The organism is Anaerolinea thermolimosa, from assembly GCF_001050195.2.
Taxonomy (GTDB): domain Bacteria; phylum Chloroflexota; class Anaerolineae; order Anaerolineales; family Anaerolineaceae; genus Anaerolinea; species Anaerolinea thermolimosa.
The window spans coordinates 1731507-1789177 of sequence record NZ_DF967965.1; the positions used below are offsets into that span (position 1 = coordinate 1731507).

The following is a 57671-nucleotide window of genomic DNA, read 5'->3' on the forward strand; positions in this document are numbered from 1 at the left end:
TGGGTTTCCGGGCTTTTGTTCTGGACCGCGCTCAACGCCGGCAACTTACCGGCTGGGTACGGAATACATATCAAGGGCAGGTGGAGGTTTTAGCGGAAGGAAGCCGGGAGCAGCTGGATGGTTTTCTGGATGAACTTCGCCGAGGGCCTCGATCAGCATTCGTCACCGAATGTAAGGTGGAATGGGAAGCTGCTTCAGGGGAGTTTTCCCGATTTGAAGTTCGCCCCACAGTCTGAATTATTCAAATAAAAAGGGCGGCTTTTTCAACCGCCCTTGAATACTTTCATCAGGAGAGAGTTACCAGGTGGGTCTGTTCATCATTCCCTGACCACGGCCACCATTCCGTCCCAGGCCGCCCATGGGGCAACCATTCTTTCCGAGCATGTAATTCCCACGGTCTTTCATCCAGTCTGCCTGTGCCTGAGTAATCACTCCATCAGCGACCATTTTATCCAGTGCCTGGCTTCGGGCCTCGCGCATCATTGAAAGAAACTCATCCTGAGTGAAACCCCGTTCCTCGGCCACCTGCCACATGGTCTTCCCGCTGGCAAGTTCTTTTTCCAGGTCTTCTTCAGTGATCCCTAACTTTCCGGCTACGGCTTCTTCCATGTATTCATGCATTGGGTGAACACCACCACCCATCATCCATCCTCGCGACCCCCAGGCGGGTGTCTGCTGAGTCTCGGGGGTTGGCGCCTGTGCAAAGACCTGGGGGACCACTGCAAAAGCTAAGACAGCCGCAAGTGCAATTCCAACCACTCCAAAAAGAACTTTCTTATTCATATTTACCTCCATTAAGAAAAATGTTTATCAGGTTATCCTTACGTTTCTAAGGATACCCACCATCTGTAAAGAATTAGTGAAGGTAATATGAAGAGATTGTGATGTTTTTCACGGTACGCATTACTCTCCAGCGAGTAATTTCATCCGTTGTAATGGGGTCAGATCGGCTTCATCAGCAAGAATTGCTTTAAGTTCGTACATTTGATCCCGAAGAGCAGCCGCTTTTTCGAACTCCAGTTCTTTTGCGGCCTGTCTCATCTGGCGTTCCAGCTCACTGATCAACCGTTGTAATTCACCACGCGGCAAGCCCGTTTCTTTCCGGGATGTGCCATATTCCCCGCGCCGTTCCGCCATCGCCCGGGCGTCGACACTCAATTGTTCTGTAATGTCATGAATCGCCTTTTGGATGCTTACCGGTACGATACCATGCTCCTCATTGTAAGCCATTTGTTTGGCACGCCGGCGATTCGTCTCATCAATGGCGGCTTTCATGGCATCCGTTATTTCATCAGCATACATGATCACTTTCCCATTTAAATGGCGGGCCGCCCGCCCGATGGTCTGGATCAACGCCGTCGCTGAACGCAGGAATCCCTGTTTATCGGCATCCAGGATTGCCACTAACGATACTTCCGGTAAATCCAAACCTTCTCTTAATAAGTTAATCCCAACAATAACATCAAACACACCCAGTCGTAGATCTCGAAGGATCCCCACCCGTTCCAGAGTCTCTACTTCTGAATGTAAGTAATGTACCTTGATGCCAAGCTCCAGCAGGTAATCTGCCAGGTCTTCCGCCATACGCTTGGTCAAAGTGGTCACCAGCACACGTTCTCCAACTTCCACCCGTTTCCGTATTTCGTGAATCAAATCATCCACCTGGCCCCGGGTAGGTCGAACTTCAATCTCAGGATCTACCAGTCCTGTTGGGCGGATAATCTGCTCAACGATCTGTTCAGCCCGTTCCATCTCATACGGCCCGGGGGTTGCCGACGTATAAATCGTGTACCCCATATGTTGTTCAAACTCATCAAATTTAAGCGGGCGGTTATCCAGAGCCGAAGGTAGGCGAAAACCATACTCGGCTAGCACTTGCTTGCGTGAGCGGTCACCATTATACATCCCCCGAATTTGCGGAATAGTCATGTGGGACTCGTCGATGATCAACAGGTACTCGCTGGGTAAGTAGTCAATTAAAGTCCACGGTGGAGAACCGGGAGGGCGTTGATCCAGATGACGGGAATAGTTCTCAATCCCGGAGCAATAACCCACTTCACGCAGCATCTCTAAATCGTATTTCGTGCGCTGTTCAATACGCTGAGCTTCCAGATACCGCCCCTCACGTTTAAAGTAAGCCACCCTTTCTTGTAGTTCGTTTTCTATATCGCGTATCGCCACCTTTAGGCGGTCTTCAGCAGCCACGTAATGTTTGGCAGGGTAGATTAAGACTTCCTCGGGTTCATCATAAACCTCACCGGTGAGAGGATTCAACACCATGATTCGTTCAATCTCATCTCCAAAAAAGCTCACCCGATAAATTTTTCGATCCTCGTATGCCGGGTGAATCTCAAGGGTATCCCCCCGTACTCTGAAGACTCCTGGCCGAAGCTCAAGATCATTCCTTTGATATTGCCCCTCAACCAGCATCCGCAACAGGGCATTGCGTCGATAAATGGTTCCTCTCGAGAGACGGATCGTTTTATTCCCATACTCCTCAGGGTTGCCAAGCCCGTAGATGCATGAAACAGAGGCAACAATTATCACATCACGCCGTGACATGAGAGCCGTCGTGGCAGAAAGGCGCAGTCGCTCAATTTCATCGTTGATTTCCGTCTCTTTTTCGATATAGAGGTCATGTTGAGGAACATACGCCTCGGGCTGATAATAATCATAATAGGAGACGAAATACTCCACCGCATTTTCTGGAAAGAACTCCTTAAATTCGGCATACAGTTGCGCGGCCAGGGTTTTATTATGCGCCATGATCAAAGCTGGCATATTTAAACGGGAGATCACGTTTGCCATGGTGAAAGTCTTCCCCGTACCTGTTGCCCCCAGCAACACCTGGTGCCGGTACCCTTTCCGAACACCTTCAACCAGTTTCTCAATCGCATCCGGTTGATCTCCGGTTGGGTGGAAAGGAGAATGCAATCGAAAATCCATGTCAGAAGCTCCTTATTCGTCCCGGGCAAAACTTGAAATTATGTTCTATTTTAAATCGTTTCTTAATCAAAGTCAACAAAGTCCATTAATATTTCATACTCATTCTATCTACACCAACTGTATTTGGAGAGGAAACTCTCTTGTTTTCTTTATTTGCTAACAGATCATAGTCACAATAAATACAGAAAGATCGTCTGATCAGGATGATCTGTACAAACATAAACTGACCATACTTCGTAAAACCAAAAATTACAACCAGCCAGGGCGGATCTTTTATTCTTTCAGTTCTATCTCACCTGACAGGATTCACGTGGTTTGGTTGTGATAGTTCAATCATACCAGAAAGAACGTCCAGTAATCGACTTTTCCAGGAACCATTACCATTACCTCCCCCCGCGATCCAATAGGCATTTTTCCCTGCACGCACATCTTTACCCAAAGCAGGGAGATTCCGGTCAGTCACCCCTTCAGGCAAAGCTGGAAAACGCAGTACCAGTTGATCTCCCTCAAATGAGATAGAAGCCAGCCCGGCTTTTTGAGCGAGTAATTTCACCCGCATTTGGAACAATAAATTCTTAACTTCTTCTGGAAGAGGGCCAAATCGATCGATGAATTCTTCCTCCAGGGTATCCAGTTCGCTTTCACGTTCCAGGTCGGCCAGCCTCCGATATAACTTCAATCGTAAATGAGGGTCAGGCACATACTCTACCGGAATCCCAATAGCAAGGGGTAAATCTACACTAACCGGCAACCTGACAGCGGTCTGACCTTGCTCCTCTTCTGATCCTTTCAATCCCATAGCTTCACGGAGTTGTCGCACAGCCTGGGCTAACATTCGGGTATAAAGATGAAATCCAACTGCTGCAATCATTCCATGCTGGCGTGTCCCAAGCAGTTCCCCGGCGCCGCGCATTTCCAAATCCCGCATGGCGATGGAGTATCCCGACCCAAGCTGTGTATTTTCGGCGATGATTTCCAGGCGTTCCTGCCCTTCCGGGGTGGGGTTCTTTCTTCGATGACGGAAAAAATACGCATACGCACGTTGCGCCCCACGTCCAACCCGCCCACGAAGTTGGTATAACTGCGCCAGCCCGAAGGTATCCCCTCGATCTACAATCAGGGTGTTTGCATTCGGAATGTCAAGTCCCGATTCGATTATGGAGGTACATAAAAGTACATCAATTTCACCCGCGGTGAACTGCATCATGACCTTCGATAATTCATCTTCTGGCATCTGACCGTGAGCCACTCCAATACGTGCCTCTGGCACCAATTTCTGTAAATGTTGTTTCATGCCATGGATGGTTTGCACCCGATTATGGACAAAAAAGACCTGTCCCCCACGCTCGATTTCCCGTAATATCGCCTGGCGCACCAACCGAGGTGAATAAGGGCCAATGTGAGTAACGATAGGCAAGCGTTCCGCAGGAGGCGTATTGATTTGAGATATATCCCTCACACCCGTGAGTGCCATGTACAATGTGCGTGGAATGGGGGTGGCGGTCAGGGTTAAGACATCTACCGAGGTGCGCAGTTTCTTGAAATGCTCTTTGTGAGTAACGCCAAATCTCTGCTCTTCATCGATAATCACCAGCCCCAGATCACGAAATTGAACATCAGGCTGTAACAAACGATGCGTCCCAATAATAATATCCACCGAGCCCTCAGCCAGCTGTCGGACGATTCGATTCTGTTCTCTGGAATTACGGAATCGCGAGAGCATCTCCACCGTGACTGGAAAAGGCGAAAGCCTCTGTTTAAAGGTTTCATAATGCTGTTGCGCCAGCACGGTGGTAGGTACCAGAACTGCCACCTGTTTTCCATCCATCACTGCCTTGAATGCCGCCCGTAACGCCACCTCGGTTTTTCCATACCCCACATCACCACAAAGAAGACGATCCATAGGCCGTGGTCGTTCCATATCTCGCTTTACGGCCTCGATAGCTCGGAGCTGATCTTCGGTTTCTATATACGGGAAACCCGCCTCTAAGTCCTGTTGCCAGGGAGTATCCTTACTGAACGCAAACCCCTTGGCTACCTGCCGTTGTGCATATAAATCAAGCAGTTCTTTGGCAACCTCAAGCACCGATTCGCGGACTCGCTGCTTGACCCCCTGCCATTCATTACCGCCTAAACGGGTGAGGACTGGAGGCTCTCCACTTGGTCCCACATAGCGGCTTAACCGATCCGCCTGATACACCGGCACAAAAAGCGTATCTCCTCCATCGTATTCGAGGGTGAGGTATTCTCTTTCCACCCCCTCCATAACACGGCGCATTAACCCGGCATATCGGCCAACGCCGTAATCAACATGAACTACATAATCTCCAACCTTGAAATCCGTATATTCAGCCTCAGGAGGTGATACAACCTGCCGCGAACGAAGGCGAGGTTGAGGGCGCTCCCAGCCAAAAATTTCGCTATCGGTCAGGAGATGAAGGTTTTTACCATCCGGCTGCCGTAAAACCCACCCCTCACTAAGGGTGCCTTCAATAAAACTCGGGTGAACCTGGATCGCGGGTTGTGCTTGTTCCTGCCATAATTCCTGGATCCGGGCTACCTGTCTGGAAACCACCACCACCTGATCTCCCGCCTGGCAACGTTCATAGACATATTCCAGAAATGGTTTTAGCCTGTCACCATACCTTGGGCCGGGAGTAAAACATTCAGCCAGCTTCGGGTTTTCATCAGCGGTAGTCCGACCCAGCTCCGCCCAAACCTTACCACTTAAATGATCCAGCAATTCTGACCAGCTCACATAAGGAACCGGGAAATCCTCAGGCAGGGTGCCTTCCGCAATCGATTCGGTGCGAAGTTTAACTGCCTGTTCCTCAATTTCCAGGGCAGCCATTTGCACCCGATCCAGATCATCGATTAAAACCAGAGAGACATGTGGCAGATAATCTACAATCGTAGCAGGGGTTGTGTGTACCAGTGGAATGAAAAATTCATCCAATTCCGTTTCTACAGAACGTTTTCCCTGTAGAATCTCTCTTGCTGGAGTAATCGATAACCGATCAATAGAATGAAGCTTTCTTTGAGTTGCAGGGTCAAAGGAACGAAGAGTATCTACTTCATCCCCAAAAAATTCCAATCTGGCCGGATTCAATTCGGCAGGCGGCCAGACGTCCAAAATCCCCCCCCTGCGAGAAAATTGCCCGGGTTCAACGACCATATCCGCGGGTTCATATCCCATCTCCACCAGTGAACGCTGGAGGATATCGAGTGAAATTACCTGTTTCACTCGAATGGATTTGCTGGCCTTGATAAATTCACGCCGCGGTAACGTACGTGTCATCACAGCCCGCACAGGAGCAACGATTATAGGAGGCTCAACCGGACGTGAAGTTCCGGGGAGAGAAAGGCTTGCAAGAGCAGCCAGTACCTGTAAACGATCTCTCCGGGTCACGTTTCCCCAGGCGGCCTGTTCATAAAATAAAGGATTGGGTTCTGGGAAATAAAAGCGAGGCGAATTGGGTGACCAGAAGCCCAGTTCATCAGCAAGCATGAGAGCCCGGTCAGCACGATCGGTGATTAACAACACCGGACGAACCAGTTCACGCCTCAACGCTTCGCTCACCGGAAGGCGGGCAGAACGAGGCAATGCCAAACCCGGAACCGACATCCCGCTCTTCAGATCAACGACTAAATCCTGGAACGGAGGAAGAGTGCGAATCCTGTCAAGCAAGGGAATTTCCATTCTTTTTATTCCCATTAAACTGGTTCATGGCTGTCTCAAGCCCATTTTCAATAAACACCAGAGCCGCTTTGGCCGCTCGATCCAAAACCTCAGGTAAAATTTCTCTTTCTTCTTGATTAAAATCCTGCAGGACGTATGCCGCAGCATCCATACGGCCAGGTGGCCGCCCAATTCCAATCCGCAACCGTGGGAAGTCCTGCGTACCAAGCTGTTGAATGATAGAGGAAACCCCCTTTTGTCCTCCCGAACCTCCACCCGGGCGTAATCGGATTGTTCCCAGCGGCAAGTCAAGGTCATCGTGAGCCACCAGTAAATGATCGTTTGGAATTTTATAAAAACGCACCAGAGAGCTAACCGATTGCCCGGAAAGATTCATATAGGTCTGGGGTTTTGCAAGAATGATCTTTTTTCCGGCAAATTGCGCCTTCGCGATGATCGCCTTGGATTGAACCATTCCTGGAGTGGTTAACAATTCTCTACACAACCGATCAATAAGCAGGAAACCAATATTGTGTCGATTAAATTGGTACTCGCGGCCCGGGTTTCCCAGCCCGACAATGAGATAACGAGCAACATCGTCCTCAGGCTCAGATCGTCGATTCCCAAAATGGAACACTTTTACCCCCTGCGAAACAGGCTTCGTAATCCAAGATACACCGCCAAAATAATAAAGATGACCAGTGCAATAAAGCCGCCCCGCACCAGACTGTTTCCGAGCATGGACGTGGTAACCTGTAAATCCTGCTCAGCTTCAATTGTGCTGGTTAATTTCACGGGAAGGTAATCTGCAGGCCTGGTTGTAATTTCCCCCGGGATACTCGTTCGATCTGGTTCCGGAGTATTCGTTTCGATTGGAGAATAGTTTCTCACCCTTAACCCTGTAATTACCGACTCCAGAGTTCGACCGTCGTTCAGAAAAGCCCGGATCCTTAATCGGTAGATTCCATCACTAATCGTTGTAGTATCCCAGACCGCCAGGGTTTGACCGCGAAAAACACCCTCCCCCTGTCCGATTAAGAACCAGGTGTTGGTGTCGTCTCGCTGGTACGCAAAGCTGATTTCGAAAGAACGAATTCCCTCAATGTCAGTGGTACCGATGATAGGCACCTGCCCCTGAAGAGCCTCCCCTGGTCGTGGTGAATCAATCAACACCTGCTGACCCAGCAGGTTTAAGTTACCTCCTAACCAGAAAACAATCACCCAGTGCAGAAGATATTTGAACATGGCAATCGATAAGTCTATCATATTCTTAATAAACAGGCAAATATTTGCACTCCAACCAGTCAACTCAGACATTCCCACATCTTTCGGATTTCAGGGTAAGATTAAAAGTAACCCGGCGTTATAAATCGAACACTATATGACAACGAAGATCAAACCTGACGAAACTTTCCGTCCATATCGTTATTTTGACCTGGTCATGGTCGTTTTCGTTACCGTTCTCTTGATCAGTAACATTGCTTCAGCCGCAAAAATTGTAGATTGGGGAGTCACTATTTTGGGGTTTCATCTTGCCTTTGATGCCGGCACTCTCCTCTTTCCTGTCAGTTATATTTTTGGGGATGTACTTACTGAAGTCTACGGATACAGGCGTTCAAGGCGAGTAATTTGGGCAGGTTTCGTTGCCCTGGCTTTTTCAGCCCTGGTTTTTCGTATCATCCAGGGCCTTCCCGGTGAAGCCACCTGGCAGAACTATGCCGGACAACAGGCTTACGATGCCATTCTGGGCGGATTTAGTTCCGGAGGAATCGTATTCGCCAGCCTGATCGCTTATTTTGCCGGAGAATTTAGCAATTCCTATGTTTTGGCAAAGATGAAACTCTTAACGCGGGGACGTTGGCTCTGGACAAGGACCATCGGCAGCACCCTGATCGGTGAGGTCATCGATACCTCCTTATTTATTGCAATTGCCACCCTTGCAGGCGTCTTCCCATGGGATATCTTCACTACCCTTGTGATTACAAATTACATCTTCAAGGTCGGAATCGAGGTCTTGATGACTCCTGTAACCTACTGGGTAGTAACGGCACTAAAGAAAGCCGAATCGGAAGATTATTATGATTGGCACACCAACTTTAATCCATTCCAATTGACAGGATGAAAGGAATTCCCATGAATATCGAACAACCAATCATGCTCCAAAGTGATCGGCTTACGGTAGAAATCTCTCAGCCTGGTGTGGCTTATCATGGCACACGTTTCGACTGGAGCGGGTTCATTACACAGGTCACGCTGGATGGCCAGCATACCTTTTGTGTTCCTGAGGACTATACTCCAGGAAAAGGAACCGGCGGCATTGGCATTTGTAATGAATTTGGAATTGACCAGCCCATAGGTTATGATGAGGCAAAGCCCGGGGAATGTTTCCCCAAACTGGGCATTGGTTTGCTCACCCGACTGGACTCCCCGACCTACAGCTTCTGGAATCCTCACCAGATTTCTCAGCCGTTTCCTATTGAAATAACTGCTTCAAAGCAACAGGTCATTTTCACGGTTCATCCAATCGAGTGCCGGGGGTATGCAGCGCGACTGACAAAGCAGATTTCTGTAGAAAATAATCGAATGATGATTCAATACGAATTGGAAAATACAGGGGAGAAGTCCATCCTCACCAATGAATATGTACATAACTTCATCGGAATTAATCAACGACCGATTGGGCCAGACTATACCCTTCGTTTTCCGCAGAAAATCGCCTTTGAAGACATTACCCCAATGGTCCGAAACCAGCTCCCCCAGTGGATTCGACGTTTCCTTCCCTTTTTTGCAGATACTGCCGCCAGAAAATATATTCAAAAACAGGTTTCCATTTTGAATGTAAATGATAGAGAACTATCCTGGCATCGTACACCGGCCACACCTTTTTACTGCCGCCTGACAAACCTTCAGCAACTCCGCGAACCATCTGAGGGAGAATTCTGTACCATGTGGGAGCTTCATCACTCGGATGATGGGCTGTTCATGAGCGAAAAAGTTAATTTCCCTCCAGAGCGCATAGCTTTATGGGGAACCACACATGTGGTAAGTGTAGAAGTTTTCAAAAAAATTGAGCTCCTTCCCGGCGACAAAGATACCTGGGCAAGGCAATACGAGTTTGGTATTTGCACTGGTTGATTATAAAAAACTACGGGGATCTCCCCGTAGTTTTTTACTCATGGAAGTTCATCTCTCCTGCTTCAATACGAATCTTCAATCGATTTTCCACAGGGGGAATTGGGCAACTCCACAGGTCATTATAGGCACAATAAGGGTTGTAAGCCTGATTGAAGTCCAATCGCAACCAGCCCTCTCGGATAATGTCCGGTTCCAGGTAACGCCCAGCTCCATACGTTTCATGCGGAGCTGTAGCATCTACAAAGGGGATAAAGTAATCATCTCCCGGGATAGATTGATAAACCTGCAGGATTACCTCTTCACCATTTACAGAGAAACACACCTGCCCAACATTAAGATATTCCTGCACATCTCCGGTATTGGTGGTTAGAAGCACCTTTTTTGGAGAAGCGTACCGCTCCAGGGGGACATCAAACACCCATTGTTCACTGGCCGGAAAATACTGCAAACCCTGAAAGGTAGCTTTTTGCTCGGCACTTAACGGGCTATGCCGGCTGGTTCGAAAGTAATCATCCTTCTCCCGGCGCAACGCATCCCTCTCAGAAACAAACAACGGAGGCACCTCGATTTTAGATTTATAGACCTGGTAAGCGTTTTACAGCAGGAATTTCCATCACCGAGTCCACCAGTCCATACTCAACTGCCTGATCAGCGGTCATATACCGGTCTCGATCCGTATCCCGCTGAATCTCCTGCACAGTTCGCCCCGTATGGGCTGAGAGAATCTGATTCAAACGTGCCTTCAGACGGAGGATTTCTTTAGCCTGAATCTCAATTTCTGTAGCCTGTCCCTGTGCTCCCCCCAGAGGTTGGTGCATATGGATCGTGGCGTTCGGTAAGGCGTATCGCATCCCTTTCGTTCCAGCCGTTAAAAGAACTGTACCAAAAGATGCTGTCACTCCCACTGCCAGGGTACTGATCGGGTTAGGCACCACCTGCATAGCATCGTAAATGGCCAGCCCGGCGTATACCTGGCCACCCGGCGAATTAATATACATTTTGATCGGAGCTTCGGGATCCTCGTTACTTAAATACAGGATTTGTGCCACGATATTATTCGCAACCCTGTCATCAATCGCTGTACCAAGGTAAATGATGCGGTTGCGTAATAGCAGCGAATATATGTCATAAGCTCGTTCACCACGCTCGGTGACTTCGGTAACCATCGGAACCAATCCAGAAGGGAATATCTCTGATTTCATAGCATCTCCTTATGGAAATCAATTCTACTTGCTCAAACCGAGATGTCAAGCCATCTTATAAAACTCTTACAATCCCCCAAGGAATGCTACAATTAATTCGCTCTAAAATTTTTCGGGCGGTAGAATCCATGGGCACACCAGAATCACTCCTCACCCAACCTGGCAACTTTATAATCGGCTGTAATTATTGGGCCTCACATGCAGGGACCCGTATGTGGTCAGACTGGAAAGAAGATATTGTCCGGCACGACCTTCAGGTACTTGCCCGGCATGGATTACAAATTTTACGAGTATTCCCTCTCTGGCCCGATTTTCAACCTATCACTTTGTTACGGGCTGGCGCCGGAACTCCAAAAGAAGTGCGTTTTGGTGAAGCTCCTCTTCCAGAAGATGATGCTGGTTTTTCTGGCGTAAATCCCATCATGATGTCTCGCTTCAGGCGCTTTGCCGACTTGGCCGAAACCATGAATTTAAAATTGATCGTCGGAATTTTAACCGGCTGGATGAGTGGTAGGCTTTTTGTTCCACCCGCACTCGAGGGACGGAATGTGCTTTCAGATCCATTTGCCCGTTTATGGCAGGTGCGTTTTGTTCGCTTCTTTGTCCGAGAGATGAAAGATCATCCTGCAATTTTAGCCTGGGATTTGGGCAATGAATGTAATTGCATGGCACCACTGTCCTCACCCGAAGAAGCCTGGGAGTGGACCTCTGCCATTACCACCACCATTCGCGCGGAAGACCCATTCCGCCCTGTGATCTCTGGTATGCATTCCCTTTCCCCAGACCCTGATGCTATCTGGCGCATTCAAGATCAAGCAGAATGGAACGATATTCTCACAACCCATCCATATCCGTATTTCACCCCCTATTGCGATCTGGATCCCATCCATACCATACGGACAATCTTACATTCAACCGCCGAAACCCGTTTTTATGCCGATATTGGCGGAAAACCGACATTTCCCGAAGAATTGGGCACACTGGGTCCCTTCCTTGCAAGTGACCGCATTGCCGCCGACTTTGCTCGGACCTGCCTCTTTTCACTCTGGGCTCATGGTTGTCATGGCCTGCTCTGGTGGTGTGCTTTTGACCAGTCACACCTTGAACATGCTCCTTATGATTGGAATGCATGTGAAAGGGAGTTGGGTTTATTGACCCTCGAACATGCTCCGAAACCAGTCTTAATAGAATTCGGAAACTTTCGACGCTGGCTTGAGAAATTGCCCATCCACCAACTGCCAGAAACATTGAAAGACGCAGTCTGCATTCTCTCGCACGATCAGGATCAATGGGGAGTTGCGTTTGCCACCTTTATCCTGTCTAAACAGGCCGGATTCGATCTCTCTTTCCGATTCGCAGACCAATCCCTCCCATCCGCACCATGTTATTTGCTACCCTGCGTTCGGGGGCAATCTGTCATTTCCCGTCAACGCTGGTTACAATTGCTTAACCGTGTTAGAGAAGGGGCCATTCTTTACGTTTCTTACCATGATGGCCTCTTATCACCTTTCAATGAACCTTTTGGGGTTGAAATTCAAACCCGTTCTCACCGTTCACAGGCTGTTCATTTCACCAGCAGTGCCTTTGGCGAATTAACCCTGGACGCCCCGATTCGCCTGGAATTAGCCCTGCAAGGCGCAAAAGCACTCGCCGTAGAGCCAGATGGCAACCCCGTGTTCACCCTTCATCCTTATGGAAAGGGGAAGATTATTTTTCTCTCCCTGCCTCTGGAAATCACTCTGGTTAAAAGCCCGGGGGTTTTTTATGACCCAAAAGCACAACCCTTCTGGAAAATTTATCAAATGATTTTTGAAGAAATGTCCGGCCAGAAAATTTCTCGAAAATCTAATCCTCAGGTTGGAACTACCGAACATCCTTTGGACGAGACCACCCGGCTATTAATCCTCATCAACTACAGTCCATCCTTCCAGAATGAGCTCATCACCTTGCCAGTTGGATGGAAGCCCGATCAAAGCTGGAGGGGAGAACCTCCAGAACAAAAAGCCAACCATGAATGGGTTTGCTCAATACCGGCTAATGACGCCATCGTTTTCACTGTGAAACGGAGCATTTTATGAATCCTCGCCAGAGATTATTAACAGTCCTGAAAGGTGAAATCCCCGACTGCGTCCCTGTAGCGCCTGATTTCTCAAACATGATACCGGCTAAATTAACCGGAAAGCCTTTCTGGCAACTTTACCTTTATAATGACCCACCCATCTGGGAAGCCTACATAGAATGCGCAAAATATTTCAACATCGACTCTCTCATGGATGGTTATTTCCCATTGACTTTCCCCGAGGAAGTCAGGGATGAAGGCTGGGAAGATTTTATTGTTTTCCGAAGTACCGAGCGCATCATAACTCAGGCAGGGCGCAAAGAAAATGGGAAGATGGTATGGAAACCTACCGTCAATGTTTATTATGTTGCTGACCCTCCTACCATGAATATTCCCCCTGAGAAAGTATCTCTCCCTCCGGTCCCTAGGCGTTGGGAACCTGTAGAAGGTCGGAAAGTGGTAGATTTAGGCCCCAACGGATTGAAGCGCGTCAAAGAACAAATGGGAGATCAGGGACTGGTGGGAGTGTTTGTTACTTCCACCGCAGCACTCAACAACCAGGAAGAAATTTTTTATTATTTTGATCATCCCGAACTTCATGAGCGTTGGGCTGAAGAACGAATTGAGAAAGCCGTTCAACGCTATCAACGCATCATGTCTCTTGAAGTCAAACCCGATTTCATCTGTGTTGGCGGGTCAGGCACCCTGGTGTTCCAGTCCGTAAAAATCTTCCATCAACTTGCCTTTCCAGCCGTCCAAAAAGTTCTGGAAATGGCTTCCCGGGATGGGATATTCAGTCATGTGCATTCGTGCGGCCCAGAAAAAGAGCTGGTGCGAATTTTTGCGGAAGAAACGGGGCTAACCGTAATTGACCCTCTTGAGGAACCTCCTATGGGAGATTGCGATCTGGCAGAGATTAAACATCTTTATGGAAATAAATTGACTCTGAAAGGGAATTTGCACACCACCCGGGTTATGCTTCATGGAACTCCGGAGGACGTCATTTCTGCCAGCAAACGGGCAATCGACGCTGCGGCTGATGGAGGTAGGTTTATTCTGTCTACAGGCGATCAATGCGGTCGCGATACTCCTTTTGAAAACCTTCATGCAATGATTGAAACAGCGAGGACCTATGGTCGATACCACTGATTACAACGAGACTCTTCGCCCCCAGTTTCATTTCACCGCCAGAAAAAATTGGCTGAATGACCCCAATGGTTTGTTTTATTATCAGGGAATCTATCACCTGTTTTTTCAGCATAATCCCTTTGGCCTGGAATGGGGGAATATGACCTGGGGACATGCCATCAGTCCCGACCTTGTCCACTGGCAACAACTTCCCAATGTTCTCGAACCCGACGAACTGGGCACCATGTTCTCCGGGAGTGCTGTGGTAGATTGGGAAAATACTACTGAATTTCAACAGGGGGGGCACCCTCCTATCGTTCTAATTTATACTGCCGCTGGAAACACTTCGCCAGCTTCAGAGGGGAAATCCTTTACACAGTGTCTGGCATATTCCACCGATGGGGGATATACCTGGCAAAAATATCCAGGGAACCCGGTGCTGGCATGTGTGCGCCCCGAGAACCGTGATCCAAAAGTCATCTGGCATGCTCCATCTCGTCGTTGGATTATGACTCTTTATCTCGATGGAAACGAGTTTGCCTTCTTTTCCTCCCCCGATCTGAAAACCTGGTCACCTCTACATACTCTTTTTGCCCCTGATAGTATCGAATGCCCTGATTTCTTTGAAATCTCCCTGGAAGGCAGCTCAAACTTTTCTAAATGGGTGTGGATTGCAGGGAATGGGCGCTACTATATTGGAAGCTTTGATGGAAAGCACTTCCAACCCGAAACCAATTTAATCGTCGGAGATTACGGACCCAATTGTTATGCATGTCAAACGTACAGTGATGCCCCGGAAGGACGCCGGATTCAGATTGCCTGGATGCGCGGAGGGAAGTACCCGGGGATGCCTTTCAACCAGCAAATGAGCTTCCCATGCGAACTCCGCCTCGTACAGACGCCTCTTGGCTTGCGCTTATCTCGTTTACCCGTTCGTGAGATTGAAACCCTTTATATTCAGCGGCATTATTACTCAGAAATTCCACTCCAGAATAACAGTTTTACTCTTCCCAACTTAAATAATGGGTTGATCGATTTTTCCTGCCAGATCGAACCGGAAAGCCATGGTAGGCTGAAGTTTAAAATCCATGGCCAAGAAGTGGTTTTTGATCTTCATTCAGGAACCATTTCCTACCAGGGCCAGACCGCCCCACTTTTACCTCTTTCGGGACCTCTCAAAGTACGTATCCTGGTTGATCGAACTTCTCTGGAGTTATTCGCCCAGGATGGATTGGTCTCTTTCACTTCATGCTACCTGCCCGATTCAGAATTCCCTGAATTTATGGTAAGCGCTCAATCCGGTCACATTCAAATTCGAGACTTCACGCTCTGGGAATTGGGTTCCGCCTGGACCCATTAAAACCTCGACGAATAAGGAGTGCATCTCTCATGAAACTATCCCGCCATCCTGCCAGTCCCATCTTTTTACCCGATCTGCAATCTCCCTGGCAGTGCTACAACGTTTTCAATCCAGCGGTGATTTACCACAATGGCCTTTTCCACATGCTTTACCGGGCGCAAGGGCTCGATTGGATTAGTCGTATCGGGTATGCTGTCAGTCAGGATGGACTTCACTGGAATCGCCTTCAACAACCCATCCTTGAACCCCGGGATGCTGCTGATTCCCGCGGGGTAGAAGACCCTCGCGTGGTAGAAATTGAAGGGACATTCTACATGACCTTTACCGCCTACGGACGGGAATTTTCAGGTGAAGGGAAACCCACTCATCTCGGGGGAGGTATCCTTCCCATGGTAGCCCGTAGCCATAATCTCATCACCTGGGAAACCCTGGGCCCTATCGTACGTGGAGAAGACAACAAAGACCATGTGCTCTTTCCACGCCGAATCAACGGACGCTATGCCGCCCTGCATCGTCGTTGGCCCCAGGTTTGGTTGGCCTATTCAGAGGACTTGCTTACCTGGCCTGAAAAGTGGATGAAACCCATTTATGGACCGCGTGCTGGGCAGGGATGGGATAGCCTGAGTGTGGGGAGCAATGGCGTCCCCATTGAAACAGAGCACGGTTGGCTATTAATCAACCATGGTTATAACCAGGAACGAGTTTACCGTATGGGTGTAGTCTTACTCGACCTGGAAGATCCAACCCGGGTAATTCGTCGCCCACGGGAACCCATTTTTTGGCCTGAAGAATTGTGGGAGTTGCGGGGTGATGTGCCAAACGTGGTCTTCTCCTGCGCCAACCCTGTAGTCAATGGAGTGGTCTACGTCTTTTATGGCGGAGCTGACCATGTCATCGGGCTGGCCACCTGTCCGCTTACCGACTTAATTGAGTACGCACTCCACGGATAAATGGTATTCTTTCCAACAAGAAGGAGGTTTGTGCAATGTTACAATCGGTCATGACCCAACCCGGAAAAATAGAGTTTCGCGAAATCGATAAACCTCAGCCCCAGGCCGGGGAAGTACTCATCCAGGTGCGTCGAATTGGGGTATGTGGCTCGGACATCCATGTTTATCACGGGAAACACCCTTATACTGGCTATCCTGTAGTGCAGGGGCATGAAGTTTCAGGAATAGTTGCCGAGGTAGGCCCCGGGGTCGCTGAGTTTCAACCTGGTGATAAAGTGGTTTTCATGCCCCAGGTTACCTGTGGAAAATGTTATCCATGTCAAACTGGGCAGTACCATATTTGTGACCACCTGAAAGTCATGGGATTCCAGACAGATGGCGCCGGGCAGGAATATTTCCCGGTCGCCGCCGAAAAAGTCTTAAAACTCCCCGAGAACGTTTCACTGGATGAGGGTGCAATGGTCGAACCGGTTTCAGTAGCCGTCCATGCTCTGCGCCGCTTCGGTTCTGTCTCTGGAGCACACGTCCTTGTTCTGGGAGCTGGCACTATTGGCAGTCTGGTAGGACAATGTGCCCGAGCCCTTGGTGCCGCAAAAGTAATGATCACTGACATCAGTGACTACAAAGTGGAAATGGCGAAAACATGCGGCTTCGAAAAAGTGGTGAATCCCCGCAAGGAGGACCTTGCCAAAGCCGTAGTTGAATACATGGGCGAGCGGAAAGCCGATGTAATTTTCGAATGCGTTGGGGTACAAGATACGATCACCAGCGCTATCGAAATTGCCCGGAAGGGCAGCACTATTGTTGTCGTGGGAGTCTTCGGGCAAAAACCTGTGGTTGATCTCGGATTGGTTCAGGATCACGAATTGACCCTTATCGGGACTTTAATGTACCAGAAAGAAGATTACCTGCGCGCGATCGAACTCGTGTCCGGGGGAAGACTCTGTCTCGGCCCCATGATCACTCATCGCTTCCCGTTTCGGCAGTATTTAGAGGCCTACCATACCATCGAGTCATCGGGTGGGAACTACATCAAAGTCATGATTGACCTGTAAAATAAAAACAGAATAGGGAAAGAGGAAGGTAAGCATGGACCTGGGGTTGAAGGGAAAAGTAGCCGCCATTACAGGCGGCAGTGTGGGAATCGGCCTGGCCATTGCCCGTGCATTTGCAGAAGAAGGTGTTCATCTGGCGCTTTGCGCCCGGAACGAAGACCGATTGCAAGACGAATGCCATCGGATTGAAAAAGAATTTGGTGTGCACGTGCTGGGTGTTCGGGCAGATGTGAGTAAAGTTGAGGATATTGAGGCTTTTACAACCGCCATTCATGCCACATTTGGTGGGGTCGACATCCTCATTAACAATGCAGGTACGGGAAGTGAAGAAAAGATTCTTACCGCACCCGACGAGCGCTGGCAATATTACTGGGACTTACACGTCATGGCAGCAGTCCGGCTTTCGCGCGCCCTTGCCCCGGGCATGGCAAACCGCGGTGGTGGTGTCATCCTCAATAACGCATCCATTTGCGCAACCCAACCCCTCTATTATGAGCCCATCTACAACACTACAAAAGCCGCGCTGGTGATGTTCTCTAAATGTTTAGCCAATGAACTGATCCCCATGAAAATCCGCGTCAATGTGGTCAATCCCGGGCTGGTGATGACCCCTGACTGGGTGAAAACTGCAAAACTGCTGACCGAAGGAAAAGAGACCACCTGGGAACAATACCTGGAGAACATTGCCAGAGAGAATGCTCCCATTGGGCGATTCGCCACTCCGGAAGAAATAGCCAACCTGTTTGTTTTTCTCGCCTCCGATAAGGCCAGTTACTGCGTTGGCTCAACCTATTACATTGATGGCGGCTGGCTCAAGGTAACCACCTGATGTGAAGGAATGGGGCGGTCTGCTGGGACCGCCCCCGACCTTATAGGCTTGCCACCAGGCGCATTAACCTTCGCCCATATTCTATGTAATTAGCATAGCGAATTTCTTCAGACGACTTCGTTGAATCATCGTGATAGACAACCGCCAGGTGAGGTTCAATGGACAAAGCCCCCTGAAAACCTCTGGCTTTTAAATCTGCAATGATTTTCCTCACGTCACCATGTCCCTCTCCAGGGAAGGTGTGCTCAAGTTCAGCAAAAATTCCCCCGGTATCGCGCTTCCAGATTGCATCTTTGATATGCACCCGTAACACAAACTCTCGCACCTGTTCATAAAATTCCCACGAGCTTTGCTTTGGGTACGGTGGCGTTCCAATACGTCGATCCGTTCCAACAGGGTTTCCCGTGTCAAAAACCAATCGGAAATTAGGGGAATCTATAGCCTCCAGTAACTTTAAAGTATGCTGGTAGGAAAGTCCTCCATAATTGGCACAATTCTCATGCAAATAAATCACACCCCCATCTTCACACATACGCACAAGATGCTTTACCTTTGCGAAAATGAGTTTCTCCAGGTCGGGGTTATCAGGAGGTTCGTCCCGAGCAACCATGAAACTCATCCCGCGAATCAGTTTCGTGCCCAGACGGTGCATGCGTGGAATGGCCCGCATTAACTCAGCCTTACTGCGGTCAAAGTCTTCATCACTCCGTGGATGCTTGCTCCAGTTGGCCACTGCACTCCCGAAACAATCCACCTCAACGCCTGCTTCCGAAAGCATCTCGTAAACACGTTCAAATTGTTCATCTGAAAGATCCGTCAGATTGACTCCATCGATATTCCGAGCCTCAATAGCTTTCCACCCCAATTCTTTGGTCGCTCGAATTTGTACATCCAGCGAGTCTCCCGCTTCATCGGCAAATCCACTGTAATACATGCTATTCCTCCCGATTCAGCGTCTTCTGAGCCCAGCGAACAAATGCCGGGAAGGCCTCTTCCGGCCCAGGCAATTCAGGGTGCCATCGCTTTTCATGTTCAAAAACCATCCAGCCATTGTATCCACTCTCTACCAGAAGGAGCACCGCCTCACGGATGGGCAGCATTCCTTCTCCTGGCAAACAATATCTCCACCCATCATTCATTGCCAGAGGATGGCGAGGGTTATATTCCGCGTCTTTAATATGAGTATAAGCAATTCGCTTCCCAAGAGCTTTCAGAGTTTCTGCAGGCATTTCCATGCCTACACGGGGAGTGTGCCCCATATCCCATAACACTCCAAACGCCGGAGAAGGTACCGCATCAAGTAATAACCGGCAGTCTTGCGATTGTATCCATAAATCATGGGTTTCGAAGCACCAGACCAATTCCGAAGCCCCGTCTAAACTGAGGATGCTCTGCATCATATCTGCCCCAATCGTTGCCAGCTCTTCCCGGCTGTGATGACGCAGGTCTCCCCCGCCAAAGACACGAATATATTTGGCTCCGAGTAATTTGGCCACGGCAATTGTCCGTCTTGCCTCTTCAAGGTTTTGCGATCGTCGCTCAGACACACATACGGTAATACTTGAACTGATGCCACTCACTTCCAGACCAGCATCATTCAGCCGGCGCCTTGTTTGCTCCCCCTCGCGTGTAAAGAGAGGCAGGGTGGTAATGTCAATCGTATCCAAATAACCCCGAAAATCCACCCCGTCAAATCCGTACTCTCTGCCGCGAGAGCAGATCCTATCCAGGTCCCATTCCGGGCACCCCAAAGTGGTAAAAGATAATTTCACCATCATCCTTCCCCTGTTTTAATGAAAACCAAAGGATTTATTGAGATCTTCATCCAGGGCAACCGGAGCTGGTTTTTGAAAGCGTGAGGTTCGAACCAGTTCCATCAACCGTGCCTCATATTCGTCCTCATCCAGAGGAAGCTCCACTGGCTTTTTCAACCAGGAAGAAAGCATCATGGCATTGCTCAAGGTAAGTGAATTTAACCCTTCCTCACCCCTGGCAATTAATGGCTCGCCAAAAAGGATAGCCCTTGCAAAATTTTCCAGGACGAAACGGTGCCCACCTTCACCATGATGATGGTAGGGGATATTGATCTCCCAGGCTTCCACTTTATCAAAGGCACTTTTTGAGGTCTTTGAAAAAGTAAACATCGACTGTCGATTTCTCACAAAGGTGAGTTTTCCATCTTCAAAGACCAGTTTGCCATTCTCTCCAACAATCTCGAGGCGATTCGTCCCCGGAGACTCGGCTGTAGTGGTAATGAAATGGCCGACCATCCCATTTTCGTATTCGAAATAACCGGTAACCTCATCCTCAACCTCAATATTGTGATACTTCCCAATTGAAGCAAATCCAGCCACCCTCCTGGGCATTCCGGTAAACCATTGAAACAGGTCCAGATTATGCGGACATTGGTTGAGCAATACCCCTCCCCCTTCTCCTCTCCAGGTTGCTCGCCAACCGCCGCTGTCGTAATAGGCCTGTGTTCGGAACCAATCCGTGATGATCCAGGTAGTGCGTACCAGTTTTCCCAGCTCGCCATCATCGATCAACGATTTAATTTTGCGCCAGAATCCATACGTGCGCTGTTGGAACATAATGGCGAAAACCAGATCAGGTTTGACCTTTCGCGCCTCCTGATAAGCCGCGATCATTTTCCGCGCATCTTTCACATGAACAGCGATCGGTTTTTCAACCAGGACATGCAGCCCTCGTTTAAACGCATCTATAGAGATCGGGGTATGATCGTAATGCGGAGTGGCAATCACTACCCCATCGAGGGTAGCCCGATCAAGCATTTCCCGGTAATCATAAAAAGCCGGTACGCCGAATTCTGAGGCATATCGATCGGCTTTCTCCCGGTCGATATCACAAATGGCCACAAGCTCTGCCGTAGCCTGTTTGGCCAGATCACGCACATGGAAACTTCCCATGTTTCCCACGCCAACAACAGCTAGCTTAACTCGATCCTTATTCATTGCTTCAATCTCCTGAGTTGGTTCGCTCCAATGTCATTCAAACAGGCTGGCCGAATCTGTCAGGTGAAATGCCTCAATATACCGGTCAATCGCCTGTTGAATCTGCCCGACAACACATGCATGGGGATCTGAAATCACTTCACGTAGGTTCTCATAGAGTCGCCCTCTGGCCTGGCGTACCGCGGGTTGACTCCAAACATAACGTGCCCCGGTTTGAGTTAGCCATTCCCGGCGCTCCTTCGATAATTCCTCAAAGGGAACTCCTTTTTCTTCCGGGAAGAGCCATTTCTTCCAGCGCCCCGATTCGACTACGGCATTTTCAAGGTGCCCCATAAAATTAGAAGCCTTGTCAGGGCTTCCACCGAGAAGTTCATTCTCTCGAACGCATAATTCCTTAAGTGCAAGATATTCTACCGTGGTAAATTCAGGTCCCACATTGGCTCCCCCCATCCCCGTTTCCGGATACATCTCAGGGTTCTCCACCCAGTCAGTGTAATGGCCTTTGATCAGGCTTCCATACGGACTGACCAGATCAAATAGGCGTTTCGCCACTTCTACATCAAAACGAGTAGTATGGAGATCCGTCCCAACTTGCGTCACCAGAAATACTGGCCAGACCTCACTCAATCCAGCATGATCGAGCTTCTTCTTTAGAAGGATGAGAAACTCTCGGAATCGGTCAAATTCCACCAGTCCGCCATGGACTTCATCGGAGCCAACTTCATAAGCAACCTCGGGCAATCGATGAAGTTTCCGTTCCTTCTCAACGGCTTCAATCAATGAGACAGCCCGATCCACAACCACCTCAATGGCGGGTGCCATATCAGGTGGCAGGCTTCGGTCAACGGTAGTATCAATATGTAGTAGAGCATATCCGGCATGAAGGCAGGCAAACAGGCTTTCTTTGACTTCCGCTTCGGTCTTCGAATAAGGAAATTGCGCCTGGTTGTCTTTCAGCCATGGACCTCCGTGGTCAAGGCAAGGATACAAAGGCCCATTCCAGTTTATCCTGTTGGCCAGCCTTTGCATGTCTTCCACAAAACTTTTCGGAGTCCAGCCGGTATAGCCACCATCACGATCCACCTGGTTCAATGTCGCAGCGAACAACATCACACTTCGATGCGAAGCTGCTGCTTGAATTGCGGCCTCCAATACTGCGCCGGAATTTGGGCATACTGCCAGCAGAGTCATTTTTTGTCCCTGCTTTCGCAGGTCAATAAGCCGCCGGACAACTTCTTTCAGTGGCTTCATAAGTTTCTCACTCCGGATATTCAGCGTGCCATTGTACACCGATCGGTTCAGGTTGATAAAATTCATTCCATGGGCGAGCCAAGGCGTTGACGAGAGAAGTCACACGCTCCATACGATCTCGAGCAGTAGTGTTCAAGAAATCTAAACGCGCTTGCCCTGTAAACTCCGTCGCTTCCTTCCACACAGCCCTTCCCACAGCTACTCCAGAAGCTCCCGCAAGACAAGCCGCCGTGACCTGGCGCATATAGGTTTCTATTCCCACAGAGGCCGATAACAATACCCATGGTACAACACTTGCCTCACTAAGAGCCGTGCATGCCTTGCGCCACTCCATTTCATCGGATACTGCCTCAATATCCAGTGGAAATTCGGCTTTTAAAACATCCACTCCCAGGGGCGTCAGGCGACGCGCAGTTTCAACAACTACCCACTTGCGCTCATCAGGAGCGAGTTTTTTACGAGAAGGATCGATCGAATAGGAAAGCGGCTCAAGAAACAGTGGAAGGTCTTCGCGAGCGCAAAGATCGGCAACCTCTCTAACCAGGGTTTCAATCATCGAGGCCGTCGGCGCATTGGGATGATAATATACCAGCAGTTTTACAGCACTGGCTCCCATACGGCGAGTTTTCGCTACGCTCCAACCGGGTAAAATTTTGCTCTCACGGGCATCCGGGTTACCCGAATACCCTGAAGCCTCTACTGCCACCAGCATACCCGTCGTCCCGGGTAACGCCCCTGTAGCGATAATTTGAGCCGCACTCAACTCAGGATCAACCAGAACCGCGCTACTAACGGGAGCAAGAGCCCGAACCAGATCCACTTTAAAAAAGATCATTTCATCGCGGGTAGTGGCAGCGGGGTCATCAGGATGCAATAACTGGCGCAAATTATTGCGGTGATCCAGTGCACAAATCGCAAAGACTCCTCGCCCCGTCGAGGTCTGCTGTAAACCACGAATTTTACCGATCGAAAGAGTTTTTGACATTTTTCCTCTGATTATCCCTTCTCAGGAGAGTTGGTTGAATTTATCACCGGTTAAATTTTAGCACCGTTGGTAAAACTGACTTTCCGATACCGATCTACATTAACAAACCGTTCTATAATGAATGAATACAGCAAAATAATGGATTACCCACTTTGGGAGGCCTTACTTCATGTCCACCATAATTTTACGCTCCAGCGAATTCCCCGAGCTCCAACCTGCATTCGGGTTATGGCAACTCTATCATCCCGAAGACGCACCCTATCGATTTACAGCTCAAACTATGGATGAGGCGCGTTCCTGGCAAGCGAAGGTGCGCCCCGCTTTAGACCAGGCCATCGGGTTTACCAATTTACCTGCTGCACCCTTTGAACCAAAATTACTGGAAACCGTGGATAAAGGAAATTACCGCCGTGAAAAGTGGCTTATACGGACATGGCAACATGCTCTTCTCCCATTTTACCTTCTCATCCCCAAACACGTCACTCCCCCCTATCGGCTGGTCCTGGCCTTGCATGGACATGGTTATGGGGTTAAAGATATCGTTGGCCTTTGGGAAGATGGCGAGGAACGCAACACCCCGGATGGATACCACCGTGACTTTGGAGTGGCTCTTTGCCAGCGGGGTTTCATGGTAGCCGCTCCCGAAATTTCCTGTTTCGGAGAAAGGCAAACTGATTTCTCTTATTTGAATCAAACCATTGGGCAACCCGTGCCTACAACCTGCCATCACACTGCAGCCCTGGCAATCCACCTTGGAGGATCGGTAATTGGTCTGCGCGCTTTTGACGCCCGCCGTCTGCTTGATTACCTGCTCACCCGCCATGATGTCGACCCGCAACGAATCGGCGCCATGGGAATTTCTGGCGGGGGAATGCATACCTTTTTTTCTGCCTGCCTCGATGAGAGAATTCGCGCCGTGGTAATCAGCGGATATTATTCTTCGTTCCGGGCCAGTATTCTGGCTATGGATCACTGTTTCTGCAATTATGTCCCTGGTTTAGCTCGCTTCGGAGAGATGCATGACCTCATCGGCCTTATTGCTCCCCGCCCGGTACTTGTGGAAAGCGGTAATTATGACCCAATCTTTCCCATCACTGCAGTACAACAGGCTGTCAGCCATGCCAGAGAAAAGATCTATTCCATTTATAGTGCTACGGGCGAGTTGGAAACCGATCTGTTTGAAGGCCGCCATCGCATCCATGGCCGTCGTGCCTACGATTTCCTTTGGGAAAAGCTGGATTAAAAAAACACACGCCAGGAACAAATCCTGGCGTGTGTTTGCCTTCATAACAGGATTTCACCTTCCACTCAGCCCTGCAGTGGCAATGCCACTGACGATCTGCCGTTGGAAAAAGGCATAAAGAATCACCGGAGCGATGGTGGCAAGAACAGCTCCCGCCATTGCCAATCCACGCTTTTTACCCTTCGGGCTTCTTCCGCAATCTGGGTCATCACCTTTAATCGTTGAGAGAGCCTTGCCAGTTCTCGATTGGCTTGCAGCAGGTCTTCCTGAGTCTCAAGCAGTTCTTCCCTTTGCCGACGCGCTTCCGCGATATTGACTCTGGCCTGGTGAAAATTGGTCATCGCCCACTCAGTCAGCGTTAACATGGCGCTTGTTGCCGCCCAGCCCAACACACCACCTCCGAGGCTCCCTGCAAGTACCAGTACAAGATCCAGAGAGGTCAGAGGTGGATTGGCATGATGCCCAAGAAAAAGCACCAGGAGGAGGACAGCGCCTTCGACCGCCAGTGCAAAACCCCATCCCATTGTCACCATTCCTATGAGCGGCAGGAAAATCAGAAGCAAACTGATTTGAGGAATCTCAAACAGCAAATATCCGAGCACAATTAAACCCATCAGCCCAGTCTGCCAGACAATTTGAGACAGAAAAAATTGATGCCGTCGAATCATTCCTGAAACCAATCCCCCCAGCCCCAGAAGAAGGACCATGATTGGCGTCGTTCGAAGCAACAATTCCCCCGGGTGGCTGGCGGTTACCCAGACCAATCCAACCAGCGATAACACCAGAACGCAATAAACCACCGATTGTTGAGTGGTCTCGACGAGGTCAGCGATGGACTCGGAATATTCTCGTTCCTGAACCAGAATCGACCGAAGTAATGCCCACATTCCAACCCTCGCTCCCTTAAAAATAGAACCTTCTGATGCCTTAATATCAGGTATCAGAAGGATAGTAAACCCAGATGAGCAAAATTTATGCCATCGCTAAGAACGCATTCAATCAGAATACAATCCGGCTTCTTCGATCACCGCCGCCAGATCGGTCGATTTCACTTTGATCAATTCCCATTGTTCCACGTGAGTCATGCTCGCGCCCGGTTCGATGACCGTCATTGGGCTCTGTGTCTCTATCTCGAGGAATTGATCCATCACATAAATTTCGGCATTACATCCATAATCAGCAAACTGCCCCGATTTCACTTCAAACCGCTTGATAAAAAGATATTCCCCGTACAGGTAAGCGATCCACCCACAGGGATTAAATACTCCTACTTTGAAAGCGTAAGGTTTAGGCTCTCCTCGAACTGCAAACCAATCATTCTGCATGATAAAGCGCATATCCGCTACATCCGAATAAGGCCACAGGGCAATCTGCCGATCAGCCAGCAATCCCTTATGGACACCCGGTTTCCGTAACGGAACAATACCGGTTCCCCCCATACACATCTGCGTAATAGCCCAGGCGGCCACTTCAACCGGCCAGACATGATGATTTTCCAGTTTATGTTCCACATACACCACCGGCTTTTGAGGGTCCATGGTAAAACGGATGGACTTCCGCACGCGGTTATGCGGTTCAATTGGCCCTTCTACCAGCATTTCGAACCCATCCTTCTTGACTTGCACTCCTGAGTCATCCGGTTCGTACGAGCGGGGAGAAGCTTCGGGGGCATGCCAGAGACGATGGCCACCTAAAAAGTGGTAAGGCCCCCACTCGGTAACCGCTACAGCCGAGGGTGCTTCTGCCATCAGGTTTACATTGCTCCCGGCAGGAATCAGGCGGACAACACGCGGCCCTCCATCGGCCAGAACCTCAATGGAAAAATGAGGATTACTCAATGCTACGGTTTGACGTCCATAATACAACATAGTTTTATTCTCCCTGTTCAAGATTCAAACGAACCGATCCTGCGGATCGAATCATCACCGGATAACAGGCTCCTTCTCCAAAAACTTCTTCCATCTTTTTCACATATTCCTCAACCATCTCCACCGGGACAAACGCCTGGATCGTCCCTGCAAATCCCCCTCCATGCACCCGGCAAGCCCCTCGATTTCCGAGGAAATATCGTGTAAGGGTCTGAGCCAGAGCAATCCCCTGGTGTTGGGGATTACGAATGGAATAATTGTTTTGCAACTGCATCCAAGAACTTCTCCCCGATTCATTGACCAGCTCGAGAAAACGCTGGAAGTTCCCCTGTTCCAGAGCTTTCACCTGTTCTACAACACGGTCATTATCGTCGAAAAAGTGGAACGCCCGTAGCAAAGCCCGATCACTCACTTTACCCCGCAGCGCAGGAAGCGAAGCCAAAACCTGTTCTCGACTCACATCTCGAAGAACCTTTCCACCCAGAGCCTGAGCCACCGAGCGCATATCACTGGTAATCCCCGCGTAATCATCGGTAAGGTCGGCATGGTCTCCCCCGGTTTCCACAATCACCAGCGCATGTCTGCTATGCGAAAAGTCATAATCTAACTTTTGCACCACCGGATTGCGGTTATCCCGGAAATCAATCGTCACAAACCCGCCCACTGCACAGGTAGTCTGATCCATCAAACCGCATGGTTTCCCAAAATAATTGTTTTCTGCATACTGCGAAATAATCGCATTGGTCACCGGATCGATTCTTCCCTCATTATAGAGGTGGTTGAGAATGGAAACGATCCCCACCTCAAATGCTGCCGATGAACTCAAACCAGAACCCTTCGGCACATTACTGGTAATACAGGCATTGAATCCCCCGATTTTCCATCCAGTTTCCTGCATCCTCGCACAAATTCCTCGAATCAAAGCCCCGGTGGTATACCGCTCTTCTTCCTGTGCCTCCAGCACTCGGGTGTCTACTACAACCTTCGGGTAACCTTCCGAGTAGACGGTGATAACCCCGTCATCGGTCGGGCTTGCCACTGCAATCAAATCGAGATCCACTGCCGCCGCAAGCACTCTGCCAGCATTGTGATCAGTATGATTTCCCCCCACCTCCGTGCGACCCGGCGTAGAAAAAAGAGATAAATCTCCATCCGCTCCAAACAGATCCACAAACCTTTCAACCAGCCCACACCAACGATCGGCCATTCTAATAAGCATCCCACTCTTATCACCATAAAGCATACAAAGCGACGGGGCATCAGGCCTCAGTGAGTTTAATATTCTCTGCAATGACAGCATCTTTTCCTCAGTCTGAAAAAAATCGGGTTCAACTCAATTTTACCTGCAATGGCTGATCTGACAAGTTAGCCAGGCCAGAAAAACCTGACCAGTGTAACATCATTGGGTTTGCGAATGCTGGTACAATCATCCTGAGTATTTTTTTCCTATCACGTTTTCCAACTTTCTGGACGCCAACCACCCTTCCTGAGGAAGCGATGAAGCCCACGAAAATCATTCAGCCAATCCGCCAAAAATGGCCCGGAACCATGACCGATCGAGAACGGTTTAACCGCCAAATGCATTACCAGCCCTTTGACCGATGCTTTAACATGGAATTTGGGTACTGGGATGAAAATTTTACAGAATGGCCTCTTTTCTATGAAAACGGGATTACCTGTAACGAAGAGGCTGACCAATTTTTTAATTTCGACCGTATTTTTACCATCGGTGGTAACGTCTGGATGAACCCACCCTTCGAGCGTGAGATTGTTGAAATTCGAGAACGAACCAGGGTTTTGATCAACGAAGACGGCCTCCTTGCCGAAGTCCCTCTGGACGGGCATGATACCATTCCCCACTTCATTCGATCCAGCATTGTAACCCCCAACGACTGGAAAAGAGTAAAGGCAGAACGATTTCGCTTGGATGATCCAGCCAGAAAAGTGGATGTTAACGCTCTTAAACAACAGCATCCCGACGACCGCGATTATCCCCTGGGAATCTGGACTGGCTCAATGATCGGGAAAATCCGCGATATGCTCACCTTTGAAGGGCTGGCGTACGCCATCTATGATTATCCAGAAATGGTTGAAGACATGGTAGAAACCGCCTGCCAGCTGGTTGAACAGGCGTTGGATCAGCTTTTGCCACACTTTCAGTTTGACTTTGCCGCCGGCTGGGAAGATATTGCGTATAAATCAGGACCAATCGTATCTCCAAAATGGTTTCGCAGGGTGATAACTCCAAGGTATCGCCGAATTGCTGATAAATTACATGCTCACGGAGTGGATCTCTGGTATATTGATTGTGACGGTGATGTGCGTCCTATCCTGCCATACATGATGGAAGGTGGGGTTAACTGTTTGTTCCCTTATGAGGTTAATTCATGCACCCATCCGGCTGAATTGCTCAAAGAATATGGGAAAGACCTGCGCATTATGGGCGGCTTCGATAAAATCGAGCTTGGAAAAGGGCGCGAAGCGATTAAAAGATATATGGATACCCTGGTGCCACTGGTGGAACGCGGAGGATATATACCATTTTGTGATCATCGCTGTCCGCCCAATGTTACCCCTGAAGACTATCTGTATTATTTAGACCTGAAGGAAGAATATTTTAGCCTTCATTAGAGGAAAAAGACAGGCCTTGAGCCGTGAGGTTAAGACAAACCCATCGAAATGGCCGTGTGAAGCCTGCAGGAGGTTAATAAGATGAAGATCGAAGAGGCATTCTGGCAAACAGAGGACGGTGCCCGTCTTTATACCCGTTCCTGGCTTTGCGAAGATGAACCCCGCGCCAGTATTGTGCTGATTCACGGATTGGGGGAACATTGTGCCCGATATGATCATGTTGCTAGGGTTCTTACTGCACATCACTTGAACATAATATCTTTCGATCAACGTGGTCATGGCCGAAGTGATGGCAAGCGCGGCGACATCCCGGGCCTTAACACTGCACTCCATGACATAGACCACTTCGTCGCATTGGCACAATCGAGTCATCTTCCAGTATTTCTCTACGGACACAGCCTGGGTGGGTTGGAAGTATTATTTTATGCATTGAAGCGTCAACCAGAAATTGCCGGTGTGATATGCACCAGTCCGGCGCTGGCAGTCGGTGCCCCTGTGCCCCCCTTGAAAGTATTTCTGGCAAGGGTGCTGAGCCGTATCGCACCGAGTCTTCAGATGAATAACGGCCTTGACGTGAACAATCTCTCTCACAACCAGGAAGTGATTCAGGCTTACACTTCCGATCCGTTAGTTACCCCTTTAATTTCTGCCCGCCTGGGGCTTGACCTCATTCAAACCGGGCCATGGGTGATGAGCCAGGCCGAGCGCTTCCCTGTACCCTTGTTGTTGATGCAGGGCACAGAAGACCACCTTGTATCTCCTCAGGCCACTCGTCAATTTGCCGAGAAAGTGCCCTCTCACTTACTCACGTTTCGCGAATGGCCTGGCCTTTATCATGAACTCCACAACGAGCCCCAGCAGGAAGAAGTAATTGCCTTTATCATCCAGTGGATTAAAAAAACAATCGATCACTCTTAGCAAGCATCTCCTCAGACCAGCAAAATTTTCCAGGGAGAGTGCCGGGGCACGTTGAGATTCCCGCCAAACCGGGACATTTTACACTTGAATGATTGGAGAAACTCTTTCTACAATGATAGTATGATGAAGGTTTGTACCACCCCAATAACCCATCTCTCAAGGCCGTTATGTATCAAAACGGCCTTTCTTGTTGTTTTACCCATCGTTTAGTGTTAAGATTCAACGATGCAAACCCTGATGGAGGCACATTCATGAATGATTTTCTCTTTCGCGGTGGTCTGGCCGATATAGATCCAGATGTTTATGAATTGACCCAGATTGAAACTGAACGCCAGGTTCGCAAATTGATCATGATTCCAAGCGAGAGCGCTGCCCCTCTGGCTGTGCGTGAAGCCCTGGCTTCCAGCTTCCAAAATCTATATGCGGAAGGATATCCTGACGAAGAAACACGTACCATGACCGAGCAGGACATCCTTGACTACCCTGCACGTTTAGCTCATTACCGCCGCTATGCTGACCCACGATACTATAAAGGCGTTGAATACGCCGATATTGTCGAAGCGCTCGCGCGTCGGCGGTGTGCCGAATTATTTGCCACCCCTGCCTTCACACCAGACCACCTGCTCGTTAATGTTCAACCCCTTTCTGGTGCACCCGCCAACAACGCGGTTTACACCGCCGTTCTCAACCCCGGCGACACGATCCTGGGCATGAACCTCCTTCATGGGGGGCATCTCAGCCATGGATCGTCAGTGAATCGTTCCGGAAAGTTCTATACAGCGGTTCATTATGGAGTCAATCCTGAGACCGAACAGATTGACTATGATAATGTCAGGCAACTGGCTGAACAACATCGTCCAAAAATAATTATTGCCGGGTATTCTTCCTACCCCTGGGTTCCCGATTGGACTCGCTTCCGAGAAATTGCCGACTCTGTAGGTGCATTGCTCCTAGCCGATATTTCCCATATTGCGGGACTGGTTGCTGCCGGTATCGTCCCCTCGCCAGTCGGCATCGCCCACGTGATCACGTTTACCACCCACAAAACCCTTTGTGGCCCACGCGGAGCCTGTATTATAACCACAGACCCTGCTCTGGGTAGAAAGATCGACCGGGCGGTCTTCCCGGGTGAGCAAGGGGGCCCGCATGTTCACACCATTGCCGCGATGGCAACCGCCTTTAAACTTGCCCGGACCGAGTCTTTCCGGAATTTACAGGCTCAAATCGTCCAGAATTGCAAAGCCCTCACCAATCGCCTGGCCGAACGCGGATTACGCATTCCATTCAAAGGCACAGACACTCATCTAACCAATGTCGATTGTAAAAGCATTCTTGGCCCTAATGGAACCCCTCTTTCTGGAGATATGGCGGCCCGCATCCTGGATATCGTCGGGATTGTTTGCAATCGCAACACCATCCCGGGCGACAAAACTGCCCTCAACGCTTCGGGTATTCGGCTCGGAACTCCATGGGTGACCCAGCGCGGCCTCAAAGAAGAAGACATGACCGCCATAGCCGACATTATTGCCGATGTATTGCAGGCCACCACACCCTACGTCATTGAAACCCGTACCGGTCCCGCTCAGCGCGCAAAGGTTGAGTTTGCAGTCTTCGAAGATGCCCGAAACCGGGTTAATCAACTGACCGAAAAAGCAGGCCGCGATACTTCAGTGCAATACCATGGCTACCCTCACTTTTTTGCTACTTCTGATCTACCCCAAACCTCAGACTCATGGACGTCTCTGACCTTATCCGGTGAGCATGTTCGTTCTTTTGCCGATTATGCCTTCACCTCTCGTATTGAAGAGTTATCGATTCAAGAAAGCCAGCCCACCCGGCTGAACACCCCTGTTGGTGCCGTAGATGGTATTCTCACCCTGATAAACCACCAAACCCTGCAATTTAGTTTTCCATCCTCTCATTTTGGTCTGGCCGCCACATGGTTAAGAGATTTATCCGACGGCTATGTTAAATTTGACGAGGATGTGACCCGTCGGCTGCCAGGCCCCATTCTCGTGCAGGAAAGTACTCTATCACCTGTAACCCGGGCAAGTGGCGACCCGCAAGACATTACCAAACCCTACTACATTGGAAAAAAACCTGCCAGCCTGCCTGCCCGCCCTGAATTTCACTGGGAAGAACCTGTCACTTCATCTTTTTTAAAGCGCACTACCCTCTACGATATCCATAAACAAATGGGAGCGCGTCTGGTCCCCTTTGCCGGATGGGAAATGCCCGTTCAATACACTTCTGTCATGGAAGAACACCTGGCAACCCGGCAGGCAGCAGGATTATTTGATGTTTCCCACATGGGAGTGTATCAGGTTGAAGGGCCCGATGCATCCTCCTTCCTGGATAGTGTCTGTGCCAATGATATTGCGGCTCTGCAAGTAGGCGAGTCCTGCTATACCCATTTCCTCGACCCCGATGCCAACGTTATTGATGATCTGCTTGTTTACTATCGCGCTCCAGAAAAATACCTCGTGGTGGTCAATGCATCAAACGATGATAAAGATTGGGCCTGGCTGAACGCTGTCCTTCATGGAGATGTGCTGATCGACCGGGAAGACCCTTCTGTCAGAGCTTTTGGATACCGCGCGCTCTTGCGGAACCTGCGTGATCCAGCAGCAGGTGATGAGATGCGGGTCGATATTGCCCTGCAGGGACCTAAATCGAGGGATATCCTTCTTGCGCTGGGATGTGATTCGGGTACACGGAAACGTATTATCGCCTTAAAGCGCACGGAGCTCTGCGAGGCCACTCTGGGAGGTTTCAACCTGGTTGTTTCCAGAACAGGTTACACCGGCGAAAAAATGGCGTTTGAATTATTTGTCCATCCCCAGAAAGCTCCCGAATTATGGAATGCCCTGCTTCAAGCTGGAGAACCTTTTGGGTTAAAACCATGTGGTCTGGGAGCACGGGACTCACTTCGTACAGAGGCTGGCCTGCCTCTTTATGGGCATGAAATGGGTGGCCATCTTAACCTGGGAGTTGGTGAGGCTGGGTTTGGGTCTTACATAAAAATTTATAAACCCTGGTTCATCGGAAGAAGCGCCTTTATTCAACGGGAAAGTAAGCGTTCAGGCGTGGTTGTCCGCTTCCGGTTTAACGAAAAAGGAGTGAGAGTCGCTCATCTTGGCGATCCAGTGGTAGATATAAAAGGGCGCGTCATTGGCACTGTCACAAGTTGTTCGATCGACAGCGAAGGCACCCTTACCGGCCAGGCCTACGTTGAGCTCCCCTATGCAGTAGAAGGTACTCCTATTGCCATCTTTCAATCGGCTTCGGCCAGGCCAGGAAAAGCCCCCGCTGAGCTCAAACCCGGTGACCGCATCATCCTGCCAACCCCTGCGACTGTCGTCAGCCGCTTTCCCAAACTTGGCTGATCACTGGCACTCGGGTAGCCGGATTTTATAAGGCAAACCTGTGATTTTTGACCAGAAGGAGAATGGTGATATGCCGACACTTTGGGACCATCGCTTCGCACAACGAACACATCGTATGAAGAGTTCTGCTATTCGGGAACTATTAAAATTGACCGAAGACCCTGAGATCATTTCCTTCGCCGGGGGGCTGCCAGCTCCCGAAGTCTTCCCGGTAGAAGAATTCGTCGAAGCTTGCACCAAAGTGCTCAGAGAAAAGGGAGATTGGGCTTTGCAATATGGTTCAACCGAGGGGTATACCCCCTTACGAGAAATGATCGCACAACACACTTCCCGGTATGGTATTGAGGTCACCGCTGAGAACATCCTGATCACCTCCGGATCACAGCAGGCACTTGACCTTCTTGGTAAAGTATTCATCAACCCCGGAGATCACATCCTCACCGAGTCCCCCACTTACCTTGGCGCCTTGCAAGCCTGGAATCTCTACGGAGCCGAATACGTCACTGTGCCCTCAGATGATGATGGAATCATCACCGATCACCTCGAAAGTGCCCTTCGCACCGGCCCCAAGTTCATCTACGTGTTACCCAATTTCCAAAACCCCACCGGGGTTACTATTTCTCTCGAAAGACGCTTGAAAATCGTCGAACTGGCCGATCATTACGGCGTTCCCATCGTTGAAGATGACCCCTATGGACAGTTACGGTTTGAAGGGGAACCTCTCACGCCCATCGAAGTCCTCGACAGCCAGAAACATCACAACGGTCATTGCTACACCGGCAACGTAATCTATCTCAGCACCTTTTCCAAAATACTGGCCCCAGGCATTCGGCTTGCCTGGGTAGTGGCCCCTCCAGAAGTGATCCGTAAGCTGGTTATGGCCAAACAGGGAACCGATCTTCATACTTCAACCTTCAATCAAATGGTTGCGTATGAGGTGAGTAAAGGCGGTTTTCTCGATCGCCATGTTCAAAAAATTATCCAGGTTTATCGGGAACGCCGCAATGTGATGCTCGAATCACTTTCCGAGCACATGCCTGAAGGAGTACGCTGGACGCACCCAAGGGGTGGCTTATTCCTGTGGGTTACTCTGCCCGAAGGCATGAGCAGCCTGGAACTTTTCAAAGAGGCTGTTAAACAAAAGGTGGCATTTGTGCCCGGCGAGTCGTTTTTCCCATGCGGTGGTGGAGAAAATACCATGCGCTTGAATTTTTCTATGATGCCACCCGAGAAAATTAACGAAGGCATCTCCCGCCTCGCCAGAGCAATTAAAAATGCCCTTGCTTCCGAAAGAAGAGGCTAATAAGCCATCCCCGTTCTTTTGACCTGAATAAAAAAAGCGGCCTGACGGGCCGCTTTTTTTATCAGTTTTATGAGCTCATTTTCCTGCGTTGGTTTTCACCACATCCAGAAATTGAGCTACCATATCACGCAATACCTTTTCAGGCATGGCACCAACCTGCCGATGAACTACTTTACCATTAGCTACAAACAGCATCGTGGGGATTCCCTGCACCCCGTATTTCATCGCCCATTCAGGGTTCTCATCAGTGTTGACTTTTGCCACGATCAGCGAGCCAGCGTATTCCCTGGCAATTTTATCCAGCATCGGTCCCACCACCTTACAGGGTCCACACCAGGGCGCCCAGAAGTCCACAATTACCGGTAAAGAAGACTGCAGCACCGTCTTTTCAAAAGCTGCATCCGTTACATGAATTGGTTCATTGATCATAACCTTACTCCATTTCGCACACGTGTGCGGTTTGATTTCTGAGTATTTATATCAGTTTCTGTCCGACTCGTCCAGCCCCCTGGATGAAGATCCTTCCTGTCGTTTACGGAAGTCCACAAAACGATATCCAACACCTCGCTCTGTCAGAATATATTTTGGATTCGAAGGATCTTTTTCAAGCTTTTGCCGCAGATAATTGATATACAGTCGTACATAATGAGCTTCATCACGATACTCATATCCCCAGACCTTCGTCAACAGCTGATCATAAGTCATCACCCAACCGGCATTCTGAACCAGATGGTACAGCAATCGGTATTCTGTCGGCCTGAGTTTAACCAGTTGACCCTCCAACCAGACCTCACGCCTGCCAAAATCAATTTTTAACCGATCATCTACCTCGATAATTTCACTCCGTGAAGCAGGATTGGCAGCTTCAGTGCGGCGTAATACTGCCCTAACCCGACTAACCAGCTCCCGGGGGCTAAAGGGTTTGGTAATGTAATCATCTGCGCCTAGTTCCAAACCTTTCACCCGGTCATCTTCCTCTCCCTTGGCGGTTAACATAATCACCGGGACGTTACTGCTCTCCCGGATGAGTTTTAGAACCTCAAACCCATCTAAATCCGGAAGCATTACATCCAGAAGAACCAAATCTGGTAAATGCTCTCGAATGGCATCCAGCGCCTGAAAGCCACGATATGCCGGGATCACATGAAACCCATCATGCTCCAAATTCAGGCGAATGAATCGAACCATTCGCTCTTCATCATCCACTACCAGAATGGTTCGGTTCTTAAAATCATCAGACATAGTATTATTCCCGGATGAATGTAATAATTTCTTCTTCCTCGCCAGTTGGCATAATCTCAATAAAGTTAACCCGTATGAGGGGCCAGGCCACTGTCGAGACATTGGCTTCCAGATATGGCAGGTCTTTCCCGTCTCTGCGGCGAGGATTTTTTACCACAATTAAAGTGTCCTGCGGCCCAGGCATTGCTTCCATTTCGCCCAGTACAGGATCATCATTCATGATATGCACTAACACCGTCGGCATAGATCTCCTCACTTACGAATAAGGATCTGAATTGTAAATTTTCCCAGGGCGATCATATCCCCGTGATTGAGCGGATAATCTACGTGAGGAACGATTTTTTGCCCGTTCACCCGGGTACCGTTGGCTGATCCCAGGTCTGTGATGACGATGCGTTGATTGTGAATCTTCAACGCAGCATGGAGCCGGGAGACCCCCTTCGAATAAGCCTCGTAGGGTGACAGGTCAACATCGGGAAGAATAGGCTGCCCCTCTGCAGTTCGCCCGATAGTAAACTCGGTTTGCCCTGCAAGGTTGATGATCTGTCCCGAATCGACGATATGAAGCGATACAACCGCGTCTGCCGTAGGTGCCATGGCAGTGCCGTTCAATGGAGTTTGCACTGGCGGCTGCACTGCAAGCACATCGGATGGATTGCGTTGGATGTGCTGGGTGGTTGGCACCTCGGTTACGACCAGTTGAGCACCACATTCGCTACAAAAGAGCGATCCCGGCATTTCTTCATGATGGCAGTTAGGACATAGTATCATAGTTTTTGCTCCAGTCCGGACGGGAGCAGCAGTGCCCTCGTTCCATATTTTATCCGTTTATCCCCTTCTTTGCTGAATCGACGGCTTTGCTGAATATGTTCGGCTTCCATTAAAACCGTATGGGCCAGTTCACGATCACCCTGAGACAGCAGGTGTGTTGCCAGATAGTGGAGATGTTTGGTCGCTTTATCAATCTGCCCATCCGTAACTTCTTTACGAATGCGCTCTTGTAGCCGATATAGGGTAAGTTTGGCCATGGCTTCCACGAGCGTTGGTGGAGGGGTCTCACGATCCACCTGATCACTGACGGGTCTGGTTACATCAATCACAAGCCGGGTACGGGCTGACTTTTTCGAGGGAATTTCCATGCGAATGGAACCCTTCATGATGGTCAATTTGTCCACTTCGGCAGCCTGCGGATGGATTAAAAACTCAAACAGGAAAGTCATGCTCTTCCGAAACATGATCGTTCCCAGAGGAATTGCATTGGAAACAGCGAGCGGGGTTGTTTCGGGGTGCAGCCGAAAAGCGTACCTGAGCTCAACACCAGGGGAGGATTCAAATTCCAAAGTCAGCCCACGCGCATAAGTGTTGCTGAGCACAGACAGCTTTTGCTCGAAGAAGCGGGTAAGATCCTTGGGGCCAGAAACGAACATTGAGCTACTTCCACTCGCGGTCGAAATTCGGTCGAGCAGTACATCGTTCCATTCATGGCCAATTCCCAGCCCGCTGATGGCTATCCCCTCTGCCGCGGCCTCATCAGCCAGAAGAATACAGGCTTCATCATCACCGTAGGTATGCCCATCCGTGAGTAAGACCAGTTGCCGCATATATCGGGGGTCAATACTGCGTAACTGTTCAATCCCCAGTTGCAACCCCTGGAAAATTTCAGTACCTCCCCCCGTTTGCAACATACTGATTCGCCCGTCATCTTTTGGCATCTCAGAAACCCGGGTTGGCGGAATGATGACTTCTGCCCGATCACTAAAAGCCACCACGGAAATTAAATCCTGAGGTCGAAATTGCCTCAGCAACTGCAAAGCACTGCTCTTCACCATATCCATCCGTGCCCCATGCATTGAAGTAGAACGATCCAACACAAGGCAGAGATGGAACGGGGGTAAATCCTTGAAATCAAAATCAGCCGTGCAGATCAGATCACAAAGCACATAATATAATTGCTGTTCCGCAATACGCGGAATAACCATCCGGCTAAATTTAAAATTAACAGAAATTTCCGGCCCGCGTTTGATTTCCTCGGGCAGCTTGGCGTCGTACGCAGCCCGCCTTTGGGGATTGGAGAGTACCTCGTATGCTTCTTGAATCTCTATGAACTTCCGCTGAGCGTTCGCCTCTTTGTTTACATCCGGGTGATATTTGCGAGCAAGGTCAAAATAAGCCCCGCGGATTTCCTCAGGCGTCGCGTCGTAGGGTACTCCCAGAATAAAATAGAAATCGTCCACGGCCTTATTCCCGTTTTTAACTCAAGTACTCCACCAGTACAACACTGATGTTATCCGGGCCTCCGGCGGCATTGGCAGCTTCAACCAGTTGATGACAGGCGTGGGGAAGGTTTTTACTGGAATTAATGATCCTGAAAATTTCTATTTCTGGCACGACTCCCCACAGTCCATCACTGCAGATCATCAGGTACCCGGGATGCGGTAAATCAAAAGTGTTGACATCTGCCCTGAATGGTTCCGCCTGCCCCAGCGCTCGATACAATACATTCCGTTGCGGATGATTCATGGCCTCTTTTTCGGTAATCTGACCAAGTTCCAGGAGCCTTTGGACATACGAATGATCTTGTGTGACTACTTTCATTCTACCATCAGGAAAGATAAAGTAGGCCCGGCTGTCACCCACATGAGCTGTAGTTACCTGCTCGCCAATCACCAATGCTGCGGTCAGGGTTGTACCTCCCCCTGGAGCATTCCGCTGTACCAGGCGATGAGCTTCACGTACCCCACCCTCCATGACTTCCTGAATGCTGTCACTCATACCTTCTTCGCGCACACCCAGCAAAGGCCCATACAGTTTATTGAGTACATAATCCGCCATGGAACGCGCAGCAACACTGCTGGCAATCTCCCCGTTCTGGTGACCTCCCATTCCATCGGCCACAATATAGATACCAACCGGAATATCTCTGACCCCATCAGCTAAAAGGGCAGTAAAGGTAAAAATCGTATCCTCGTTATGATCTCGCTGGCGCCCAACCGATTGAGCAACTCCCACGGATAACTGGGGAGGCTGCAATCGGATTCTCGCACTTGACACCAGTTGTAGCTGCTCATCCGATAACGGAGCGGTTTCTACCCCCTGACCTGAAGGTCTGGTTTCTTTCTTTTTCTTCAAACCAAAGATTGATTGAATAAAATCGAGCACGCATTCCTCCCCATCTCCAAACCCGACACCAGTAAAGTGTCAGGTCAAAAGTGCATAAAGGATGTGATCGGCAGAACCAATAAAGAGAATATCATTGTAAATAGTGGGAGCGCTGGTAATTGGCCCGCCCGTTTGGAACTTCCAGCGCAATCGTCCGGTTCGATATTCCAGACAGTATAAATTTCCGTCCGCCGATCCACAGTACAGGGAATCGCGATGGACAATCGGAGATCCACTTACCTGATGATCGGTTTTAAATCTCCAGATTTCTTTTGAGCTGCCCCCATCAACACAATAAATATACCCATCCGCCGACCCCACAAAAATATAGCTATCCGCATTACAGGGAGTAGAGACAGAGCCCTTGCCCATGCGAAACCGCCAGATAGCCCATCCAGTCCGTGCATCTACTGCGTATAAAGTTGAATCCAGGCTGGTAAAGAAGAGGGTATTTCTCACTACCAGCGGAGAAGCAATAATTTCCCGTTTGGCCCGAAAACGCCATTTGACTGTTCCTCTGAAATCCATGCAGAACAAATCACCGCTCTCTGACCCAAAAAAAAGCTGGTCTCCCTGAATAAAAGGCGAGGAACGTACTGGCCCACCGGTGTCGTATTTCCACACCCGCCGGCTGGATAATATATTCACTGCGTGCATCGAGCCGTCATCTGACCCAATGAAGACGTGCCCTTCCGCAACCTGAGGGGAACAGCGAATCGGCCCATCCGTTGGATAGGTCCAGTTAAGCTTTCCCGTTCTGGAGCTCAGGGCGTACAATCGGTTATCCTCCGACCCGAACAACACCATCCCTTCTGCAAAAGCAGGCCGGCTGACAACCCCACCCTCTGTCGGATATTTCCAGAGAAATTTCCCGTCGTTTACATCCAGAGCGTAAAGATTATTATCATACGAACCCACAAAAAGAATCCCGTTGTCTACCCCGGGAGAACCCCGAATCTCATCCTCGCACTGGAAGGTCCACATCGGTTTGATGCCATCATCCTTCGTCAGAGAGATCGATTTAGTGGAAATTCGAGATAAAATACCCGTTTTACGGGCGGCCGCAATGAGTGCCTCCTTCATTTCCTCTGCTGACTGAAACCGATCTGCCGGATTATACTGAACAGCGGTGCTGATGATGGCCTCCATCTCAGGTGAAACAGCAGGGTTGAACCGCCGCACCGGTCTTTCGTTGAAAGTAAAGGGAGTCTCTACCCTGGGGTCACGTTTTGTGAGCAGATGATGTAAAGTGGCACCTAATGCGTAAATATCGGCCAGGGGGGTGGCTTCGCCGCGATACTGTTCTGGGGGTGAATATCCCTCTGTACCAATCATCGTCCCTTTTTGACCCACCCGAAAGGCCTTCGCAATCCCAAAATCAACCAGCACGATATGCCCATCCTGATTGACCATGACATTGGATGGTTTCATATCCCGGAAGATGATTGGTTCGGGTTTATGATTATGTAAGTATTGAAGCACATCACAAAGCTCAATAGCCCAGGAAACAACCTGCTCTTCGGGTAACGGCCCCGGCGAAGCATTGAGGATATCCTCAAGGTCACGGCCATTGATAAACTCCTCTACCAGGTAAGAACGTTGATCGTGGCTGAAATAATCAAAAATCCTGGGAATGGAGGGATGGCTCAAAGTCGCCAGGATGTTTGCTTCACGCTCGAAATTTTGAATAATAGTCTGACGTACCTGTTCATCCCGCGCCTGGTTGATCATTTCTTTCACGGCAACCAGCTTGACCACATTGGGAAAATGTAAATCCCGTGCCCGGTAAACGGACCCCATTCCTCCCACCCCTATGACCTCTTGAATCAGGTACCGGTTGATGAGCACACTTCCGGAGCGCAGCTGGTCTTCAGGCTGTGAATTTTGATTGAAGTTCTGGGTTATCCGTTGTGTTTCCACACAGTTCTCCTGCCAATAAAGTTACGGATCGACTCATCATTCCTTCAGGGACATTTCCCCCTGCACAATTTGGCTTTAACTTGGTTAAATTATATGCTACATCCACGAGATTGCAATTGAATACTCCTTGCAGTTTCTTAAGAGTTATCGCGATATTCCCCCTGGCTTTTATATTGCACCTATGACTCACAATCAATCGCGGTTAAAATAAACCCATGGTTTCTTTCTCAGAATATCTTTCCCCTTTTTCCTGGCGATATGCCAGCCCGGAAATGCGGCAGCTTTGGAGCGAAAACCAGAAACGTTTGACCTGGCGAAAGATCTGGGTGGCTCTGGCACAGGCTCAATCTGAATTTGGTTTGGTTTCTACAGAGCAGGTCGCTGAGTTAATCGCAGCAGCCGAAACTATCAACCTCCAACGGGCGCTAGAAATTGAGGCCGAAATTCACCATGACCTCATGGCCGAAGTGCGCACCTTCGCTGAACAATGTCCCACCGCTGGCGGTATCATTCACCTGGGTGCCACATCCATGGACATTGAAGATAACGCTGAAGCCCTTCGAATGCGTCAGGCTCTCGAAATTATTTTACAGAAACTCACCCAACTTTTATCTATTTTTGCCGACCAGATACGCACTTACGCCGCAACTCCCATCATGGCCTTTACCCATCTTCAACCAGCTGAGCCATCTACCCTGGGTTACCGTTTGAGTTTCTACGCTCAGGATCTACTGGCCGATTTTCAAGATCTGAAAAGGCTTAAGAATCAAATCAAAGGGAAAGGGTTTAAAGGAGCCGTTGGGACAGCTGCCTCGTATATTGAGTTACTGGGAGTAGAAAACTTCCAGCGATTCGAAAACCGCCTCAGCGAATTACTTGGACTCCCATTTTTTGATATTACCTCGCAAACTTATCCTCGCCGACAGGATTATGCCGTTCTATCTTCGCTGGCCGCGATGGGATCGACTCTGTATAAACTGGCCTTTGACCTGCGCATCCTTCAATCTCCCGTCATCGGAGAGTGGTCCGAGCCTTTCGGCTCCAGGCAGGTCGGTTCCTCAGCCATGCCCTTTAAGCGAAATCCAATTCAGGCAGAAAAGATCGATTCACTGGCTCGGTTACTGGCTTCGCTCCCACAGGTTGCCTGGAACAATGCCGCCCATTCTCTGCTTGAGCGTACCCTTGATGACAGTGCCAATCGCCGGTCCATTCTTCCCGAAGCCTTCCTCATCGCCGATGAACTGCTCACCGTTTCCAATCGCATTGTGCGCAATTTAAAAATCAACCTCAACGCGATCACCCAAAATGTCAATAAATTTGCCCCCTTTGCCGGTACAGAGCGCCTGCTCATGGCTTTGGTGACAGCCGGTGCTAACCGCCAGGAAATGCATGAGCGTTTACGCGACCTTGCCATGCAGGCCTGGCAGGCAGTTCAGTCTGGCAGGGCTAACCCTCTGTCGGAGATGATCGCCGTCGATCCCATCTTTCAACAATTCCTCGATAACGAGACTCTTCAGTCTATTCTGAAAACCGATGAGTACACCGGTATTGCCGAAGAAAGGGCAATTGCCCTGGCTAATACAATTGTTAAGTCAATCGAAGTCTCTGATGAAGTACAATATACCCACAGGAGGGTAGAATGATGGCTCAATTCCCGGGTAAAGGTAAGGTGGCTGTAATTAAAACATCGCCTCGCACCGTGCTGGACGACATCGAACTCGTCATGCGTCAGGCTGGCGTTGAACAGGCGCTCCCTAAAAACGTTACCACTGGTTTAAAGATCAACATTTCATGGCAAACATGGTATCCTGCTTGCTCCAGCACACCATGGCAACTGGAGGGGGCAATTCGAACCCTTCAAAAACTCGGTTATCGTGATCTGGTCGGCATTCATAATGATACCGTCGTAGTCGATACTTCGGTTGGGGAAATCAACAACAAGCATCGCTTTGTCACTGATACCTATGGAGTACCCTGTATTTACCTGTATAACGAAGAGTTTGAATGGACCCGTTACGAACCTAAAAGCCATTCATTCCTGGTTCTGGACAAAGTATTCCCCGATGGGGTATATATCCCTAAAGCACTGGTCGGGAAGAACATTGTTCATTTACCCACGGTAAAAACGCATGTATTCACAACCATTACAGGGGCGATGAAGAATGCCTTCGGCGGGTTGCTCCACCGCAACCGCCACTGGACCCACAGTGTGATTCACGAGACTCTGGTGGACTTGTTGATGATCCAGCAAGAAATTCATCCGGGAATTTTCGCCCTTATGGACGGAACCTTCGCAGGAGATGGCCCCGGCCCCAGAGCGATGCGCTGGCATGAGAAAAATATCCTCCTCGCGTCGGCAGATCAGGTGGCCATTGATGCGGTCTCCGCGAAATTGCAAGGGTTTGATCCGATGTCCATCCCCTTCATTCGCATTGCTCATGAACTCGGTCTGGGGGTTGGTGATCCCCGTGAAATTGAAATTGTCGGATATGATATCAATCAGGAAGAACCCTGGAATTTTGTTCAGGAAGATACTTTTGCCTCACGTGGCCAAAAGATGATCTACCACGGCCCACTAAAACCTTTTGAGAAAGTCTTGCTACAAAGCCCCATTGTGCCGTGGTCTTATTTTGCCAGCAACTTTTATCACAACGTATACTGGTATCCGTTTGTGGGAAGAAAGCGTGTGCAAGAAGCCCTCAAGACCCCCTGGGGACAATTGTTTTCCTCGTATGGAGACGGACGGGTAGTCATGCCAGGGATGGAACCCAAGACAGTTGTTCAGGCAGCCGTTGGGCTCAGCGCCCTCACCGCCCTGGCTGGCGTCCTCCTGTGGACATTTGGCCGAAAGAAACCACGCCGTTGATCAGCCATCAACCGCCGTCCACAAGGTCAAGGGCGGCGGTTTTTTTTTATGAAGAATTTCGACATTCATTACATGGGCATAATGCCCTTAAATAATGCCAGGTGTAGATTCCAAAATGATGACCATCTTCCCATTCGAAAGTGATCGCGTATTGCCCGACCATTTCCAGCCTCGTTAATCGATTTTCCGCCGAATCCTCCCGGAAATGTTGGAACACTTTCGGATCGGGTTCCGGACTCATGTTTTCGTGCCCTCCCCGGCATGTAGCGCATGGGCAGGCCGCTCTAAGCAACCAGAAAGGATAGACCGAGTGATGCCCATCTTTCCATTCCACCGTTAATTCTTTCTTCGTTTTTGATGCTTTAATAGAAACGGGTGATTCGTCCATGAGTTTCCTTCAGGGAGTAGGGGTTGGAGTGTTCCCAACCACACTGAGATATTTGGATACCGCCCAACCACTTCGGGTTGGATCATAGGGCGCTTCCAGGTACCACCAGACAAAGTCTCCGCTAAAACGAGGGCCGTCCTTCACCAGGAAAACTTCAGACTCATACCCCAGGAAACGTGGAGACTGGTCAGTACCTGGCCCTGCACGCAGTCGTAACCCATCACCGCCCGTACCTGTTATTTGCACGAAAAGACCAACTCTGATTCCATCGACCACTGGCCCCTCCGTCGTCGCGGTTGCCTCAGGGGTTAAAACCATCATGGTCGGGGTTACAGTGGGGGCCGGTATCACAGTCAGAAGGGAAGGATTCCGTCCTCCAGCATCCGAAGGCAATGGATAAAAATAGAGAAAACCCACCAGAAACATCGTCAGCGTTCCAGAAATAGCAACCGCCCCAAGAATTACCCAGAGATTAATCCGACTTCGAAGCCATTGCCACATAGTTCAGGGTAACAGAAAGAAACCAATCCCAAGAATTAAATACACTGCAAGTAAAGCGGCCCCTTCCAGCCAGTTAGATTCACCGTCTGCCGCAACCAGCGCGGCAATCACCACTGCAGCCCCAAGCGCCAATAGTTCGAACTGGTTGAATATAAGTGTAAGCGGATGCCCCAGGAGTAAACTGACAAAAACGAGTAATGGGGCCACAAAGAGTGCGATCTGCAGGCTGGATGAAACAGCGATTTCCAGGCTGAGTTCCATCTGGTTACGCCCTGCCACCTGCACTGCAACCAGGTGTTCAGCAACATTGCCAATAATTGGGATCAAAATGATCCCCAGAAAGAATTCGGAGAGCCCGAGGTTTTCTGTAACATTTTCAACTGCTCCAACCAGCAGTTCACTCATTACCACAACCCCAATCGTGGCTACCGCAAGCAATATCACTGCTGGAACCAGACCCATTTCTGGAGCAGGTCGCTTTCCGCCATCATGATAGGCCATTGGACCTTTGGCTGTCTTCAGGCTATAAAAGACCCCCAGCCCATACAAAATCATCATAATCGCTGCTACACCCAGGCTGAGAGCTTCAACCTGAATTGAGAACTCCGACCCAATAGAATGGCTGAACAAAGAAGGAACGACCAGTGCAATAATAACCAGAGTTAATAAAATCGCATGGTTACCGGCCTGTCTTCGGTCAAAAGTCTGCAAACCGTGTTTCACGCCGCCCACCACCATCGAAAAACCCATTACCAGCAGGAGGTTCCCCAGAATGGAACCCGTTATTGACGCTTTGACCAGCTCCAGGTACCCTTCCCGGATGGCAACCAGCGTAATGATCAATTCAGCAGCATTTCCAAGTGTGGCATTGAGTAAGCCACCAATCCTTGGCCCGGTAATTGCAGCCAGGGCTTCTGTGGCTTCTCCAATCAATCCGGCTAAGGGAATCAAACCAACAGCAGAAATCAAGAACACCCATGCCGGGTTCCAGTGCACAAGTTCGGCTATAAATGCCAGTGGAACGGCCAGGAGAAGAATATTAAGAGGTTTTCTCTTGATGAAATAGATGATGGATCTGTTATGCATCTTGCCACTTATTATAATGTTATAATCGTTCAAAGACGCTATGGAACGAAACATTCCAGATACACCCATGCTCTCCAACCGTTATAAACTGCTGGAAACCATCGGGGCCGGCGGTATGGCAGTTGTTTATCGGGCGCAAGACATGATGCTGGAGCGCCCCGTTTCTATTAAACTCCTCCGGCAGGATTTTTCTGGCAACCCGGCCTTTCGGGAACAATTTCGGCGCGAAGCCAAAGCCGCGGCAAACCTTTCGCATCCGAATATCGTCACCGTCCACGATTTTGGTTTTGATGCAGGGCGATTGTTCATTGTCATGGAATACGTCCCGGGTAAAAATCTCAAGGCGCTGATCCGCGAGCGAGGCCCATTGCCGGTAGCAGAAGCCGTCAATCTCATTGCCCAGGCCTGTGCCGGTATCGGCTACGCGCACAGAGCAGGTATTGTTCACTGCGACGTCAAGCCTCATAATATGATCGTCACCCCGGACCATCGCCTCAAAGTCACCGATTTTGGGATCGCTCGTGCCCTGGCTTCCATCAATCCTGATGAACACACCGACGAAGTCTGGGGTTCGCCCCAGTATTTCTCTCCCGAGCAGGCCGCCGGCTTAGCCCCGTCGCCGGCCAGCGATGTTTACTCGCTGGGTGTTGTCCTTTATGAACTGCTCACCGGCCAACTCCCCTTCACTGCCACCGATGCTCAGGAACTGGCTCGTCAACACCGCGAAGCCCGCCCTGTTCCTCCCAGGCGGTTAAATCGTGACATTCCCCCCGCTTTAGAACAGATTATCCTGAAAGTTCTTTCCAAGGAACCCTCTCAACGTTATCGTTCAGCAGATCAACTTGGTAGATTACTTGCCCCATTTGCCGCCCAACCCGAAACTCTGCAACCTTTTCCAGTCGAACAACCTCGTTCAACCCCTGCCCCGTTTATTCCACAGACGCAGGAACCTGTGAGCCGCCCCAGGCCAGTATACTCTCAGCCATCCCAACCGCTTAACCAGCCGCCAGCTCAACCTTCTGGAGAAGAACAACCCACTTCCGAGCCTTTCCTCTCCCCCCTCTTTACTCCCGATATCCTAATTTTAGCGATCATTGCAATCGTATTATGGGTTGGAATGCTTCCCTTTGGAGCTTATGTCCTCCTGAAACTCGGCATTCTTGGTGTACCTTAAACCGATGACAACCATCACAATTTGCCCTTCTATTCTTTCCGCCGATTTCGCATTTCTGGCAGACCAAATCTCTCAGGCAGAAGCCGCCGGGGCAGACTGGTTCCATGTTGATGTGATGGATGGCCATTTTGTCCCCAATCTCACCATGGGCCCATTTATTGTGGAAACGCTCCGTCGGCTTACCAGTTTACCCATCGATGTCCACCTGATGGTGGAGAATCCCGATGTGATGATTCCGTGGTACGCAGCCGCTGGCGCAAATCGTATCTCAGTTCAAATTGAGACCTGCCCGCATATCTTTAGAACCGTAGAATCTATTCGTGCTCTTGGGTGCAATCCGGGAGTCGTTTTGAACCCTGGTACACCCGCTGCAACCCTCGAAGAAGTGCTTCCTCTGGTCGATCTTGTGCTGGTCATGACTGTGAATCCGGGTTATTCAGGTCAGCAGTTTATCCCTAGGATCCTTCCCAAAATAAAGAAGGTGAGTGACCTCATTTCTACTACGGCCAGCCAGGCAATGATTCAGGTGGATGGAGGAATTGACCCAACCACCCTTCCCTTATGCTACCAGGCAGGCGCAAAGGTTTTTGTAGCTGCTACCAGTGTATTTAAACATCCGAACGGTATCGCCGCAGGAATTGCAGCTTTACGTTCAGCAATTTAAACAAAAATCGCGGCTGCCTGCCGTGATTTTTGTCTCAGATTGAAATCAGAACTTTAAATTTACGAAATCTTAACCATCGTCCGGATACACTTCGCGCACAACACCTTGCGGACCTTTCGACCATTTTCCAGCACCGTGACGCGCTGCAGATTCGGGCGGAACGTCCGTTTAGTGGCGCGGTTTGAGAAGCTTCGGTTGTGCCCGAATACTGTTGTTTTACCGCACTTTTCGCACTTTGCCATTTTTTAATCCTTTCTTGCTATAATTGCAGGTCGATGTCAGGACAAGGAAACCCATCCCGCCACGAGCGGAAATTTTACCACAGCTCGTAACGATCGACAAGAACTGTGGGTTTACATAAAAGGCTGGGCGTATGAATGATAGTAATAATCCAATCGGAAATATTTTTGTATCTTATCGGGCCATCGCGACCGTGGCCTGTCAGTCAGCCCTATCCTCTTACGGCGTGGTAGGGTTGGCCGCCAAAAACCTTGCTGAAGGACTGGTTCAGGTACTTGTGAAAGACCCTACGCTTGGGGTTGATGTTCGCTTTGATGAGAAACATATCAAGATTGATCTGTATATTATTGTTGAATACGGAACCCGGATTAAAGAAGTTGCCAATACCGTATCGGAAAATGTACGTTACCAGGTAGAAAAAACGTTTGGCCTGCCGGTGAGCGAGGTGAATGTTCACGTCCGTGGTCTGCGTATCAGCAACATTGATTAATGTGATCTTTACTAGTCTGGAGATGGAATGAGTATCGAGGAAGCCAATCCCACTTCACCTGCAGGAAACCCAACGGGAGAACGAAAGACCCTGGATGGTCAGGGACTGCGAAAGCTTGTCGAAGCTGGTCTGGTCTGGCTCAGAACCAATCAGCAAACTGTAAACGCGCTCAATGTATTTCCCGTTCCAGATGGAGATACCGGTACCAACATGGTACTCACCATGCAGGCGGCTTATAATGAGGTAGCAAATTCAGGGGAGAAAAATATCGGCAAGATTGCCCATGATATTGCTCAGGGAGCTCTCATGGGAGCACGCGGCAATTCGGGCGTCATTTTATCCCAAATCTGGCGCGGTTTTGCTCGCGCTCTTGACAACCTCGAAACCATGAATGCTGATCTTTTTGTTCAGGCAATCCATGAAAGCCGCAATACTGCTTATAAAGGGGTTGTCCGTCCGGTCGAAGGCACGATCCTGACCGTGATTAAAGATATCTCTGCCGCTGTTGACGAAGCCCGAAAAGAGAACGATGACCTGGTTATTTTATTAGAAAAAGCTGTAGAAGCAGCCGACGCTTCCGTCAAACGCACCCCGGAACTCCTACCCATCCTGAAACAGGCAGGTGTAGTGGATTCTGGCGGGAAAGGTCTCTTTTTCATTCTGGAGGGCATGTTGCGAAAAGTTAAAGGCCTCACCCTGGAAACCAATGTTGCCGCCGTCCAGCCTCTCTCGGCAATGCAAATCGAACAGTCGGTGGAAGAAATCGAACCCGGTCAGGATTATGAAGTGGTGGTAGATTTTCGCCCACGCCATGAGTTAAATTTAGAAAAGTTCTATGCCGATCTGGCAAACATGGGTACTTCCATCCAGGTTGGTGAAGGGGATGGAATGTATCGCATGCACATTCATGTCCCAACCGAGAAACGCTACACCCCCATCGACTACATTATGGGGCTGGGCACCATTACCAAAGTGGCCATGGAAAACCTGCTCGCCCAGATGGAAGAAATGGAGCAAAAACCTGAAGCCCCCAAGCTTTCCCTGACGCCAGTGAAGCCCGGGCAGATCGCCGTGGTAGCCGTTGCTCCTGGCCCCGGCATCGCTCGTATTTTCGCCAGCCTGGGTGCCGCGGCCATCGTGGAAGGCGGCCAAACCATGAATCCAAGCACCGAGGAGATCCTTTCGGCCTTTGAAAATTTACCCACGGATAAAATCATCATCTTACCCAATAACAAAAATATCATTCTGGCAGCTCAGAACAGTGCTGAGGTTACCGTAAAAAAGGTCAGGGTGATCCCATGCCGCTCCGTTCCCCAGGGAATCAGTGCTCTTTTCTGCTACGACCCGGATGGTGACCTGGAGGAAGTAGCCGAAGAAATGACCCGGGCGATCACCGAAGTTGAAACCGGAGAAATTACCACCGCCACTCGATCCGTTGAACTTAATGGTGTTAAAGTGCAACAGGGCGAAGTCATTGCTTTGCTGAATGGCGAACTGGTCCTTTCATCCCATTCTTTGGAAGAAGCCTTGCTTGGTTTACTCCAACAAGCCAGTACAGAAGATCGCGAGCGGATCACCTTTTTCTATGGTGATAACATTTCCCGTTCCGAGGTAAACCGATTGGTAGACCTTGTACGAGAAAAATACCCCAACCATGAAATCGAACTCCATGAAGGTGGACAGCCAAATTACCAATTCATCATCGCCATCGAATAACTATGAGTTCTCTCTGCATCCTGACCGATAGCGCCGTTCAATTCACCCAACCAGGATTTGCAGGCCGGGCTGATGTACGCATTCTCTCTTATGATGTTGACTTCCATGGGAACGTTTACCCGGAAGGCGAAGGCCTTAAACCGTCTGCTTTACCGCCCTCAATCTACGGTAACACCGCTCCGAACCTGGTCGTCCCTTCACCCGAGAAGATCCTGCAAGTTTTTCAAAGTCTTGCGTCGTATTATCGAGAAATTATCGCCATCTTCACGTCCAGCGAGTTAACCCCGTTGTATCATCAGGCTGAACTGGCTGCTACGGCAGCCAAAAGCCAGATTCCTATCACCCTGATCGACTCTCAAACCACTTCGGTAGGCCTTGGTCTTCTCGTCCAGCTCGCTGCAGAGTGCAATGCTAACGGTCTCCCATCCATGGAAATTGAACGACAGGTAAGAAAAGCTATTTCCAGAGTCTATTCTCTGCTTTGCACAGCTGGCCTTTCTTATCTGAGCAAATCGGGCTTTATTGACCCTGCCCAGGCTACTGTTGGAGAAATGCTTAACCTCATTCCAATCTTCTCGCTTGAGGAAGGGAAGCTTAGCCCCCTTGAAAAACCCCGTAACCTGCGTGCAGTGATGGATTTCTTTCAGGAATTTTTAAGCGAGTTTGATCATCTGCAACATATTGCCCTGGTTCAGGGAGTTGCCCCCTTTCACCATGAATCGCACCTCTTAAGAGAATTCGTGCAGGATCACTTCCCATCGACCCAGTTCACTGAACACACCATCAACCTTCCATTAGCCATCCTGACCGGCCCTCGAACGCTTGCCTTGATGATTATGGAAGCTGAGTAAAAAAGCAATACGGTAAAATAGGCTTATGGCTTCATCGATCTTAAAATTAAAAAAATTCCTCTCTCTCGAACGAGAACGCCATTTTGACAACCGCGCTGTGGTTGGCGGGCTGGATAAAGTCATTCCAATCTGGCAGAAAGAGGCACTTTCAGATGGATTGGACGAAGAGGTTATCGCATCCATCGTGCTCCAACTCCAGCGTTACTCCTCTCTGGATGTATCATCTCGGGAAGAAACCATCAAAGCAATTTTCAATGCGTTGGATGATCCTGAAGGCCCAAAACCCGTAGAGGGCATAGAGCCTGATCCCAGTGAGGAGTCGAAACCCGCTCCTCAACCCAGAGTCCCTCATCGCTTGAATATTGACCTGAATGCACCGGTGACGGTGATCCCTGGGGTTAGTAAACAAAAAGCGGCTATCCTGGCCAGGCTGGGTTTACATACCCTGGAAGATGTTCTTTATTACTTCCCACGCCGATATGACGATTACAGCCGGATGAAACCCATCAACCGGCTGACGTATGGCGAAGAAGTGACTGTGCTTGGCACCATCGTAGCCGTTCAGACACGTCCCATCCGCGGCGGAAAATCTCAACTGACCGAGGCCGTTCTCTCGGATGGCACAGGAACTTTGCGGCTGAGCTGGTTCAATCAACCCTGGCGGGAGAAAGCCCTTCATCAGGGAGACCAGGTAACTGTTTCTGGAAAACTGGATATGTACCTGGGACGCCTGGTGATGAACATGCCAGAGGTGGAGGAACTGGAAAAAGAACACCTGCATACCAGTGGTATCATTCCAGTGTACTCGCTCACATCGTCGATCAGCCAGAAGCAATTGCGCAGTATCATTCACGAAGCGGTACGCTTCTGTGCTCCTCGAATGGAAGATTACCTGCCCGAATCCATCCGCCTGAATCTCAAGCTGATGGATTTGGGGGTGGCTTTATACCAGGTGCATTTTCCTGATAGCCAGGATACCCTTGACCAGGCACGCTGGCGATTGGCCTTTGATGAAATTTTCCTCTTACAACTCGGTGTTCTCCGCCAAAAATACACCTGGAAGAGGGTCGAGGCAAGACGATTTGACACCCCATCCCAGTGGCTGGAAGAACAAATTAGTCGTCTTCCATTCCCGTTAACCGGGGCCCAGCGGCGCGCGCTCGATGAAATTGCCCGCGATTTGCAATCCGGGCGGCCAATGGATCGGTTACTGCAGGGAGATGTTGGCTCCGGGAAGACCGTGGTGGCAGCTCTTGGCATGGCCATGGTAATGCGTCATGGAGCTCAGGCGGCACTCATGGCACCCACTTCCATCCTTGCCGAGCAACATTATCGTAATCTCTCTCGCCTGTTGACAGCAGGAGATGAACACTCTCCTGCCCTGCTATCTCCCGAAGAGATCCGTCTTCTTGTCGGAGATACTCGCGAATCCGAAAAGGAAGAAATCCGCACTTTGCTGGCCGAGGGGAAAGTAAAACTGGTCATCGGCACCCATTCCCTGATCGAAGACCCAATTACTTTCCAGGACTTACAAATGGTGGTCATCGATGAACAGCATCGGTTCGGGGTTGCCCAGCGGGCTCTTCTTCGTGCTAAAGGGAACAACCCTCATCTGCTGGTCATGACTGCCACTCCCATCCCTCGTTCCCTTGCCCTCACCATCTATGGCGACCTGGATCTTTCCATCATGGACGAAATGCCCCCCGGACGGCAACCCGTGGAAACTCACGTTCTTCATCCTCTTGAACGAGAACGTGCTTACCAGCTCATTCGAAGCCAGATCCAAGCCGGTTACCAGGCTTTTATCATCTACCCCATGATCGAACAAAATGGCGATAATGGAAAAGCTGAAGCCCTGGCGGCGGTGGAAGAACACCAAAAACTTCAGAGAGAAGTCTTCCCCAATCTTCGAATCGGCCTTCTCCACGGGAAAATGCGCCCTGATGAGAAAGACGAGGTCATGGCTCGCTTCCGCGACGGAGAATTTCACATACTGGTTTCCACATCAGTCGTCGAAGTAGGTGTGGATATTCCAAACGCTACCGTCATGCTGGTCGAGGGAGCGAACCGATTCGGGCTGGCTCAACTGCATCAATTCCGCGGCAGGGTTGGCCGGGGAAACGCCAAGGCCTACTGCCTCTTGATTCCGGATCACGAAGATGCCCTTGAGAACGAGCGTCTGGCTGCCATGGCCGAGACAAGCGATGGCTTTGTCCTTGCTGAATATGATCTTGAACAACGCGGCCCGGGAGAGTTCCTGGGTACCCGCCAGGCTGGCTACAGTGAATTGAAGATGGCCAAGTTAACCGATGTCAAGCTGATCGAAAAAGCACGCCAGCAGGCACAGGCTATTTTTGAAAAAGACCCTGACCTCGCAGCGCCCGAACACGCCGCGCTGACCGAAAGACTCAATCGGTTCTGGGGCGCAGGTAGAGGAGACATAAGCTAATGGTCCGAGCTTTCTTCCCGGGAACATTTGATCCCATCCATTATGGGCATATTAACATTGCCCGACGAGCATCAAGAATCTTCGATGAATTAATCGTAGCCGTATACGATCGCCCGTTAAAATCCCTCCTTTTTTCTCCCGAAGAACGCATTGCCCTAGTGCGAGCCGCATTCAAGGAAGAAGAAAATATCCGGGTGATCGGGTATCGAGGGCTTACCGTTGACGCATGTCGCATGAACGGAGCGCAGGTCATCGTCAGAGGCTTGCGTGTGTTCAGCGACTTCGAATACGAATTCCGCATGGCCCTGGCCAATCAACGCCTTGGCCCGGATATTGAGGTGGTTGCATTCATCACCGACGAACAAAACACCTTCCTCTCATCCTCTACAGTGCGCGAAATCGCCTCCCTCGGCGGAGATGTCAGCAGCATGGTACCTCCGCATGTAGCCCTGGCCCTGCATCGCCGTTTTTTTGAGCTGGGAGAAGGTCAGCAAATTGTCCCGCAAACCTCACTACGTGATTGAGATGTACGCTATAATCAATACAGGCCTTCTGGCCTGAACATTGCAACGAAGGGGTTAACCGAGCCGTTTGCGGAGGAGCTCATGGATATCTTGCATTTGGTGGATCGATTAGAAGAGTTGTTTAACGAAAGCCGCCCTTTGCCTTTTTCTCACAGCGTTATTGTCAATGAAGACCGTATGCTGGATCTGATTGACCAAATGCGTGTCTCGATTCCTGAAGAGATCAAGAAAGCTCAGCAATTACTGGCTCAGCGTGACCGAATTCTTGCACAGGCTCAGGAAGAAGCCAACCGAACCCTGGCGCTGGCTCGCGAAAAAAGCGAAGCCCTTGTAAGCCGCGATTCCATCGTTGCTGAAGCCCAGGCCCGGGCTGAACAAATCATCGCACAGGCGTACCAGGAAGTGAATGTTATTAAACGCGAAGCCGATGAGTACGTGCTGGAAACATTAACCCGCATCGAAGCCGAGATGGAGCGCTTGCTTACTCAGGTACGCAACGGAGTCAGGACGATTCAGAGCGAACGTCAGGCGGCCTCTTCTAATCCCCCCAAAGAAACCTGATAAAATTCACCCCCCTCCCCGGGGGGTGAATTTTATTCCCCTTCTTCTTGCTCAGCCTCTTGTTTTTCTCGCTCACGCCACCGCGGAAGCGGAGCATTTTCATCGGGTGGATGAAGGGCGATTTTCAAAACCTCTTCCATCGAGTTAACCGTGATCACCTTCAAATCAGCAAGAACTTTCTTTGGCACATCCACCAGATCTTTTTTATTCCGTTCCGGTAAAATAATGGTTTTTAATCCGGCCCGATGAGCAGCCAGTACTTTTTCACGCACTCCCCCGATGGGCAAAACCCGGCCACGTAAAGTGATTTCGCCTGTCATCCCCACATCGCGGTAAACCTTCCGTTCTGTAAACGCCGAGATCAAAGCCGTTGCGATGGTAATCCCGGCACTTGGGCCATCTTTGGGAACCGCCCCTTCCGGAACATGAATGTGAACATCGAGGCCTTCGAAGAGGTTAGGATCCAGCCCAAATTCTCGACAGTGGGCTTTGAGGTACGAAAGAGCTGCCTGGGCAGACTCTTGCATGATCTCCCCCACAGAACCAGTGATCTGGAGGTTGCCTTTCCCTTCCATGATCAACACTTCTACAGGCATGATCTCGCCGCCATTTTCTGTCCACGCCATCGCGGTGGCCACACCTACTTCATCCTGCCGCTCTGCTTCGGTCTGGAAGAATTGTGGCGGCCCAAGAAAACGCTCTACAGTCGCCGCACCGAGCCGTTTTGGATAGGCTTTCTTCTCCGATTTTAATCGCGCCACTTTTCGGCACATACGCCCTATTTCTCGTTCCAGGTTACGCACCCCGGCTTCGTATGTGTATTCCCGGATAATCCTGCGAATAGCCTGATCCTGGAAGGTTACCTCACCCTCCTCCAGTCCACTTTCTTCCAGCTGGCGAGGAATCAAGTAGCGCCGGGCAATTTCGAGTTTTTCTTCTTCAATATACCCCGGGAACTCGATCACCTCCATCCGATCCAACAGGGCAGGTGGAATGCTTGCCAGCGAATTTGCAGTAGTGATGAACATCACCTTGGAAAGATCAAACGGAATCTCGAGGTAGTGATCGGAGAATGCATAATTTTGTTCAGGGTCAAGAACCTCCAGTAAGGCCGCCGAAGGGTCTCCACGGAAATCGGCTCCAAGCTTGTCAATCTCATCCAGCATAAACAGGGGGTTGAGCGAACCTGCCCGACGCATGGTTTGCAGGATGCGGCCTGGTAATGCCCCAATATAAGTACGCCGATGCCCACGAATCTCAGCTTCGTCCCGCACACCACCTAGCGATAACCTCACAAAGTTTCGCCCCAGGGCTTCGGCAATTGAGCGTCCTAAAGAAGTTTTTCCGGTTCCCGGAGGCCCGGAAAAACATAAAATGGGCTGACGAAGTTTCTTCGGCTGTAAACTGCGAACCGCGATATATTCCAGAATCCGGTCTTTGGCATCTTTAAGGCCATAATGATTGCGTTCCAGCACCTCCGCAGCGTGCTTAACATCCAGATTGTCCTCCGTGAGCGTGTTCCACGGAAGTTCCAGGATCCAATCCAGGTAGGTGCGGATAATTCCCACTTCCGGTGCCATTGCCGGCATCTGGCTTAAGCGCTCCACCTCTTTAAGGGCCACTTTGCGGGCTTCATCAGGCAGAAAAGTCTTCTCGATCTTCTCTCGAAGTTCGGTGATGTCGCGCGTCCAGATATCTCCTTCACCCAGCTCTGTCTGGATGGCCTTCATCTGTTCACGAAGGTAAAATTCCCGCTGGCTACGGTCGACCTCGTTTTGAACCTTGCTTTGAATTTCATCTTCCAGCTGTAAAACATCCAATTCCTGGGCAAGCAACCAATTCAAACGTTTCAAACGTTCTCTTGGATCAGGAAGGAGCAGGAGGGTCTGACGTTCTTTGAACGGCAAAGAGATCGCCGTAGCAATCATATCTGCCAGCCATCCCGGTTCTGGAATATTGATGGAAAACAAATGGGCTTCGTCTGGCAGGCTTCGATCAAGTTGCACACATTTTTCAAAAAGGTCTCGCGCGGTACGCATAAGAGCATCGAGTTCGCGGTCGATCTCGATGGGCTCATGAATTGGCCTGGCTTTTACCCGATAATACGGCCCTTCATCCACAATTTCGACAATTTCCACCCTGCGGCGGCCCTGTACCAGGGCAGAGTGATTGCCATCGGCCAGAGAAATTAATCGCCCAACGGCAATTTCCACACCAATTGGCAGAAAATCCTCTGGCCCAGGCAGGTCTACCTCAGAGTTCTGCTGTACCAGGCCGATCATCGTCTCTTCGGCCAGCTGAGCATCCTGTACTGCAATCAGATTTTCTCCCGGGCTGATAAAAACCGGCGAAATCATGCGCGGGAAAACAAGCATATCCCGCATGACAAAAGCGATGCATTCGATTAACCCCTCCGCATCAGGGATAGCATCTGGAATTTCGTATAATTCTTCAGTGCGTTGTTGTAAATTATTCGTGTACTCGTCAGAATCCTGCTCGGACCAATCGTCTTTCATTCGTCCATTATCCTCATTTTGCGGCTTCAGGTTGCATCTGTCGAGATTTTAACCAAATCTCTCGCACAGCTGCAGCGATAAACAAACTACCCGCTGCTACGACAGCAGCTTCTTCCTTCACAGCAAGCTCCAGCGCACGTTCCAGAGCTTTCTCCACCGGTGTAAGCGCCTGAGCAGGCACCCCAAACCTGTGAGCTAATTCTACCAATTTTTCGGCTTCTGCCGCCCGGGGATGTACCGACTGCGTGGCAATCAACCGGCGAACCCGGGGAAGCAGTTCTTCAAACATCCCATGAATATCTTTGTCTTCAGAGGCACCAAACAATAAAATAATCGGTTTATCGGGTAAATAATCATCCAGCGTCAGGCGTAACTTCAGAGCCGAATCCCGATTATGGGCTGAATCCACCACCAGAAGGGGATT

Annotated in this window: 52 protein-coding genes and 1 pseudogene (2 of these 53 cut by a window edge); 25 read left to right on the forward strand and 28 right to left on the reverse strand. The window is 49.9% G+C overall.

From position 1 onward, the window contains the following. Positions 1 to 236, forward strand: partial view of an acylphosphatase gene (locus ATHL_RS07865; RefSeq protein WP_062191840.1) — the 3' portion only. 58 nt of this gene lie to the left of the window's left edge; the window shows 236 of its 294 coding nt (coding positions 59-294); the start codon falls outside the window, past its left edge; the stop codon is at positions 234 to 236. A gap of 61 nt (positions 237 to 297) precedes the next feature. On the opposite strand, the gene ATHL_RS07870 is transcribed toward ATHL_RS07865, so the two are convergent. The 5 genes from ATHL_RS07870 to ATHL_RS07890 all read right to left on the reverse strand — a co-directional run bounded on the left by ATHL_RS07870 (position 298) and on the right by ATHL_RS07890 (position 7891). Continuing rightward, the gene (locus ATHL_RS07870; protein ID WP_062191842.1) at positions 298 to 783 is read right to left on the reverse strand and encodes a hypothetical protein; all 486 of its coding nucleotides are present in this window, start codon (positions 781 to 783) and stop codon (positions 298 to 300) included. A gap of 120 nt (positions 784 to 903) precedes the next feature. Continuing rightward, positions 904 to 2946, reverse strand: a complete 2043-nt coding sequence (gene uvrB, locus ATHL_RS07875) for an excinuclease ABC subunit UvrB (protein WP_062191845.1) — start codon at positions 2944 to 2946, stop codon at positions 904 to 906. Positions 2947 to 3238: 292 nt separating this feature from the next. Beyond that, positions 3239 to 6646: a transcription-repair coupling factor gene (gene mfd, locus ATHL_RS07880; RefSeq protein ID WP_062191848.1), complete on the reverse strand. Its 3408-nt coding sequence runs from the start codon at positions 6644 to 6646 to the stop codon at positions 3239 to 3241. Next, positions 6627 to 7262, reverse strand: coding sequence for an aminoacyl-tRNA hydrolase (pth, locus tag ATHL_RS07885; RefSeq protein WP_062191850.1), 636 nt, complete (start codon positions 7260 to 7262; stop codon positions 6627 to 6629). The genes mfd and pth overlap by 20 nt, the downstream gene beginning before the upstream one ends. Before the next feature lie 2 nt (positions 7263 to 7264). Continuing rightward, positions 7265 to 7891, reverse strand: a complete 627-nt coding sequence (locus ATHL_RS07890) for a hypothetical protein (protein ID WP_062191853.1) — start codon at positions 7889 to 7891, stop codon at positions 7265 to 7267. 115 nt (positions 7892 to 8006) lie between these two features. Here ATHL_RS07890 and ATHL_RS07895 point away from each other — a divergent pair, with 115 nt between their 5' ends. Beyond that, the gene (locus ATHL_RS07895; RefSeq protein WP_062191855.1) at positions 8007 to 8747 is read left to right on the forward strand and encodes a queuosine precursor transporter; all 741 of its coding nucleotides are present in this window, start codon (positions 8007 to 8009) and stop codon (positions 8745 to 8747) included. An 11-nt stretch (positions 8748 to 8758) separates the two neighbouring features. Beyond that, on the forward strand, positions 8759 to 9760 hold the full coding sequence (locus ATHL_RS07900) for a hypothetical protein (RefSeq protein WP_062191858.1): 1002 nt from the start codon (positions 8759 to 8761) through the stop codon (positions 9758 to 9760). Positions 9761 to 9794: 34 nt separating this feature from the next. Here the strand turns inward: ATHL_RS07900 and ATHL_RS07905 are convergent, their stop codons facing one another. Both ATHL_RS07905 and ATHL_RS07910 read right to left on the reverse strand, forming a co-directional pair. Then, positions 9795 to 10313 carry a DUF1684 domain-containing protein gene (locus tag ATHL_RS07905; protein ID WP_084001273.1) on the reverse strand — a complete coding sequence of 173 codons (519 nt, stop codon included), beginning with the start codon at positions 10311 to 10313 and terminating at the stop codon, positions 9795 to 9797. A gap of 22 nt (positions 10314 to 10335) precedes the next feature. Next, the gene (locus ATHL_RS07910) at positions 10336 to 10962 is read right to left on the reverse strand and encodes an ATP-dependent Clp protease proteolytic subunit (protein WP_062191863.1); all 627 of its coding nucleotides are present in this window, start codon (positions 10960 to 10962) and stop codon (positions 10336 to 10338) included. Positions 10963 to 11174: 212 nt separating this feature from the next. Between ATHL_RS07910 and ATHL_RS07915 the strand changes: the two genes are divergently transcribed. Genes ATHL_RS07915 through ATHL_RS07940 form a run of 6 tightly spaced genes read left to right on the forward strand, consistent with a single transcriptional unit; the run spans position 11175 to position 18343 of the window. Beyond that, positions 11175 to 13040 carry a glycoside hydrolase 5 family protein gene (locus ATHL_RS07915; RefSeq protein WP_062191866.1) on the forward strand — a complete coding sequence of 622 codons (1866 nt, stop codon included), beginning with the start codon at positions 11175 to 11177 and terminating at the stop codon, positions 13038 to 13040. Continuing rightward, positions 13037 to 14170 (forward strand): uroporphyrinogen decarboxylase family protein, encoded by a 1134-nt coding sequence (locus ATHL_RS19130; protein WP_062191869.1) that lies wholly within the window; start codon positions 13037 to 13039, stop codon positions 14168 to 14170. The genes ATHL_RS07915 and ATHL_RS19130 overlap by 4 nt, the downstream gene beginning before the upstream one ends. After that, positions 14154 to 15509, forward strand: a complete 1356-nt coding sequence (locus ATHL_RS07925) for a glycoside hydrolase family 32 protein (RefSeq protein WP_062191872.1) — start codon at positions 14154 to 14156, stop codon at positions 15507 to 15509. Before ATHL_RS19130 ends, ATHL_RS07925 begins: the two co-directional genes overlap by 17 nt. A 29-nt stretch (positions 15510 to 15538) precedes the next feature. Then, the gene (locus tag ATHL_RS07930) at positions 15539 to 16459 is read left to right on the forward strand and encodes a glycoside hydrolase family 130 protein (protein WP_062191874.1); all 921 of its coding nucleotides are present in this window, start codon (positions 15539 to 15541) and stop codon (positions 16457 to 16459) included. A 35-nt stretch (positions 16460 to 16494) separates the two neighbouring features. Next, positions 16495 to 17514 carry a zinc-dependent alcohol dehydrogenase gene (locus ATHL_RS07935; RefSeq protein ID WP_062191877.1) on the forward strand — a complete coding sequence of 340 codons (1020 nt, stop codon included), beginning with the start codon at positions 16495 to 16497 and terminating at the stop codon, positions 17512 to 17514. A gap of 34 nt (positions 17515 to 17548) precedes the next feature. Next, positions 17549 to 18343, forward strand: coding sequence for an SDR family NAD(P)-dependent oxidoreductase (locus tag ATHL_RS07940; protein ID WP_062191880.1), 795 nt, complete (start codon positions 17549 to 17551; stop codon positions 18341 to 18343). 40 nt (positions 18344 to 18383) lie between these two features. Here the strand turns inward: ATHL_RS07940 and ATHL_RS07945 are convergent, their stop codons facing one another. Genes ATHL_RS07945 through ATHL_RS07965 form a run of 5 tightly spaced genes read right to left on the reverse strand, consistent with a single transcriptional unit; the run spans position 18384 to position 23551 of the window. Next, complete coding sequence (locus ATHL_RS07945; protein ID WP_062191882.1) at positions 18384 to 19277, reverse strand: sugar phosphate isomerase/epimerase family protein; 894 nt, start codon at positions 19275 to 19277, stop codon at positions 18384 to 18386. Position 19278: 1 nt separating this feature from the next. Continuing rightward, positions 19279 to 20121 carry a TIM barrel protein gene (locus tag ATHL_RS07950; protein ID WP_201797954.1) on the reverse strand — a complete coding sequence of 281 codons (843 nt, stop codon included), beginning with the start codon at positions 20119 to 20121 and terminating at the stop codon, positions 19279 to 19281. A 12-nt stretch (positions 20122 to 20133) separates the two neighbouring features. After that, complete coding sequence (locus ATHL_RS07955) at positions 20134 to 21315, reverse strand: Gfo/Idh/MocA family protein (RefSeq protein ID WP_062191885.1); 1182 nt, start codon at positions 21313 to 21315, stop codon at positions 20134 to 20136. 33 nt (positions 21316 to 21348) lie between these two features. Continuing rightward, positions 21349 to 22566, reverse strand: coding sequence for a class II D-tagatose-bisphosphate aldolase non-catalytic subunit (locus ATHL_RS07960; protein ID WP_162787644.1), 1218 nt, complete (start codon positions 22564 to 22566; stop codon positions 21349 to 21351). A gap of 7 nt (positions 22567 to 22573) precedes the next feature. Next, positions 22574 to 23551: a tagatose 1,6-diphosphate aldolase gene (locus tag ATHL_RS07965; RefSeq protein WP_062191890.1), complete on the reverse strand. Its 978-nt coding sequence runs from the start codon at positions 23549 to 23551 to the stop codon at positions 22574 to 22576. A 169-nt stretch (positions 23552 to 23720) separates the two neighbouring features. On the opposite strand from ATHL_RS07965, the gene ATHL_RS07970 reads away from it, so the two are divergent. Then, complete coding sequence (locus ATHL_RS07970; protein ID WP_062191893.1) at positions 23721 to 24794, forward strand: alpha/beta hydrolase family protein; 1074 nt, start codon at positions 23721 to 23723, stop codon at positions 24792 to 24794. Between the two features lie 122 nt (positions 24795 to 24916). On the opposite strand, the gene ATHL_RS07975 is transcribed toward ATHL_RS07970, so the two are convergent. From ATHL_RS07975 to ATHL_RS07985, 3 genes are all read right to left on the reverse strand, one after another. Next, the gene (locus ATHL_RS07975; RefSeq protein ID WP_062191894.1) at positions 24917 to 25681 is read right to left on the reverse strand and encodes a hypothetical protein; all 765 of its coding nucleotides are present in this window, start codon (positions 25679 to 25681) and stop codon (positions 24917 to 24919) included. 108 nt (positions 25682 to 25789) lie between these two features. Continuing rightward, entirely contained in the window at positions 25790 to 26662 is an 873-nt protein-coding gene (locus ATHL_RS07980) for a hypothetical protein (protein ID WP_062191895.1), read from the reverse strand. A 4-nt stretch (positions 26663 to 26666) separates the two neighbouring features. Continuing rightward, positions 26667 to 27869 (reverse strand): galactokinase, encoded by a 1203-nt coding sequence (locus tag ATHL_RS07985; RefSeq protein ID WP_236822353.1) that lies wholly within the window; start codon positions 27867 to 27869, stop codon positions 26667 to 26669. A gap of 290 nt (positions 27870 to 28159) precedes the next feature. Between ATHL_RS07985 and ATHL_RS07990 the strand changes: the two genes are divergently transcribed. From ATHL_RS07990 to ATHL_RS08005, 5 genes and pseudogenes are all read left to right on the forward strand, one after another. Then, positions 28160 to 29293, forward strand: a complete 1134-nt coding sequence (locus ATHL_RS07990) for a uroporphyrinogen decarboxylase family protein (RefSeq protein ID WP_062191899.1) — start codon at positions 28160 to 28162, stop codon at positions 29291 to 29293. Between the two features lie 81 nt (positions 29294 to 29374). Continuing rightward, the gene (locus ATHL_RS07995; protein WP_062191902.1) at positions 29375 to 30211 is read left to right on the forward strand and encodes an alpha/beta hydrolase; all 837 of its coding nucleotides are present in this window, start codon (positions 29375 to 29377) and stop codon (positions 30209 to 30211) included. Positions 30212 to 30462: 251 nt separating this feature from the next. Beyond that, a pseudogene (locus ATHL_RS19700) lies at positions 30463 to 31863 on the forward strand (serine hydroxymethyltransferase); the annotation flags it as partial. A gap of 363 nt (positions 31864 to 32226) precedes the next feature. Continuing rightward, positions 32227 to 33597: a glycine cleavage system aminomethyltransferase GcvT gene (gcvT, locus tag ATHL_RS19705; RefSeq protein WP_420807573.1), complete on the forward strand. Its 1371-nt coding sequence runs from the start codon at positions 32227 to 32229 to the stop codon at positions 33595 to 33597. Between the two features lie 70 nt (positions 33598 to 33667). Further along, complete coding sequence (locus tag ATHL_RS08005) at positions 33668 to 34900, forward strand: aminotransferase-like domain-containing protein (RefSeq protein ID WP_062191904.1); 1233 nt, start codon at positions 33668 to 33670, stop codon at positions 34898 to 34900. A 75-nt stretch (positions 34901 to 34975) separates the two neighbouring features. Here the strand turns inward: ATHL_RS08005 and trxA are convergent, their stop codons facing one another. From trxA to ATHL_RS08040, 7 genes are read right to left on the reverse strand one after another with little or no spacing between them, the layout of a single operon-like run. Continuing rightward, positions 34976 to 35329, reverse strand: a complete 354-nt coding sequence (gene trxA, locus ATHL_RS08010; RefSeq protein WP_174233925.1) for a thioredoxin — start codon at positions 35327 to 35329, stop codon at positions 34976 to 34978. 51 nt (positions 35330 to 35380) lie between these two features. After that, positions 35381 to 36142, reverse strand: a complete 762-nt coding sequence (locus tag ATHL_RS08015) for a response regulator transcription factor (RefSeq protein WP_062191907.1) — start codon at positions 36140 to 36142, stop codon at positions 35381 to 35383. 4 nt (positions 36143 to 36146) lie between these two features. After that, positions 36147 to 36377 (reverse strand): hypothetical protein, encoded by a 231-nt coding sequence (locus ATHL_RS08020; protein WP_162787645.1) that lies wholly within the window; start codon positions 36375 to 36377, stop codon positions 36147 to 36149. Positions 36378 to 36394: 17 nt separating this feature from the next. Next, a complete protein-coding gene (locus ATHL_RS08025) occupies positions 36395 to 36880 on the reverse strand; it encodes an FHA domain-containing protein (protein WP_062191912.1) in 486 nt (161 codons plus the stop codon). Positions 36881 to 36909: 29 nt separating this feature from the next. Next, entirely contained in the window at positions 36910 to 38376 is a 1467-nt protein-coding gene (locus tag ATHL_RS08030) for a vWA domain-containing protein (protein ID WP_062191915.1), read from the reverse strand. Positions 38377 to 38392: 16 nt separating this feature from the next. Then, a complete protein-coding gene (locus tag ATHL_RS08035; RefSeq protein WP_062191918.1) occupies positions 38393 to 39301 on the reverse strand; it encodes a PP2C family protein-serine/threonine phosphatase in 909 nt (302 codons plus the stop codon). Positions 39302 to 39340: 39 nt separating this feature from the next. Beyond that, positions 39341 to 41221 (reverse strand): beta-alanine-activating enzyme beta-propeller domain-containing protein, encoded by a 1881-nt coding sequence (locus ATHL_RS08040; protein WP_062191920.1) that lies wholly within the window; start codon positions 41219 to 41221, stop codon positions 39341 to 39343. A 215-nt stretch (positions 41222 to 41436) separates the two neighbouring features. Between ATHL_RS08040 and purB the strand changes: the two genes are divergently transcribed. Both purB and ATHL_RS08050 read left to right on the forward strand, forming a co-directional pair. Continuing rightward, the gene (gene purB, locus ATHL_RS08045) at positions 41437 to 42864 is read left to right on the forward strand and encodes an adenylosuccinate lyase (protein WP_062191922.1); all 1428 of its coding nucleotides are present in this window, start codon (positions 41437 to 41439) and stop codon (positions 42862 to 42864) included. Then, on the forward strand, positions 42861 to 44087 hold the full coding sequence (locus ATHL_RS08050; RefSeq protein ID WP_236822354.1) for a DUF362 domain-containing protein: 1227 nt from the start codon (positions 42861 to 42863) through the stop codon (positions 44085 to 44087). Before purB ends, ATHL_RS08050 begins: the two co-directional genes overlap by 4 nt. Positions 44088 to 44133: 46 nt before the next feature. Here the strand turns inward: ATHL_RS08050 and ATHL_RS08055 are convergent, their stop codons facing one another. Genes ATHL_RS08055 through cax form a run of 3 tightly spaced genes read right to left on the reverse strand, consistent with a single transcriptional unit; the run spans position 44134 to position 46062 of the window. After that, positions 44134 to 44475 (reverse strand): gamma-butyrobetaine hydroxylase family protein, encoded by a 342-nt coding sequence (locus ATHL_RS08055; protein WP_084001276.1) that lies wholly within the window; start codon positions 44473 to 44475, stop codon positions 44134 to 44136. A 9-nt stretch (positions 44476 to 44484) separates the two neighbouring features. Next, positions 44485 to 44976: a hypothetical protein gene (locus ATHL_RS08060; RefSeq protein WP_162787646.1), complete on the reverse strand. Its 492-nt coding sequence runs from the start codon at positions 44974 to 44976 to the stop codon at positions 44485 to 44487. Between the two features lie 3 nt (positions 44977 to 44979). Continuing rightward, positions 44980 to 46062 carry a calcium/proton exchanger gene (gene cax / locus ATHL_RS08065; RefSeq protein WP_062191925.1) on the reverse strand — a complete coding sequence of 361 codons (1083 nt, stop codon included), beginning with the start codon at positions 46060 to 46062 and terminating at the stop codon, positions 44980 to 44982. Between the two features lie 40 nt (positions 46063 to 46102). Here cax and ATHL_RS08070 point away from each other — a divergent pair, with 40 nt between their 5' ends. Continuing rightward, entirely contained in the window at positions 46103 to 47236 is a 1134-nt protein-coding gene (locus tag ATHL_RS08070) for a protein kinase domain-containing protein (RefSeq protein WP_062191928.1), read from the forward strand. Positions 47237 to 47240: 4 nt separating this feature from the next. Then, a complete protein-coding gene (gene rpe / locus ATHL_RS08075) occupies positions 47241 to 47900 on the forward strand; it encodes a ribulose-phosphate 3-epimerase (RefSeq protein ID WP_062191930.1) in 660 nt (219 codons plus the stop codon). Between the two features lie 59 nt (positions 47901 to 47959). On the opposite strand, the gene rpmB is transcribed toward rpe, so the two are convergent. Beyond that, positions 47960 to 48142, reverse strand: coding sequence for a 50S ribosomal protein L28 (gene rpmB, locus ATHL_RS08080; protein ID WP_084001277.1), 183 nt, complete (start codon positions 48140 to 48142; stop codon positions 47960 to 47962). Positions 48143 to 48273: 131 nt separating this feature from the next. On the opposite strand from rpmB, the gene ATHL_RS08085 reads away from it, so the two are divergent. From ATHL_RS08085 to ATHL_RS08110, 6 genes are all read left to right on the forward strand, one after another. Beyond that, on the forward strand, positions 48274 to 48630 hold the full coding sequence (locus ATHL_RS08085) for an Asp23/Gls24 family envelope stress response protein (RefSeq protein WP_062191932.1): 357 nt from the start codon (positions 48274 to 48276) through the stop codon (positions 48628 to 48630). 27 nt (positions 48631 to 48657) lie between these two features. Next, the gene (locus ATHL_RS08090; RefSeq protein ID WP_062191935.1) at positions 48658 to 50346 is read left to right on the forward strand and encodes a DAK2 domain-containing protein; all 1689 of its coding nucleotides are present in this window, start codon (positions 48658 to 48660) and stop codon (positions 50344 to 50346) included. A 2-nt stretch (positions 50347 to 50348) separates the two neighbouring features. Next, positions 50349 to 51197, forward strand: coding sequence for a DegV family protein (locus ATHL_RS08095; RefSeq protein WP_062191938.1), 849 nt, complete (start codon positions 50349 to 50351; stop codon positions 51195 to 51197). Between the two features lie 25 nt (positions 51198 to 51222). Further along, positions 51223 to 53646, forward strand: coding sequence for an ATP-dependent DNA helicase RecG (gene recG, locus ATHL_RS08100; protein WP_062191940.1), 2424 nt, complete (start codon positions 51223 to 51225; stop codon positions 53644 to 53646). Further along, on the forward strand, positions 53646 to 54170 hold the full coding sequence (gene coaD / locus ATHL_RS08105) for a pantetheine-phosphate adenylyltransferase (RefSeq protein WP_062191943.1): 525 nt from the start codon (positions 53646 to 53648) through the stop codon (positions 54168 to 54170). The genes recG and coaD overlap by 1 nt, the downstream gene beginning before the upstream one ends. A gap of 81 nt (positions 54171 to 54251) precedes the next feature. Beyond that, positions 54252 to 54731, forward strand: a complete 480-nt coding sequence (locus ATHL_RS08110; RefSeq protein WP_062191945.1) for an ATP synthase subunit B family protein — start codon at positions 54252 to 54254, stop codon at positions 54729 to 54731. Positions 54732 to 54763: 32 nt separating this feature from the next. On the opposite strand, the gene lon is transcribed toward ATHL_RS08110, so the two are convergent. Together lon and ATHL_RS08120 are read right to left on the reverse strand one after the other, a co-directional pair. Further along, complete coding sequence (gene lon, locus ATHL_RS08115; protein WP_084001278.1) at positions 54764 to 57247, reverse strand: endopeptidase La; 2484 nt, start codon at positions 57245 to 57247, stop codon at positions 54764 to 54766. A 13-nt stretch (positions 57248 to 57260) separates the two neighbouring features. Then, positions 57261 to 57671, reverse strand: the final stretch of a protein-coding gene (locus ATHL_RS08120; RefSeq protein WP_062191948.1) for a bifunctional folylpolyglutamate synthase/dihydrofolate synthase. It continues 984 nt past the right edge of the window; 411 of the gene's 1395 nt are visible here — the last part of the coding sequence; the start codon falls outside the window, past its right edge; it ends in the stop codon at positions 57261 to 57263.

Coding starts and splice junctions, on each gene's coding strand:
- ATHL_RS07870 (WP_062191842.1), bottom strand. CDS start 783: ATGAATAAGAAAGTTCTTTTTGGAGTGGTTGGAATTGCACTTGCGGCT.
- uvrB (WP_062191845.1), bottom strand. CDS start 2,946: ATGGATTTTCGATTGCATTCTCCTTTCCACCCAACCGGAGATCAACCG.
- mfd (WP_062191848.1), bottom strand. CDS start 6,646: ATGGAAATTCCCTTGCTTGACAGGATTCGCACTCTTCCTCCGTTCCAG.
- ATHL_RS07890 (WP_062191853.1), bottom strand. CDS start 7,891: ATGATAGACTTATCGATTGCCATGTTCAAATATCTTCTGCACTGGGTG.
- ATHL_RS07895 (WP_062191855.1), top strand. CDS start 8,007: ATGACAACGAAGATCAAACCTGACGAAACTTTCCGTCCATATCGTTAT.
- ATHL_RS07900 (WP_062191858.1), top strand. CDS start 8,759: ATGAATATCGAACAACCAATCATGCTCCAAAGTGATCGGCTTACGGTA.
- ATHL_RS07910 (WP_062191863.1), bottom strand. CDS start 10,962: ATGAAATCAGAGATATTCCCTTCTGGATTGGTTCCGATGGTTACCGAA.
- ATHL_RS07915 (WP_062191866.1), top strand. CDS start 11,175: ATGTGGTCAGACTGGAAAGAAGATATTGTCCGGCACGACCTTCAGGTA.
- ATHL_RS19130 (WP_062191869.1), top strand. CDS start 13,037: ATGAATCCTCGCCAGAGATTATTAACAGTCCTGAAAGGTGAAATCCCC.
- ATHL_RS07925 (WP_062191872.1), top strand. CDS start 14,154: ATGGTCGATACCACTGATTACAACGAGACTCTTCGCCCCCAGTTTCAT.
- ATHL_RS07930 (WP_062191874.1), top strand. CDS start 15,539: ATGAAACTATCCCGCCATCCTGCCAGTCCCATCTTTTTACCCGATCTG.
- ATHL_RS07935 (WP_062191877.1), top strand. CDS start 16,495: ATGTTACAATCGGTCATGACCCAACCCGGAAAAATAGAGTTTCGCGAA.
- ATHL_RS07940 (WP_062191880.1), top strand. CDS start 17,549: ATGGACCTGGGGTTGAAGGGAAAAGTAGCCGCCATTACAGGCGGCAGT.
- ATHL_RS07945 (WP_062191882.1), bottom strand. CDS start 19,277: ATGTATTACAGTGGATTTGCCGATGAAGCGGGAGACTCGCTGGATGTA.
- ATHL_RS07950 (WP_201797954.1), bottom strand. CDS start 20,121: ATGATGGTGAAATTATCTTTTACCACTTTGGGGTGCCCGGAATGGGAC.
- ATHL_RS07955 (WP_062191885.1), bottom strand. CDS start 21,315: ATGAATAAGGATCGAGTTAAGCTAGCTGTTGTTGGCGTGGGAAACATG.
- ATHL_RS07960 (WP_162787644.1), bottom strand. CDS start 22,566: ATGAAGCCACTGAAAGAAGTTGTCCGGCGGCTTATTGACCTGCGAAAG.
- ATHL_RS07965 (WP_062191890.1), bottom strand. CDS start 23,551: ATGTCAAAAACTCTTTCGATCGGTAAAATTCGTGGTTTACAGCAGACC.
- ATHL_RS07970 (WP_062191893.1), top strand. CDS start 23,721: ATGTCCACCATAATTTTACGCTCCAGCGAATTCCCCGAGCTCCAACCT.
- ATHL_RS07975 (WP_062191894.1), bottom strand. CDS start 25,681: ATGTGGGCATTACTTCGGTCGATTCTGGTTCAGGAACGAGAATATTCC.
- ATHL_RS07980 (WP_062191895.1), bottom strand. CDS start 26,662: ATGTTGTATTATGGACGTCAAACCGTAGCATTGAGTAATCCTCATTTT.
- ATHL_RS07985 (WP_236822353.1), bottom strand. CDS start 27,869: ATGGCCGATCGTTGGTGTGGGCTGGTTGAAAGGTTTGTGGATCTGTTT.
- ATHL_RS07990 (WP_062191899.1), top strand. CDS start 28,160: ATGAAGCCCACGAAAATCATTCAGCCAATCCGCCAAAAATGGCCCGGA.
- ATHL_RS07995 (WP_062191902.1), top strand. CDS start 29,375: ATGAAGATCGAAGAGGCATTCTGGCAAACAGAGGACGGTGCCCGTCTT.
- ATHL_RS08005 (WP_062191904.1), top strand. CDS start 33,668: ATGCCGACACTTTGGGACCATCGCTTCGCACAACGAACACATCGTATG.
- trxA (WP_174233925.1), bottom strand. CDS start 35,329: ATGATCAATGAACCAATTCATGTAACGGATGCAGCTTTTGAAAAGACG.
- ATHL_RS08015 (WP_062191907.1), bottom strand. CDS start 36,142: ATGTCTGATGATTTTAAGAACCGAACCATTCTGGTAGTGGATGATGAA.
- ATHL_RS08025 (WP_062191912.1), bottom strand. CDS start 36,880: ATGCCGGGATCGCTCTTTTGTAGCGAATGTGGTGCTCAACTGGTCGTA.
- purB (WP_062191922.1), top strand. CDS start 41,437: ATGGTTTCTTTCTCAGAATATCTTTCCCCTTTTTCCTGGCGATATGCC.
- ATHL_RS08050 (WP_236822354.1), top strand. CDS start 42,861: ATGATGGCTCAATTCCCGGGTAAAGGTAAGGTGGCTGTAATTAAAACA.
- ATHL_RS08055 (WP_084001276.1), bottom strand. CDS start 44,475: ATGGACGAATCACCCGTTTCTATTAAAGCATCAAAAACGAAGAAAGAA.
- ATHL_RS08060 (WP_162787646.1), bottom strand. CDS start 44,976: ATGTGGCAATGGCTTCGAAGTCGGATTAATCTCTGGGTAATTCTTGGG.
- cax (WP_062191925.1), bottom strand. CDS start 46,062: ATGCATAACAGATCCATCATCTATTTCATCAAGAGAAAACCTCTTAAT.
- ATHL_RS08070 (WP_062191928.1), top strand. CDS start 46,103: ATGGAACGAAACATTCCAGATACACCCATGCTCTCCAACCGTTATAAA.
- rpe (WP_062191930.1), top strand. CDS start 47,241: ATGACAACCATCACAATTTGCCCTTCTATTCTTTCCGCCGATTTCGCA.
- rpmB (WP_084001277.1), bottom strand. CDS start 48,142: ATGGCAAAGTGCGAAAAGTGCGGTAAAACAACAGTATTCGGGCACAAC.
- ATHL_RS08085 (WP_062191932.1), top strand. CDS start 48,274: ATGAATGATAGTAATAATCCAATCGGAAATATTTTTGTATCTTATCGG.
- ATHL_RS08090 (WP_062191935.1), top strand. CDS start 48,658: ATGAGTATCGAGGAAGCCAATCCCACTTCACCTGCAGGAAACCCAACG.
- ATHL_RS08095 (WP_062191938.1), top strand. CDS start 50,349: ATGAGTTCTCTCTGCATCCTGACCGATAGCGCCGTTCAATTCACCCAA.
- recG (WP_062191940.1), top strand. CDS start 51,223: ATGGCTTCATCGATCTTAAAATTAAAAAAATTCCTCTCTCTCGAACGA.
- coaD (WP_062191943.1), top strand. CDS start 53,646: ATGGTCCGAGCTTTCTTCCCGGGAACATTTGATCCCATCCATTATGGG.
- ATHL_RS08110 (WP_062191945.1), top strand. CDS start 54,252: ATGGATATCTTGCATTTGGTGGATCGATTAGAAGAGTTGTTTAACGAA.
- lon (WP_084001278.1), bottom strand. CDS start 57,247: ATGAAAGACGATTGGTCCGAGCAGGATTCTGACGAGTACACGAATAAT.